This window comes from Aquimarina acroporae, from assembly GCF_023195925.1.
In the GTDB taxonomy this organism is placed as follows: Bacteria; Bacteroidota; Bacteroidia; order Flavobacteriales; family Flavobacteriaceae; genus Aquimarina; species Aquimarina acroporae.
This window is the reverse complement of sequence record NZ_JALPRE010000006.1, coordinates 288,357-346,027: the sequence shown is the minus strand read 5'-3', so window position 1 is coordinate 346,027 and position 57,671 is coordinate 288,357. Positions and strand designations below refer to the sequence as shown.

The following is a 57,671-nucleotide window of genomic DNA, read 5'->3' as shown; positions in this document are numbered from 1 at the left end:
ATGAAAGAGGATGTATTTATATTGTGAGCGGAGTAATCATTACATCTCAAAATAGTGATACAGTAACTCTTGATTATGGAGATGGCGAATGCGACAACATTGCTACACAAACCGATAGTGATGGTAATGAAACAACCATAGAACTTTAATTACCGTAATATAACATAATGAGAATTAAAAACCGTTTTAGTGATCTACTAAAACGGTTTTTTTTATTTCGTAAACTCTTAAGCCTTGCTTTTTAAACACTCTTCAAAATAATGTTTTTCGAACTATTAAAGAGAAACAAATTTCACCTCTAATTTATCTTTTTTACAACATCATTTCACCCCCAAATTAATACGACAATATTTACTAAAAATTACTTCAGAATAAACTTCAAAATTCTTTTTTGTCATACCAATAAATTTAGTATGAAAATTATTTAGAAGCTCTGGCAATGTCTATTATACAAGGCCTACAAAAAATACACACAAATTTCCTATAACTTCAGGCCACAAACTGCAGGGGGAAAATCCCCTGTTAACAAAAGCCTAATTAACAAAATAATTAACCCGGTTTTAACTTCTTCAACTGCTTGAGCATTTTACTTTTGCCCCCCGATAAATAAAAACAACAATCTATTAAACCTTTCAATTATGACAAACAAAATCATTTCGTTTACCAGCCTAATTCTAGCTGCTGCCTTTTTATTTAGTTGCAGTAGTGACGACAATAATGATGAAGGCGGAAATTCAACTTCAGAGGTTACCACTTCAGATCAATATAGGGATCTCGAAGCAGCTACCGATCAAATAAATGATTTGACCTCGGGAGCAATTAACACTGGGGTACGAATGAGATTTTCAGAAAATCTAAATCAAAAAATGAACGACTGTTACACCATAAGTCAAGAATTAAATAATGACCAAACAGGAGGAACGGTTACTATAGATTTTGGCAATGGATGTGAGGTCGAAGGAGGAGATATTATGTCTGGTAAGATCTTGATGTCTTTTTCATTAAATCTCGATGGTGAAAACATTTCAATTACTTCAGATCAGACCATGGAAAATCTTATTTTTAACGATATGAATGTAAATGGTACTACCAAACTTGTAATTTCTCTTACAGCTCAAGGTTCAGAAACTATAACTTCGACTTCTAAAATTGATTTTAGCTGGGCAGATGGTCTTACAGCTACTATTGAAGAAGATAGTAAAAATGAGCTTTTCATGAACAATGATACTTTTGAATTTTATACATTAATCACCAGCAATGGAACTGCAATCTTTAGTAACGGAGATGTATTCTCATTTACCACCGAAACTCCACTACGTTTTGAAGACACTTGTGAATATCCTGTAAGCGGGGTAATTATAAACAAAGAAAATACCGCTGTGAAAACGTTGAATTTTGGAGATGGAGAATGTGATAGTATGGTAAGTGTAACTGATAATGAAGGAAACACCACTGCAGTTGATCTTGAAACTGACGAAGATCTAGTGTTTTAAGTAAAAAGTAATCTTACAGATATGCCTTTTCGATATTTCATCAAAAAGGCATATTTATCAAATAAAAATCCTTAAAAGCAACTAATTTTCCTGTTGAATCTTATTATAATAGGCTTTTTCGGTTACCACAGACCATTTGGATATTCTTTCCTGAAAACTAGAATAGCTATTATAAACTTCTTTTGTTAGAGGATCATCACCTACCATTTCACTTAGCGCTTCTTTGGTATATGCTCTTAGCGCATCAAGTGTTTCTTTAGAGAACTCTCTTACTTCTACTCCTTCTTCATTGACCAACTTATCCAAATAGATACCATTTTGCTTGTCGAATTCTGATAATACCCAAACTTGAGAGCGTTTAGAAGCAGCTTCTAGCACCGCTTGTAAATGAGGAGGTAAACCATCGAATAGATTTTTATTTATAAAAAATTCTAGTTGAGAACCTGTTTCATGCCATCCAGGAGTGTAGTAGTATTTTGCAATTTTATGAAACCCCATTTTATAATCATGGTAAGGACCAATCCATTCTGTAGCATCAATTACTCCCCTTTCTAAACTTGTATAAATCTCACTTCCTGCTACCAGTACCGCTGCTCCTCCTGCTTTTTCTAATACTTTTCCTCCTATACCCGGTAATCTCATTTTTAATCCTTTAAAATCTTCGACCGAATTAATTTCCCTATTAAACCATCCTCCCATTTGTACACCGGTATTCCCTCCCATAAAAGGAACAAGATTAAATTTTGCATAGGTCTTTTTCCATAATTCATAGCCTCCACCTGTTTCTAACCAGGATGTAATCTGTTGACTATTCATCCCAAAAGGTACAGCTGCAAAGAACTGAGCCGCTGGAGTTTTACCGGCCCAATAGTATGCTGCACCACATCCCATTTCTATGGTACCTTGTGACACGGCATCAAAAGCTTCTAATGGAGGAACCAACTCGCCTCCACCGTATACCTTGATTTTTATTTGTCCGTTTGACAATTCATCTACCCATTCTGCATACTTTTCCGCCACTTCTCCCAAAACTGGAAAATTTGGAGGCCAGGTGGTTGTCATTTTCCAATAAAATACTTTATCAGGTTTGGCCACATCATACGAGTTTGTTTGCATACTTGCCGGAGGGTCTCCTAAGCAAGAAGAAAACGTAGTGCATACCAAAACTAAAAGTACTAAGCCAATGCACTGATTTCTTCGACCACTATAAAAAATTGAAAAGTTCATTCGTTATGATTTTTACCCATTGTGGGATTTATTTTGATATAAAAATAAGTTCAGGAAAAAAGACCACCAAACCTACGATTACCAACTGAATGATAATAAAAGGTATTATTCCTCTATAAATCTGACTGGTACTCACGGTATCTGGAGCAACGCCTTTCAGGTAAAATAGTGCAAACCCAAAAGGAGGTGTTAGAAATGAAGTTTGCAAGTTGAGCGCTATCAAAATACCGACCCAGAGCATATTCATATCAAACGCATTAAAAACTGGAGTTACCACCGGGACAATTATGAATACAATTTCTATAAAATCTATAAAAAACCCTGCAATAAAAACCACTACCATGACCAGTAATAGAAACATAAGAGGTGAAAGGTTAGAAGACATAATTAATTCCTGTAAATAAGAGTCTCCACCCAGAGATCTAAACACCAACGTAAATGTTGTTGCTCCCAAAAGAATAAAAAATACCATTGAGGTAAGTTTTGTAGTTTCTTGCGCAACTTCTTTTAGAATTTTTAATGAGAATTTCTTTTGAATCACTGTTAACAACGTAGCCCCTATAGCTCCTATGGCTGACGCTTCGGTTGGAGAAGCTATTCCAGTAAATATCGATCCTAATACCAATACGATTAAAAGTACTGGTAACAATAGTACTTTTAAAATTTTTGCTCCAAAATTCGATCCTTTGAATTCTTTAATCTCTTCTGCCGGAATACTGGGCGCATCGTTTTTATAGATAAAAGATCTAATTAAAATATAAACAATATACAATCCCACCAGTATTAAGCCTGGCAATAACGCTGCTGAAAACAAAGTTCCTACATCTACAGAAGCAGTACCTCTAGAAGAACTATTAATAGTATCTGCCAATAGTACCAGGACTATAGAAGGAGGGATAATTTGCCCCAAAGTTCCCGAAGAAGCAATTACACCGGTAGCCAGCTCTGTTTTGTACCCTCTTTTTAGCATGGTAGGTAAACTGATCAAACCCATGGTCACTACCGTAGCACCAACAATACCAGTAGATGCTGCTAATAGTGCTCCCACAATAACTACCGAAATAGCAAGGCCACCTCTCACGCGACCAAACATCATAGCCATAGTTTCTAAAAGGCTTTGTGCTAGTCCCGATTTTTCGAGCATAATCCCCATAAAAATGAACAATGGAACCGCCATCAACACATAATTATTTACCACTCCCATTATTCTTGATGGTAGCAAATAGAAGGTCGACATCTGAAAAACATCTGGTGCAAAAATTGAAACTCCAAAAGCAAAAGCCACTGAAATACCCCCTAAAGTAAATGCTACGGGATATCCTCTAAGAATTAGAATAAAGATAATAACGAAGAGTACTATTGCTAAATATTCCATTAATTATCTCTGTTAAAAATGACTTGAATTGATTTTAGCATTTGTGACACTGCTTGAATACCTAAAAACACGAACCCAAGAGTAATGCAAAATTTAAGAACATACAATGCAGGTAGTCCTCCAGGTTGTGGAGAACCTTCTCCCATCATAAATGAGGACAATCCATAATACCAAGACGATACAATAACTACATAACACCAAGGTATTAACAACAAAGCTCCACCCAAAAGATCAATCCAAGCTTTTTTCTTTTTAGAAAGTTTTGCATAAAAAACATCTACCCGAACATGTTTTTCGTATTTAAAAGTATAACCCGAAGCTAGAAGAAACATGATGCCAAATAGATAAATTTCTATTTCGATCATCCACACATAGGTAAATTTAAAGACATAACGTATAATTACATCAAAACCGATCACAAGGGCTAATAGAGCTGCTGCCCAACTTACAGCTACTCCTATTTTTTCACCTACAGTATCTAGGAAATTAATTAGCTTTTGCATCTAATGATTTGTGTATCGTAATATGGGTTGAAGATACTAAAATTAGATGCATAAACAAGAGGATATGCTAAGACTAAGATTGTATAACTATCTTACAAAAACCAACTCTCCAGGTTTTGCAGTATGTTCTTCACTAAAGCCGTACCCATCATAATTAAAACCTTTAAGATCATCTATGGTTTGCGCTCCTGTGTCAATAATGTAACGTACCATCATCCCTCTGGCTTTTTTAGCAAAAAAACTAATCATTTTGAGCTTATCACCTTTCCAATCTTTAAATTGAGGAGTTATTACTGGAACCTTAAGCGTTTTAGCATCAATAGCTTTAAAATATTCGTTACTAGCAAGATTTACAAATAACTCATCATCTCCTAACTCCTCATTAAGTTGCTGAGTAAGTGTTTTTCTCCAGAATTCATACAAGTTACTCTTAGATCCTACCTTTAACTTTGTCCCCATTTCTAGTCTATACGGTTGTATAAGGTCCAAAGGTTTTAATAATCCATAAAGTCCAGAAAGTATTCTTAACTGATCCTGAAGAGCATCGAGCTTTTCTTCAGGTATAGTATATGCATCTAAGCCTGTATATACGTCCCCGTTAAAAGCATATACTGCAGGCCTTGCATTATCAGGTGTAAATGGAGGTTGAAACTCCTGATTGCGTTCCCAATTTAACTGAGCCAACTTATCGCTAATGCTCATTAACTCAGATAATTTCTTTGGTGATTTTTTCTTCAATGTAGCATTTAATTTTTCTGCCTCAGACAAAAAAATAGGTGCTGTATGCTGTTTCGTGGGTAACGATGTTTCAAAATCTAACGATTTTGCAGGAGAAACTACAATTTTCATGTGCTAAATACTTTTTTCAAAAATACAATTGTACGTTGAGAATTAAAATATACTGTTCTATTTCTTCTCTATTTTGGTATTAGAAAGATTTATGCTGTTCTAAACCAAAACATTAATAACTATCTACAAATAACCGATCGTCTTTAAAATCAACCTTATACCTATTCTCTTTTACCATAATTATCGTTTCAAAATTTGAAGAATAGGCTAGTTCATTGGTTGGAAACCATTTTTTTATCTCTTTATTGATTGAAATAAAAAGCCCGTTTTCATCACCAATCGCACAAAATCTCTCAAAACTTCCATCAAATATCTCTAATTCACATTTTGTATTAAGCTGCGTAAATTTATCCTCTATATTTGTTGTTGGCATCCCAATCTCTGAAATTTCAAGAAATGAGTCTTGATCGAATACAACATTAGATGTATTATTTAAGTTTTTTCTTGCTATAAGTTCTACTATATTTTGATCGGCATCATAAAAATATATTGCTTTTGCATTCCAACTTACAAAATCCACAATTTCTGAATCTCCATCTTTCAAAATATCTAACCTCTGTTTTAACCATTCTAGAGATTCAAGTTCTTTATTTGAAGGAATATTAATTGCAAAGTGATATGGTTGTGCTGTGGCACTATATGTTATTTTTAATATTGACTCCCCCATTTTAAAAGTGACTTGATCATGTGATTTACCAAGTAATTTTAAACCTAATACATTTTTGTAAAACTCGGTTTGCTCTTCTAACTTTTGCGTATATATCTTTAATTCTTCTATCCTCATACTCATTTTCTTTAAATTCTAATTTAATACTACTGCGATCTGTATTATTTTCCTATTACATTATGAATTTTAGCATGTTGTAATAGCATTATTGTTTTTCCGTCTTTAATTTCTCCTGAAAAAATCATGTTGTACGCTTTTTCAAAATCTAATTCTATAACTTCAATATTTTCTTGCTCATGCGCCAAACCCCCACCACTACTTATCTTCATCTCTGATGAGTATTCTGCTATAAAAAAATATAAAATCTCGGTTACAGAACCCGGAGACATATAAGATTCGAAAACCTTCTCTACTTTAGAGACTTTATACCCAGTCTCTTCTTCGGTCTCTTTACGAATACAATCCTCTGGATTATTATCATCTAATAAGCCTGCACACACTTCGATCATGAGTCCGGTATCATTACCATTAATATAGGTTGGTAATCTAAATTGCCTAGTTAATATTACTTTCTGTCTCTCTTTATTGTACAATAAGATAGCTGCGCCATTACCTCGATCATATGCTTCTCTTTGGTGTATTTCCCATTGTCCATCTTCTTTTTGATAGTCATAGGTAACTTTTTTTAGTGTGTACCAATTATCTGATAGAATTTCGGTCTCTTTGATGTTTATCTTAGTATTCTTCATTACTGTAAAATTAGGTATTGTTATAAATTATCTCTAGTAGATTTCATCAAGTAATCTTATACAACAAAAAAGCCTGTCTATGTAGACAGGCTCTAATTAAAAAAATTAATTTGTATATATTAAATCACTTTAACATTTACAGCGTTTAATCCTTTTTTACCTTCCTTAAGGTCAAACTCCACTGCATCTCCTTCTCGAACTTCGTCGATTAAGCCAGAAATGTGTACAAAGTGATCTTTGTTTGATCCTTCTTCTGTAATGAATCCATATCCTTTGGAGTCATTGAAAAATTTTACTGTTCCTTTATTCATTATAAAATATTAAAGCGCGAAGGTAACGTTATTTAATTAGGAATCACTATTTAATTCTAAATTAAACCATTTGTTTACCTTTTTTTAATATAACTTTTTATTTTTCCGGTAAAGAAATCCGCGAGTTTATTCTGAAGAAAGTTGATTTTTTGCATAATTTCTCCAGCGCTCAATGCACTGTTCCATATCTTCAGGAACCTGAGTTTCAAAATGCATTTTCTTTCCAGTTGTTGGATGTATGAACCCAAGAGTTCGCGCATGTAACGCTTGTCGCGGTAATATCTTGAAGCAATTATCTACAAACTGTTTGTACTTGGTAAATGTAGTTCCTTTTAAGATTTTTTCTCCTCCGTATCGTTCATCATTAAACAATGTATGACCGATATATTTCATGTGAACACGAATTTGATGAGTACGCCCAGTTTCTAATCTACAAGAAACCAAAGTAACATATCCCAACCTTTCGATTACTTTATAATGAGTTATTGCCGGTTTCCCTTTATCGGCTTCATCTCCTTCAAAAACCGTATTTTGTAATCTGTTTTTAGGATGTCGCCCGATATTCCCCTCTATAGTACCTTCATCATCTGCAAGATTACCCCATACTATAGCTACATATTCGCGTTCACTAGTTTTATCAAAAAACTGTTTGGCCAAATGCGTCATTGCTTCTTCAGTTTTCGCAATAACCAATAGACCACTAGTGTCTTTATCAATTCGATGTACCAAGCCAGGTCGCTCACTGCTATTGTTTGGTAGATTTTCAAAGTGGTAAATCAATGCATTGATTAAGGTCCCAGAATAATTTCCGTGCCCAGGGTGAACAACCATACCAGCAGGTTTATTTACCACTAGCAATGCTTCATCTTCATATACAATATCTAAAGGAATGTTTTCTGGGGTAAGCAAATTTTCATAAGGTGGGTGTGCAAATAATACCCTCACTACATCGTTGGGCTTGACTTTGTGATTTGATTTCACTGCAATGTCATTTACAAAAACACTACCCCCTTTTGCGGCTTGCTGTATCTTGTTTCGAGTTGCGTTTTCAACAAAATTCATTAAAAACTTATCTACCCTAAGAGGTACCTGCCCTGCTCCAGCAACAAAACGATAATGCTCATGAAGTTCATCATCATTATCATTAATATCTTCTATATCTTTATGTTCCTTCAAAACTAATTAGAAAGATTTATAGCACTCGTTTTACCATCCCCCAAAACCAAATCTATAGTAGAAGTTTTCATAAGCTTTGTGCCTGGTGCTAGTCTTTTACCATTATGTCTTAACTCCAAAACCATATCTTGAGCAATATTCGGTTTATAGGTAACTGAACCAATTTTAAACCCTAGAGCTATTAGTTTAGGTTCGGCTTGTCGTCGAGTTCTTTGCACTACATTGGGAACCTCTATTTTTCTATATCCCGATGGGTTTAGTGTTACGTATATTTTTCTATTCTCCTTTACTTCGCTTCCTGCGGCTGGATTTTGCTCTATAACAGAATATCTAGGATAATCGGGATTAAAATTCGCTGAATCTTGAACCTCGAATCTTAAAGTTTTTTCTTCTAAGATAGTAGTAACTTCATCCAAAGTCTTTTTACTAAGGCTAGGAACTACTATTCTCTGATTATGATTAGTAGTGCTCTCCAACCATTCTAAAGCAACGAAAGCCAATATTGCAAGCATTGCAATAGCTATAACTACCTGGATCAAAAATATTTTGCTGTAAATAAATTTAAAGAGGCTCTTGAAAAAATTCATAAGTACGTTCATAATTTGGACAAATATATAAAAACGGGAGGTTTTAAGCTTTTTGCTCTTTTTAAATTTTATGTTCCATATTCCTATAAACCCATAATACGAGAAAAAAGTGTATCATGAGTCAATTCTAGAAGAAAAACTAAAATTCCTACTGGTTTCCTAAAATTTTAAATTTAATAGTACTTATTTCTTACCATATAAATGATATTTTTGCTTTCAAAAGTCATTTCATGAATAAAAACGTAGCTATTTTAATGGGTGGATACTCTAGCGAGTATGATATTTCGGTTAAAAGTGGAAATGTGGTTTATAAACATCTTGACAGAGACCTCTACAATCCGTTTCGAATTTTTATAACTCAGGAAAAATGGTATTATTTAGATGATGAAAATCAAGAATATATCATCGATAAAAATGATTTCTCTCTTACTTTAGAGAACAAAAAAATAACATTCGATGTTGCTTTTAACATCGTTCATGGTACTCCGGGTGAAGACGGATTACTTCAAGCATATTTCGAATTAATAGGTATCCCTCAAACTGCGTGTGATTTTTATCAAGCTGCACTTACTTTTAATAAACGTGATTGTATTAGCACATTAAAACCTTATGGTATACCTACTGCTACAAATTACTTCTTGAACAAAGGCGATCATATAAACACCAAAGAAATTATAGCTACAGTAGGTTTACCTTGCTTTGTTAAAGCTAATAAAGCCGGCAGTAGTTATGGAGTTTCAAAGGTCAAAAAAGAAGAAGAACTTTTATCCGCAATCGAAGTGGCGTACAAAGAAGATGACGAGATTATTATTGAATCTTTCCTGAGTGGCACCGAAGTATCTGTAGGAGTAATTACCTATAAGGGTGAAGATAAAGTATTGCCCATTACAGAAATTGTTTCAGAAAATGAGTTTTTCGATTATGAAGCGAAATACATGGGGCAATCTCAGGAAATAACACCTGCAAGATTATCTCCAGAAGATACCGAAAAAGTAAATTCCCTTGCCCTTAAGGTGTATCAGATATTAAAAATGAGTGGTTTTTCACGAAGTGAATATATTTTTCACAATGGTGAACCGCATTTTATAGAAATGAATACAAATCCAGGATTTAGCGAAGCTAGTATTTTACCTCAACAAGCGTTGGCAGCAGGAATAAGTATCAAAGAGCTTTTAAGCAATACCATTGAGGAATCTTTAAAAAAATAAATTAGTAACTTGCTTTTTTATTTTTACTTACAAATCATTCGTCACCCATGAGAAGAGCCGTTTTTCCAGGATCATTTGACCCAATTACTTTAGGGCATTATGACATTATCGAAAGAGGATTAACACTATTTGATGAGATTATCATAGCAATTGGAATTAATGCCGACAAAAAATATATGTTTTCTCTTGAAGAGCGTAAGGAATTTATCGAACAGTCTTTTAAAGGTGAGTCTAAAATTAAAGTAATGACCTACAAAGGCCTCACCGTTGATTTTTGTAAAAAACAGAAAGCTAATTTTATTTTGAGAGGATTGCGTAACCCTGCAGATTTTGAATTTGAAAAGGCCATTGCTCATACCAATAGGAAAATGTCTGAAATTGAAACTGTTTTCCTACTTACTTCTTCTGGTAAAAGTTATATATCTTCTTCTATTGTTAGAGATGTAATTAGAAATGGAGGAGATGTTACGGGTCTGGTTCCAGAAACGGTAAAGGTGAAATAAACGATTATGAATCTAAAAATAGGTGCTTTCTCTTTGATTGTAAAAGACTATGATGAAGCGATAGCTTTTTATGTTGGAAAACTTAATTTCAAACTTATCGAAGACACCAAAATTGATAGTGAAAAACGGTGGGTTCTTATAGCTCCTTCTCACGATAATGAAACTTTTATCCTACTAGCAAAAGCTTCAAACACCGAACAAGAAAATGCAATTGGGAATCAGAGTGGTGGACGGGTATTTCTATTCTTACACACAGATAATTTCTGGGAGGAATATAATTTAATGAAATCTAAAGGAATATCTTTTTTGGAAACTCCAAGAGAGGAACCCTACGGTACCGTTGTAGTTTTTGAAGATCTTTACGGGAATACCTGGGATTTACTTGAACTCAAAAAGTAAAAGCACCCCTTATCTATAGACTTACAAATAAATTTTCGATAACTTTTAAGTAATTATTTTACAAGTATTGCGTTTTTCTTCTTGAAACATAAAATTCATACTTAACTTAAACCCTTAACCAAATAAAACTTATCGCAATGATTGCTAAAATTTTGAAGTACCCCATCTATTTCTTTTTATTTTCATTTCTAATTGCATGTAGCGGAGATGATGATCCTGTAAACGATGAAACCGGAGGAGATCCAAACCCTGACCCCACTCCGACTCCGGATACAAACCCAAATAATGGAGGGTGTGATAATGCCACAACTGCTGTATTCATAGAAAAAGATGGTTTACTCACTGTCGAATCTGAAAATGGAAATTTTTCTGGAAGCTCATGGAAATTGACCCAAGATATTGCAGACTCTTCTGGTGAAGGATATTTAATATGGGATGGGGATGACGCTTTTAACAAGCCAGGAAATGGTTTACTAACTTACAAAATCAGAATTGCGAACCCAGGTACTTATCGCTTTATTTGGAGGTCTTACATTGGCATAGGAACCAATGGAACCGAACATAACGACTCCTGGTTAAGAATTCCTGATGCCAAGCATTTTTATGGAAAAAAAGGAAACGGTAACATAGTGTACCCTAATGATACAACTCTAGATCCTATTGCCGAAAGTGCTGGGCAGCAAAATACCTCTCCCAACGGTTCAAGTAAAGAAGGATGGTTTAAAATATATATGAACAAAGCAAGTACATGGCATTGGCAATCTTCTACCAGTGATAATGATGCCCATGATATTTTCGTAGTGTTTGACACCCCTGGTGATTACACTATTGAAATTTCTGGAAGATCAAAAGGACATGCCATTGATAAATTTGTGTTATTTACAGAGACCACAACGCAAAATGATGCCACCAAAGACGATAATGTCAAGAGTGAAATAAAATGCGAGTAATAACTTTTTACCTGTAGACCAAAGGCTTTTCACTGAATGAAAAGCCTTTTTTTAATCCATAACTTTTGGGTGAGATTAAACCTTTTATCAAAACCGCGGTCTTAGGTATAAATGGTTTAACTATGAGTACTCAACTTTCAGAAAAGGAAATACAACATCTGTATTGGCGAGCAGGGTTTGGAATATTACCCCAAGAATTAAAAATCGTTCGAAGACTCTCCAAAAACGAAATCATCGAAAGAATATTTGATCAAAGTAGTTCAACTGCTCCTTTGTCAATGAATTTTGGAATACTTGTAAAGAACAAAAAGGACCTGTCTCAAGAAGAACGCAGAAAGCTAAGAAAACTTCGAAATAGTAAAATGACAGAACTCAACACATTGTGGGTACAAAGACTCATTGACACTAATGAGGTTTTACGAGAGAAGATAACCCTATTTTTTCATGATCATTTTGCCGTTCGTTTAAAAACACCCCGAGCATGTATACAGCTAAACAATGTCATTAGGGAACATGCGCTAGGAAATTTTGGAACAATGCTCATGGCAGTATCAAAATCTCCTGCGATGTTAATTTTTCTGAATAATCGCCAAAATCGTGAAGATCATCCTAACGAGAATTTTGCCAGGGAAGTTATGGAGTTATTTACACTAGGTAGAGATAATGGCTATACTGAACATGATATTAAAGAAGCTGCCAGAGCTTTTACAGGTTGGAATTTTAATCGAGATGGAGATTTTGTGTTTAGAAAAGTACATCACGACTACGGTACAAAAACCATTTTGGGTACTACCGGAAACTATAATGGTGAAGACGTTATTAAAATTCTACTAGAGAATAAACAAACAGCGAAGTATATCTGTGCAAAATTGTATGCTTATTTTGTAAATGACATCCCTAATCACAGACATATTGACGAATTAGCTACTTCTTTTTACGAATCAAATTATGATCTTACCACTGTTTTAAAAACACTATTTAAAAGCACTTGGTTCTACGATCTTAAAAATATCGGAGTAAAAATTAAATCTCCCATAGAACTTTTAGTGGGCCTCAGTAGACCTCTTAAAGTGGGTTATAAAGACCCCAAAGTATTACTCTATTTGCAGCGTAAACTTAACCAAATGTTATTTTTCCCTCCTAATGTAGCTGGTTGGCCTGGAGGAAAAGCATGGATCGATAATTCTACGTTAATGCTTAGATTAAAACTAGCATCATTAATCTTAAACAGTGGAGTAATTGAGTGGCAAGATAAAGGTGACATGCCTGAAGGCGTGCTTATGATACGTCAAGAAATGTATTCCAAAATGAAGTCTAAATTGCAGAAAAAAGTGCAGGCCACACCAAGTTGGACAGAATTTTTAAATCAATTAGAAAAGAAAGACAAAAATGCTTTGGTACAATTCATAATTCAGCCAAGTCTTTCTAGAGCAGCTCAGAAAACTGTTTCCGAGCTACACCATACAGACACCAAAAATTTCATTATCGAACTAATGAGCCTTCCAGAATATCAACTTTGTTAATTCCTAAAAAAATGAGAAGAAGAGATTTTTTAAAACAGTCGGTATTTGCCTCAGGTATGACTTTGGTTCCTTCATTTTTAAAAGGAATGGAGTTTTTGTCCCCAGAGCAATTATCAGGGTATAAAAATGTAATTATTATTCAATTATCTGGAGGAAATGATGGTCTAAATACCATAATACCTATTAGTAATGACATCTATCATCGATTACGACCTTCTATAGCCAAAAAAAGCGATCAGACCCTGGCAATTACCAATGATCTTGCTTTCAATTTAAATCTAAAGCCTTTAAAAGAGCTATATGATAAAGGTGAAGTATCAATTATCAATAATGTAGGGTACCCGAACCCTAATCGTTCTCATTTTAGAAGTACGGATATCTGGCAAACGGCAAGCAATACCAATGAGTATTTATCGACAGGTTGGGTAGGCCGATACCTGGATGCTAATTGCCAGCATCCGTATCAAGCTATAGAAGTAGATACGTCATTATCCCTTGCGCTTAAAGGTAATAGCATTAATGGTATCGCAGTATCTGACCCCAGACAATTATATCGAACAACAAGAGAACCTTTCTTTAAGGACATAGTTGGACATGCCCATAAAGAAATGCTTGATGAAGATAATCAAGGGTATCTTTACAAAACGATGTTAGAAACCTACTCATCTGCATCGTATATTCATGAAACTTCAAAAATTTACATCACAGATACTGAGTATCCCCAAACGAAGTTTGCCAAAAATCTGAAAACAATTGCTGATTTTATTGTTTCGGGATTAAAAACCCGAGTTTATTACAGCTCTCTAGGCGGTTTTGACAGTCATGTAAATCAGCTAAATAGCCAGGATCGATTGCTAAAAGTATATTCTGAAGCCATTGGAGCGTTGGTAAAAGATTTAAAAAAGAATGATCGATTTAAAGACACTTTAATTCTCACATTCTCTGAGTTTGGACGTAGAGTAAAACAAAATGGTAGTCGTGGTACCGATCATGGAGCAGCCAACAATGTAATTGCCATAGGAGGTTCACTTAAAAGAGCTGGGGTTTATAATGAACTTCCTAATCTTTCTAATTTGGATGAAAATGGGGACCTACGATTCACTGTAGATTTCAGAAGTATATATGCTACTATTTTAGGAAACTGGCTACAAGTAAAAGATCATACTATCTTAAACCAGAATTTCAAAAAACTGGAATTTATTTAATCTCTAAAATTATTAGAATTACTACTGACATACCTTTGTCATTACCTGCTATTACTTTTGTTGATGTATTCATCTTAAAAAAACAAAAAGTATGACAACCACAGCAATTAATGAGTTTCACGTTATTGGACTCTCAGTAAGAACCAGAAATGAAGACCAGCACATCACACTAGACATTCAAAATTTATGGAAAAAGTTTATGGATGAAGATATTATTCATAAAATTCCTAATAAACTAGAAGATTCTATCTTTGGTATTTATACTGATTATGAAAATGGGGCTGCGGGATATTATAAGGCCATTGTTGGCTGCAAAGTAAGCAACCTAGATAATATCCCAGAAGGTATGACAGGTACTTCGATAAAAAATGGTGTGTATTCAAAATTTACCGCTCAAGGAGATGTCACCAAAGAAGCTATTCCCAATACTTGGGCTAAGATTTGGAAAAGTGACCTAAACCGAACTTATACCACTGACTTTGAAGTCTATGACGAAAGAGCCATGGACCCAACAGATGCAGAAGTAGATATTTTTGTCGGAATTCAATAAAAAAAAAAGGGAGCTCAAATGAGCTCCCCTTTTAGTAACCAATACTGTAAAACTATTCTTTCATGAATTTAATAGGCTCACCCCCATTTACAGTAAGAAAATATAGTCCATCATTTAATATAGACACATTAATTGAGGTGCTTTCGTTCTTTTCGTTTGTAACTCTTGATAATATCTTTCTTCCCAACATATCAAAAATGGTAATTTCTGCTTTTGCGTTTTGATTTTTGATATGGAGTACTTCGACTACCGGATTAGGATAAATAAACAAATCATCACTTAGACTAGCAATTTCTCTTGTTGTTGCTGCTTTGCTAGACGTATGATCTTCAATAATTTTCCATTTCTGATTTGTATTGCTACTACTATATCCCCATATCTGCACATTTGCATTTTGTGCTCCCGCTGCTCTGTCTAAACCTGTACTTAAACAGTGCATTGGTTTTAAACCATAAATACCTGTTCCATTTTGTACTACCTTCCATTGTTTATGAGCGTCGGCAGCGTTAAGCCAGGTTGCGACATTGGTTCCATCTCCACATGCGGCATAGGGCACTTCTAAATATCTTCCGGTCCCGATATTTTTAATTGTATATACATCGTCGGAAAGGTGTTTAAACTCCCACTTTTGATCGTCATAATTACCTGGATTAATCATCACTGCACTATGATTCTCTAATGCTCGTGACAATAACCTTTGGTCATTTACAGAAGATGTTATAAAATACGTTCCATCAGGAATTATTTGAGTATTTAATGAATTCACAACCACTCCACTAACTTGATCTGTATCTAATGCATCTCTCCAAGTTGTACCAACTGGTCGAATATGAGTTTTATAAATATATCCGTTCCCTGGGTTTGGTAAATTAGGAAGATTCACCGTTACTGGCTTCACTCCTGTACCTTGAGATACCGTTACATCTGCCTGAGCAATCCAACTGGTAGCAGACCAAAACTCTACTACTATTTCTCTATTGGCAGATGCTTCATAGTTAATATTGAAGGTGTAGGAATTAGCTTGAACTATACTAGCTGAAGCTCCAGAAAAACTCACCTTATCTGCATAAGGTTGCTGTACAGTAACATTGTTAACCTGATCTCTATCTATAGCATTTTGCCAGTTGGTGCCCACAGGTCTAATATGAAGTTTATAAACATAACCTGTTCCCGGTTGTGGAGGATTTGGCAAATTAACGGTAATAGGTTTTACCCCCGTTCCTTTAGAAACAATTATATTTTCTTGTGCTATCCAGTTGGTAGCAGACCAAAACTCTACTACTATTTCTCTATCGGCAGAGGCCTCATAATTCACGTCAAAAGTATATGTAGTTGAAGGAGCTATGGTTGTTGGAGCGTTTACAAAATTTACTTTATCACCATATTGAGGATCAGAATTTGAAACTTTTACACTAATGGTCGTTTCAGAATTTTTTCCATCATTATCATACGCAACAGCTTTAAGTGTATAATCTCCTGCAGCCAAATTTTTAAGCTTTGGATCATTTTGAGTTGCTTTCCCCCACTCATAAGGAGCTAAGTTTTCTCTGCGCACAAATTCATCATTAATGAATAATTCTACATAGGCAATGGTTCCATCTGCATCGGTTGCATTCACCTCAACTTCTATAGAACTACCCGGATCAAATTGTGCATTATTTGCAGGTGTAGAAAACGACACAACCGGTTTCGAAGGTTCTACTGTACACGATTCTCCTGGTAATCCATAACAACCTTGGCCTGTGGGTCCTAGATTAGGATTCCAATCGATTCCAGGCACCCAGTTTTCACCGCCATATTCATATGCTCCGGCATCGGGAGCAGCTCCAACATAACCATTGGTAATTCCAGAAATTTGTCTTCCCGCGTTTACAGCCGGAGAACTTGCCGTGAGATTAAATTTATTATTGTTATAATTTAAAAACCCTGATTTGGTAATTACATTATTCTGTTTATCTGCATCTCTTTCAAAAGTCCCTTCATCCTCTTGTGTTGTTGGATCGTCTACGGTTTCTACATCTGCAATGTTATTCCATACTTTAACATTAGAAAAAGCCGTTCCTGCTTTATGCCAAGCCCCCATTGCTCCTCCCTGGGTCTTTACCAAGGTATTATTAAAGATATCTATATCCTTACCATTCCAGTTAATTTGTACACCTGTCCACTCAATATTCCAGACCACATTATGATGTACAGAAAATGCTTCTGCATCATTATCTAAATAGATTGCTGCCGCTTTTCGCAATCGACCACGACTTTCATTATCATGAAACCAATTATGATGAATTTCACCGTTATGAGGGCCTCCTACAGTATAGATTAAGGCACAATCATCATTGATGAGGTTTGCTCTATACACATCATTATAGGCAAACTCGCTACTGTTATTAAAAAATTGCACTCCATCTCTTCCAGCTCGAAAAATGGTATTCCCTTTAAAAGTAGTATTTCGCCCCCCCCTTGCATTTATAGGAGCATCATATGAACCTATATAATTAAAGTCGTGAATTCTAGAGTTGAGAATTTTATTATTATTCCCTGAAACTTTGATACCATTTGCAGCACCAAAAGCTACTTCACACTTTTCTACAACATTATTATTTCCTTCTAGTAAAATACTTTGCTTATTTGCCGAAAATCCTTTTTGAACACCTAAAGTATGATTTCCATAAAATGAGGAAACTCCATATATCAAATTATTCCCAGTATTATTTGGCATGTTTATACTACCACCAAATACGGCTAGGTTTTTAATATGTATATAACTTCTTCCTGCTAAATCTACAGTTACTGTTCTTCTCCTCATACTAATAACTCCATTAGCAGGAGCTCCTCCGTTTGGTATTTGCACAAACAGTTCTTTAGTACTACTGTCGAACCACCATTCATTTTGGTAATCTAACGCTCCTTTAACACCTTCGAGATAAAAATCACCTTTATCTGCCGGTGCATGAAAGGTTCTGATCCAAGAAGGGTTTTTGTCTAATGTAAAATTTACACGTCCGGCTGTACTACTAGTAATAAAAGCCTTCCAGGCGATCCAACCAGAACCCGGTTTATCTCCATAAAAAAATACAGAACCACCTTTCCAATTGATATTTGGTATTTGAGAAGAAGTAAGATATGCTCCATTAACCACATTGGCACCGCTTCCGCCATCATTTCTTTTTGAATTTAGAGTAAAAACATCTCCATCGGTATTATTTGGCCATCTGGCCAGATCCATAGCGTTATTACCATTCATTACGAAATTCTCTTGCCCGAGATCCCAATTTACTTTTGTCTTATAAATCGCTCCTCTGTCTTTTTGCCACCCGCTTAGCGCTTGCATCGCAGAGATAATGACTTTATCTCCCTGTTTGGCAATGTATGTAATCGGTCTTCCAGCTACTCCAGATCTTGCTGGCTTAATAGTCTCTTCATAGGTACCTTCGCCTATTATAATAACATCGCCTGCTTGAGCTATAGAAGATGCTTTGGCAATGGTCTTAAAAGGTTGAGCAGCTGTACCTGGATTTGAATCGTTTCCTGTTTTTGCAACATAAATGTCTTTTGCGTTAAGTGTAGATGCAAAAATCATAGTCAAGAACACGATTCTTTGAAATAAGGTTTTAAGAATACTGTTTTTTTTCATGATTTGGTTAGTTTAATAAGATTAAAGTGATTGTCACTTGTTTGAGTTTTAGGGTTTTCAAATAATTAAACAACTATTTAACCATAAATACCTAGTAATGAGTTGTTTACATATTTATACAAAGCAGAAAAATCATCAATTGTAGACAACTTTTTTTCGCTAAATTAGAATTCGCAATTGCTAAAGTAGAATTCGTAAATGAGCTATGAGTATCCGAGCTTTAATTGGTGAACCAATTAAAATTTTAATCTCTTTACAGCTAAATTGTAAGCTGAGTGTTAAATTTCACTAAACAGTGATCTAGTTATCTACGGTTTATATGTAAATTGGATGACTATTAAACTTGTCTGCTATGCAAATACATGAAACTGCTTTTGTCGTATCTACATACCGATCTTATCATGAAGAGATCAGTAAAGATGTAAATGCCAGATTATGGAACAATCCTGCTACCGATGCTTTAATTCCTGATATCGTAAAAAGTATTTCTGAACACGAAGCTCTATTACACTCTTTGAGGAATCGTTACTTTCATGAATGCATGGGTGCTTTTTTTCAAAAGCATAATGGAGGAACACTGATAAATTTTGGGTCCGGTTTTAGTATGTATCAATTTGCATTTGATAACAATGTAAATACTGTTGAAATAGACAAACAAGATATAGTTGATTATAAAAAGGAGAAAATAGATACTTGGGTTAGCGAAGGTATCCTTCCTTCAAGGGATATTCATTATGCGGCAGTGGACTTCAATGAGGGTAGTGTCGAGGATATCGTCAATGAATTAACCCCTTTGATACAGAAAAAACCCGTTTTTATATTAATAGAAGGAGTGTTTTTCTTTTTAAGTAGAAAAACTACGGATAAACTTTTTAAAATATTCGAAGCTATCCAAAAGCCGGGAGACCTAGTGGGATGTGTAACCTATCTTCCTGAAGTAGAACAAACCGATGTATATCGTCGTTTGCTTCATTATTTTGACAGTAATAATGACACTAATGACTCCTTTAATCATCAAACCATACCTCATTCTTATTTTCAGAATATCGATGGGTATAGATTACAAGAACATATCGACGAATTTGAGTTATCAAAAAAGTATGCACCAGACTCAGGGATATCTGATAAAACCGAAATACTAAACGAGACCATGTATCTTTTAGAAAGAATTTAAAATCCTGCAAGTAAGGCTCCACAAATCCCTAATCCAACCACAAGATATACTCCTGCGAGTATAAAAAAGATTTTACCCGCTTTACGGCTGTTCGTTTTATAAAGTAACAACCCAAATAAAGCGAGAAATATTGGTGGTCCTAAAAGAATGAAAAGTATTAAATAAATCAACCCGTCTAGGTTGCCAGGTTCAAGTATAGTTAAATTCGTAATCATACTGTTTCCTTTCTTAATTGTTCTAAATATTCCTTTTTATCATCCCTATAAAACAAATTCATGGTTTCAAAAGGAATAATTTTATAATCTTTATTTACAATATGTACACAAGATTTTTTTATAGATCGCACGTCAAAATTGTAAGCATCAACAAATTGCATAATAATCACTCTAAAAAGACTATCATAACCTAAATCTGGAGCATCTATCTCTGGCAAACAACACATGATAGATTTCAAATTTTCGGATGCCTTCTCAACAGAATTGCCTGTACTAAACATTTTTAAAACACGCTCATGTAACTCTTCGTCTTGTTCATATACAATGGTATTTTTACCATTATTGAGTAAATCTGCAGGGTTTACATATCGCGTAAGCGGTAAAATTCCATCTTTATTTTTTAACGCATATCCCATTACCAAAGCATCTGGATTACATGGTACTGGAATAAGATCATCTGAATTGAATACAGGAAACTGCTCCAATATTTTTCTTCTTACTTCGGTTAAAGTAATTCTGTTGGTTTGTGTATCAAAATCTTCTAATCGTCCTGCGATTTGTGTTGGCTGAAAAGTGACTCCTCTAACACATTCTTGTTGCGTAGCAAATGAAAGTATACCTCCTATTTCGTTATCATTCAAGCCTTTCTCTAGAGTAACCACTAAAGTGGTAGAAAGATTAAATTGATTTAAGTTTTCGATAGCTTGCTTTCTCACCTTCAATAAATCTTCACCTCGTAACTTTTCTAATACTTTAGATTGTAAAGAATCAAATTGTAGATAAATCTCAAAATCGGGCATGTACTTTGCCAATTTTTGGGTGAAGTTAATATCCTTTGCTATTCTTATACCATTAGTATTTACCATAAGGTGACGAATAGGTAACTGTTTTGCATAATCCAAAATTTCAAAAAACTGAGGGTGTACAGTTGGTTCTCCTCCACTTATCTGAACTACATCTGGTTCTTTTTCATTCTCAACAATGGTATCTAGCATTTTCTTAATCTCATCTAAGGTTCTATGTCGCCCATAGTTAGGAGAGGAAGATGCGTAACATGTAGGACAAGTTAAATTACAACGATCTGTAACTTCAATAATCGTTAAGCAAGAATGTTGCTCATGATCAGGGCACAAACCACAATCATACGGGCAACCGTAGTCGGTAGTTGTATTAAACTTATATGGAAATTCTGAAGGTTTATTGTAGTTTCTAATATTTTTATAGTACTCTACATCATCTGCGATTAGAACTTTGGATCTACCGTGTTCTGGGCAGCGTTTTAGCATAAAGACCTTGTCATCTTCAAAAACAATTTTAGCATCTACTCTTTTAAGACATGTAGGACATAAACTTAGTGTATGATCGTAATAGGTATAATTTCTAACGGGCATGAAATAGCTTTAGAATAGTTTTCCAGTAATAAATCATGCATAAGATACATAAATACTGAATACTACTAAGGCCAAGTATCAAAAATATATTGGGTTTAAGAAATTCTATACAGAATCTGAATAGGAAATAAGCAGTCATAAAGTATTTAAATAATAGCCCTGATTCTGCTTTAGCTATGTTCTGAAACCTTTTTAAAAACAACCATAAAAGGATCAAGAAAACAACTTCATATAACGCAACTGGATGCCTCATTATACCATCTCCAAGATCCATTCCTAAAAACGAAAAAGTTTCCTTACCGTAGGTAAATTCATTTATTCCCGCCAAAAAGCAGCCTATTCTACCAATTATAATCCCCAAGATAATAGGAAAAGTAAACAGGTCTCCAGATGAAGCTTTTTCACCAATGATTTTTTTTGCTATTTCTACACCTAACAAACCGCCAAAGAGACCTCCCATAATGGTTTTTGCACTAAGGATAGAAAGTAGATATTCTGCTCCTGTTGAAAGTACAGGGTTTTCCAAAAATCCGAAAATCCTGGAGCCAAGAAAGGCACCAAAAACAGCGCCAATAATTATAGACAAACGATTGTTTGAAGAAATATGATCGGTACTACGCTTTCGCAGATATACATAATATCGAAAACCCACAAAAAATGCAGCATATTCCAAAATTAAATGGATATTCACTTTAACACCAAAAATATTAGGTTCAAAAGGAATATCCATTTATTATTGTCTTCGATTAAATATCGAAATATACATTTTTTTTATTTCATCACCTTAGCCATCACATGATACCTTGGGTCATCTACATTATGTTCAATAACTCCTGCGAGTCTTGGAGAAGCCTTGATCATTAAAGCTTGGCATTCTTCACTAAGATGTTTAATCTTTACTTTTTTACCCGCTTCTTCATATTTTCCTACCAATGTCCAAATAGCTTCCAACGCCGAGTGATCGCTCACACGAGACTCCATAAAATCTATTTCTACACGTTCTGGGTCGTTATTTACATCAAACTTGCTATTGAAAGCCTGTATACTTCCGAAGAAAAGAGGTCCCCAAATTTCATAAACCTTAGTACCATCTTCTCGAACGTGTTTTCTCGCACGAATACGTTTTGCGTTTTCCCATGAGAATGCCAAAGCAGACATAATTACCCCTGCGATTACGGCTACCGCCAAATCAAAGAATACGGTTAAGGAAGAAACTGCTATCAAAACAACTGCATCTGTAAGAGGTATTTTGTTCAATATCCTAAAACTAGACCATGCAAAAGTTCCTATTACCACCATAAACATAACACCCACTAATGCTGCGATAGGCACCTGTTCTATTAGTCCAGATGCAAATAAAATAAACATAAGTAAAGTCACCGCAGCCACTATACCAGAAAGTCGGGTTCTTCCACCGCCTTTAATATTAATAATAGATTGACCAATCATAGCACATCCTCCCATACCACCAAATAAACCAGTTATGATATTAGCTCCACCTTGCGCCATACATTCTCTATTAGAATTACCACGGGTTTCGGTTAATTCATCTATAAGGTTAAGGGTCATTAAAGACTCTATTAAACCTATAGCCGCTAATATTATGGCATAAGGCCCGATAAATTTTAAGGTCTCCATGTTCATAGGTACCTTATTAAAAATATCAAACTGAAATTGTGGCAATCCTCCTTTAAGTCCTTCTCCTCCGCCATCTCTAATAAAACTACCTACGGTAGCCACATCTAACTTTCCTAATATTACTATTGCAGAAACCACTATGATTCCTATTAATGCTTCGGGTAATTTTGCGGTAGCTTTTAATTTTGGTAATCCCCACATGATAGCCATGGTTAATAGAACTAATCCTAACATTAACCAAAGATCTGCTCCTTGCATCCACACTTTTTCTCCATTCACAAACTCTTTAAACATACCAAGTTGAGAAAGAAAAATAACAATGGCCAACCCATTTACAAATCCCATCATAACGGGATGTGGTATAAGACGAACGAACTTTCCTAGCTTAAAAACTCCAGCTAGGATTTGAATGATTCCCATTAGAATTACAGTTGCAAATAGATAGTATAACCCTAGATTTTCTCCTTCGGCTCCCATAGCATTACCTTCAGCAACGAGACTTACCATTACCACTGCTAATGCTCCCGTTGCTCCAGATATCATCCCTGGTCTCCCACCAAAAATCGATGTTATTAACCCAATCATGAATGCAGCATATAAACCAACCAATGGATCTACACCTGCCACAAAAGCAAACGCCACAGCCTCTGGAACCAAAGCAAGTGCTACTGTTAACCCAGATAAAATATCATTTTTGGCATTTGCCACTCTCTTTCTTACAAACTCAGTCATAGTTATGGTATTTGAGGGTGCAAAAATACGCTTATTTTGTAGCTAAACAAGCAAAATTCAAGGGTATATCAATAGAAGCGACAACTAAAACGTTTTAGCAAACTAACAATTTTTAAATCTTAGTATATTTGGCCTTCATATTCATCATCGATCATGCAAAAAATCTTATTTCTTTTTAGTTTAGTAGTACTCTTTTCTTGTTCAAACGAAAAAAAAGAAGTTTCCAAAAACTACGATTTCACAACTCTTTTTGAAAAAAGCGGTGGTACAGAAACTCCAACTTATGAAGAGGTTATTGCTTATTATAATCACCTAGCGAATAGTTACCCTCAAATAAAAATGGAAGCTATTGGAATGACTGATAGTGGAAATCCCCTGCATATAATTACCTTAAATCCCGATCAAGAATTTAATTTTGAAAAAATTAGAAAAAATAAACAGATTATTTTAATTAATAATGGGATTCACCCTGGAGAAAGTGATGGTATAGATGCAACAATGTTACTTTTTAGGGATATTGTTCAAGGTAAAATTGAAGCACCTAAAAACACTGTATTGGTTGCTATACCTATATATAATATCGGTGGAGCTTTAAACAGAAATTCTGGTACCCGTACAAATCAAAATGGCCCCAAAGAATATGGGTTTAGAGGAAACTCCAGGAACTATGACTTAAACCGTGATTTCATTAAGAATGATACTAAAAACGCTAGAACATTTTCTAAAATTTATCATCTAGTACAACCTGATGTTTTTATAGATAACCATGTAAGCAACGGAGCCGATTATCAATATACCCTTACTCACCTTTTCACACAACATAATAAACTTGGCGGCGAACTAGGAACATATCTCAATACCCAAATGCATCCTCAATTAGAAACGTTACTAAAAGAAAAAAAATGGGATATCACTCCATATGTAAATGTTTGGGGGACTACTCCTGATAAAGGATGGACTCAATTTATGGATTCTCCAAGGTATTCAACGGGGTATACTACTTTGTGGAACACATTAGGAATGATGGTGGAAACGCACATGCTAAAACCTTACAAACCTAGAGTAGAAGGGACATATGAATTAATGGAATCTATGATTAGAATCACAGAAAAAGATGGAAACAAAATTCGATCCCTTCGTGAGAAAACATTTATCCAACAGCACAACAAAAAGACCTATACTGTGGATTGGAAGGCAGACAGTACAAAAACTACGAAATTTACCTTTAAAGGATATGAAGGAAAATTTATAAAAAGTGAGATTACAGGAAAATCACGTTTAAAATACGACAAAAACCTTCCTTATGCCAAGGAGGTTGTTTACCAAAATTACTTCAAGCCTTCAATTGAGATCGACGTTCCCGAAGCATATATTGTACCAAAGGGTTGGTGGACTATCATCGATATTTTGAAGAATAATCAGATTGAATTTAAAACCTTTGACAAAGACAGTGTCGTAGATGTTGAAATGTACCATATTGCAGATTATAAAACCAGAAAAACTCCATATGAAGGTCATTATTTACACTACGGAACTTTAGTTAAAAAAAGTAATAAAAAAGTAACCTTTAAGAAAGGTGATATTATTGTACCAACAAAGCAAAAAGGCTTTAGATATATTTTAGAAACGCTAGAACCCCAAGCTCCTGACTCATTTTTTAACTGGAATTTTTTTGATACTATTTTACAACAAAAAGAAGGGTTCTCTCCATATGTATGGGAAGATAAAGCCAAAGAATTACTACTTCAAAATAAAGGATTAAGGTTAAAGTTTGAAGAAAAGAAAAAAGACAGCTCGTTTGCCAACAATTGGTATGCGCAATTAGACTGGATACACAAACAATCTAACAACTACGAAGAAGCACATTTGAGGTATCCAATATTTAGAGTAACTAAATAATTATTTCAAAACCTTTCTAGGTTTAATATTAGCTATTTCTAAAATCAGCTTACAGGCGTTTGAAAAATTAGGGTTCCCCCTCTTTTCACCATTAAATTTGGGGGAATGAATTTTATATTTAATGTGTCCGAAAGCATCCCCGTATTGAATTTCACAGCTGTAGCCATGGATGTAGTTTTTTCCAAGACTGTTTACTATTTCTGTGGGTTTAATTTTCTTAATGGCATTTACAATTCTCCAATACTCATTCTCGGAAATTTCTAATGAATAGTCCAAAACCTTAGATCTAGGCATTTTCTCCATCAACCTTATTGAATCCTTTCCAGTTTGATCAGTTTTAAGGCTGTTTCTCAGTATTTCTTTAATAGCCAACTCTTCTAATCCATTCTTATCTAAATGAACAATTACTTCATAGTAGCTATCTATCTTTTCAATAGTTATTACAATTTTTTGATATTCAGGATTAATGAGTGCACCCGCATAACCATACTTGAAAACAATTTTTTCATTTTGACAATAGGAATTTTGGGAAACACCAATTGAAACGAAAAGAATCAACATTTTAAAAAAGGCTACAAACCTAAACATTCATATATAAATTTATAATACTATTTAAGACAAGTAATCATGAGAAAATAGTTTTTTTATGTTCGCATAAGAATTAGTAAGGGCTTTTTTGGCTTTACGTTTATTTTTCCATCGTACTTTGGTAATTCCTTCATTTTTTTGAGGCACCAATTTACCATCGAATTCTGTTTTCATTTCGAACCAATATGTCACTTTTAATCGAAACTCCCCATTTCTTTTAAAAACATGGTAGGTTTTATATAAAAATTTGGTGATTTCTAGACCATCGACTCCCGTTTCTTCTTCTACCTCTCGTATGGCAGCGGTTTCTATATGTTCATTTTTTTCTATTTTACCTTTGGGCAAATCCCATTTCCCATTACGCTTTATAAAAAGAATATCCATATCACTATTATACACCTTACCTCCTCCTGCAACTACAACAGGTAGCTTAGCATACAAATGCTCAATTAATTTATCTTCACTTTTATGATAAAAATGATATTTTGCCTCTTCTCCATTAGCTTCTTTAGCCAAAACATCTCTTATAATTAGAGGAAAATCAACATCCTTTATTGCTACTTTTTTGTATCCCTCTATTGACTTTTTTGTAGACAGAATAATAGGCGTATTATTCACAAAAACTTTATACATTTGCAACTATGATTTTTGACAAAAATACAGCAAAAAAAACTGCCGAATTATTACTGCAAATTAATGCAATTAAATTACAACCGCAAGAACCTTTTACATGGGCTTCTGGATGGAAATCTCCTATCTATTGTGATAACCGAATAACGTTGTCATATCCTGAAATACGCAATTTCCTTAGAGAAAATCTCGCCAGGTTTATCGAAGATACTTATGGTAAACCAGATGTTATTGCTGGAGTAGCTACAGGAGCTATCGGGATAGGAATGCTTGTAGCACAACAACTTAACCTGCCTTTTATATATGTTAGACCAGAACCTAAAAAACACGGGAGAAAAAATCAAATAGAAGGTATTGTCCCAGAAGGCAAAAATGTGGTTGTGGTAGAAGATTTAATTAGCACAGGAAAAAGTAGCCTCAATGCCGTTAAGGCTTTACAAGAGGTTAATGCCAATGTTATGGGTATGGTCGCCATTTTTAATTATGGTTTCACTATTGCAGATGAGAATTTTAAAAATGCGGCACTATCATTACATACATTAAGTAACTATGAAAACCTCCTGGAACAAGCATTGGATACTCAATACATCACCCAGGAACAATTAGAAACTTTAAAAGGCTGGAGAACCAATCCGGCAGAATGGAATATTTAACGATTATATATTATTATGAATTTAGAAAGCCCTACGGTAACCGTAAATAAAACCGCAGAGGAAGTATTTGAATTTTTAACTAAGGTTGAAAATTTTGAACAACTTATGCCAGAGAGTAAGCAAAAATTTGAAAAAATTAGTGACTCAAGATTCTTGTTTCAATTAAAAGGAATGCCAGAACTGGTATTAGACCAAAAAGAAGCTATAGCACCTAGTAAAGTAATCCTTGGAGCTGCAAGTGATAAATTACCGTTTACCTTATCTGCAGATATAGCAGATACCGGAGATGGAAAAAGTACTACAAAACTTGTTTTTGAAGGGCAATTTAACGCTATGATGTCTATGATGATAAAGAATCCTATTCAAAACTTTATTAATACACTAAGCGAAAATATAGGTAAGCTTTAATTTTAATACAAAAGCTTAATCTCTTTAAGATCAAAGTCGGTTGTAATTTCATCTTCTAATAGAACTTGGAGTTTACCTTCTGGGGTAGTACCCTGAATGATACCGACAAAAGAAACACCCTCTACATCTTCAAAAGTAGAGGGTTTATTTTTTCTGAACAATAAGGTTTCATACTCTTGCTTCATTTTTCCAAAATTGGTCGAATTTAAATCATAAAACCTTTTTTCTAAATGAAATAAAAGAGTGTGTAGTATTTCATCCAGGTTAAAATTTGCTCCTAAAATCTGTTTTATAGAACCGGCTAGAGGAAGGTTATCGAATTCTAATTGATTAACATTAAGACCAATTCCTATTATTGCACCTTCAAGTCTGCCATTTTTAACTACATTTTCAATTAAAACACCACATAATTTCGAACGATCTGACAGAATGTCGTTTGGCCACTTAATCGATAGTTTTGTAATCATAATATCCTTCAAAGTGTCACATATTGATAATGAGGCAGCAATAGAAATATAAAATTGATCTTTCATTTCAATTCCTTCAATGGGCATAAACACACTGCACGTCAGGTTTTCACCAGGCTTACTTTGCCAAACCGTTCCCATTTGTCCTTTTCCAGCAAGTTGTTCGAAAGCACTAACACATACAGCTTCTTTAAGCTTTTTTTCACGATTTAAGTTCCTAAGAAAAATATTTGTTGAATCAATGGCATCAACTTTGATTATATGCATACAAAAAGGTGTAAAAGTTTCATAAATGTCCTACAAATACGGATATTTAAACAATAAAAAGTAATAACTTTACACAAATTAAAAAAATGCATGACTAAAAAAGAAATCGGTAACGATCAATTAATTACTCAAATCATAAAAGGTATTGAAGAAGTAAAGGGTAATGACATCAATATTTTAGATCTTAGAGATATCGAAAATACTGTTTGTAATTATTTTGTAATCTGCAATGGAACTTCTAATACCCAAGTAAACGCAATTGTTAATTCCATCCAAAAAACTGTAAGTAAAGAACTTAAAGATAAACCTTGGCATGTTGAAGGTAGCGAAAATGCAGAATGGGTACTTATTGATTATGTGCATGTAGTTGTTCACGTTTTCCAGAAACACATTCGTGAATTCTATGATATAGAAGGTCTTTGGGGAGATGCAAAAACAACAGTTATCGAAACAAATTATTAAAAGTAAACCGTAAATGGCTCAAGAAAATAGAAAAACAGAACCTAATAAGAAACCAAAATTTAGTGCATATTGGATTTATGCCATCATCATAATTGGTTTTCTAGTATTGAATTTCATGGGAGGAAGCGGATTAGGATCTGCTCCGAACACATCTCCTGATAAATTCGAAGATTTTTTAAGTAAAGGCGAAGTAGAAAAAGTAGTAGTAATTACAAATCGAAGACTTGCCAAAGTATATCTTACTCCTGAAGCAAAGGATTTAGATAAACACAAAAGCAGTAAGAACAAGTCTTTTTTACCGGTAAATCCGAGTGATCCAGATTATCAATTTGAGTTCGGTGATTTACAGAATTTTGAAAATCGAGTTGCAAAACTAGAAGCAGAAAACAATAATAAGGTATCAGTAATTTTTGAAACAGAGACCAATTATTGGGGTGACATTTTAATCACACTATTGCCTTTTGCTCTTATCATTGGTGTATGGATTTTTATCATGAGAAGAATGAGTGGTGGCGCTGGTGGAGGTGCAGGTGGACAAATTTTTAATATTGGTAAATCTAAAGCGAAACTTTTTGATCAAAATACCGAAGTGAAAGTCTCTTTCGAAAACGTAGCTGGTCTTGAAGGTGCGAAAGAAGAAATTCAAGAAATCGTAGATTTCTTAAAAAATCCTGAAAAATACACATCACTTGGTGGAAAAATACCTAAAGGGGCATTATTAGTAGGCCCTCCTGGAACAGGTAAAACCTTACTTGCCAAAGCAGTGGCTGGAGAGGCAAAAGTTCCTTTCTTCTCTTTATCTGGTTCTGATTTTGTTGAGATGTTTGTTGGTGTTGGTGCTTCTAGGGTGAGAGATCTTTTTAAACAAGCTAAAGAAAAATCTCCTGCGATCATTTTCATAGATGAAATTGATGCAATCGGTAGAGCCCGTGGGAAAAGCAATTTCTCTGGATCTAATGACGAGAGAGAAAACACCCTTAACCAATTACTTACAGAAATGGATGGTTTTGGTACAAATACCAATGTAATTGTTATTGCCGCTACCAACCGTGCCGATGTTTTAGATAAAGCTTTAATGCGTGCAGGTAGATTCGATAGACAGATCTATGTAGACCTTCCAGATGTAAGAGAGCGTAAAGAAATTTTTGAAGTTCATCTTAAACCACTTAAGAAAATTGAAAATGAATTAGATACTGAGTTTCTTGCGAAGCAAACTCCAGGATTCTCAGGTGCAGATATCGCCAATGTTTGTAATGAAGCTGCGCTAATTGCTGCAAGAAAAGGAAATAAAGCGGTTGGCAAACAAGATTTCCTAGATGCAGTAGATAGAATCGTAGGTGGATTGGAAAAGAAGAATAAAATTATTACTCCTGAAGAAAAAAGAGCAATTGCTTTTCATGAAGCAGGACATGCTACTGTAAGCTGGATGCTAGAGCACGCAGCACCTTTGGTAAAGGTTACAATTGTTCCTAGAGGACAATCTCTGGGCGCAGCTTGGTATCTTCCTGAAGAAAGACTTATTGTAAGACCTAACCAAATGCTAGATGAAATGTGTGCTGCTCTTGGAGGTCGTGCTGCAGAACAAGTGATCTTTAATGAAATATCTACTGGAGCATTAAGTGATCTTGAAAAAGTAACTAAGCAAGCAAGAGCAATGGTTACCATATATGGTCTTAATGACAAAGTTGGAAACCTCACATATTACGATTCTTCTGGACAAAGTGAATACAGTTTTGCTAAGCCATATAGCGAGCAGACTAGTGAGTTAATAGATAAAGAAATATCCAATATTATTGAGACTCAATATCAAAGGGCTATTGATCTATTAGAAAAGCATAAAGATAAACTTACAGAACTAGCTGAAGTATTACTAGAAAAAGAAGTTATTTTTAAAGACAATCTAGAAAAGATATTTGGTGAAAGACCCTTTGGAAAAAAAGAGGAAGAAATCATCATAGAGCCTTCTTAAAAATTTATTTTTACAAGTAAATTGAAAAATCTTAACCTAACAGAATATTAGGTTAAGATTTTTTTTATCTTTGAAGATACTGTAAAAATTGTAATTCCCGAATCATAGTAAGCTGAAAAATGAGTCTATTTAGAAGAATATTTTCCTCAAAATCTAAATCAGACCAAAAGAGTAAGGAACGTCATATTGAAGATCGCAGTAAATATATGCCAGAAATTGATCTACCGATCGATGAAAGCTTTATGATGAATTTCAAAAAGAATGGTGGTAAATTTCTGTATTGCGATGATGATGATGAAGTTTTAGATTCTTTTGATAAAATCCTATTGGAAAATGATTGGTATGAAAAAGAAGTTTGTTGCTTCGATATTGGCTTGGAGCATAAATTCTCTGGCTTCAACTTAAAGTACATCAAAAACTCAAATGCTTCTTTCTTCTTTGGTACTTGCGAATACCTAATCGCAGATAGCGGAGGTATATTGGTATCGTCTAATCAACTTAGAGAAAAGAAGCTTACAGAATTACCAGACAATTTTATAATCCTAGCCGCTACAAGCCAATTGGTTAAAAGTATCGGAGAAGGTTTAAAAGGTATAAAAGAAAAGAATAAAAATGCAATTCCTTCCAACATTACTACTATAAAGGACTTCGAACCACAAAAAGAAAAGGATTTCTTAAGCTACGGAAGTAGTTCAAAAAATCTATATTTGCTCCTGCTGGAAGATTTATGATATAACAGAAGCCAAAAACAACAAACACTAATAGATGAAAGAACTGCTAACAAGGTCTTTATCAGGTTTTTTATACGTTTTAATATTATTAGTTTCAATATTTGTCTCTAAATATACCTTCATCGGAATATTCTTTATTTTCGGAGTTATTTCGATCTATGAATTTCAGAAATTAATTCATTTAACAAATAAAAGGCTCTACCTAATATTCATTCTATTTTTTGCCGTTCTTAATATATTTCAAGATAACATTTACCTCATACTTCCTATTCTGGTTTTAACCTTAATCACAGAACTATTTCTAGTTAAAGACCTAATAACGATTCGAATTATTCCAATGTTCGAAAAACGAAAGTATAGGACAAGTATTTTTTATTTGATCACCTCTATAGTCTTTCTCACACTAGTCCCTAACTACTCAGGCACATATCAACCTCTTATTATTGCAGGTGCCTTTTTAATTACCTGGACCAATGATTCTTTTGCTTATCTAGTGGGAAAAAACTTTGGAAAACATAAATTACTGGAAAGAATATCTCCCAAAAAAACCATTGAAGGGTTTATAGGCGGTTTTGTATTTTCATTACTGGTAGGATACCTTATAGCAGTATTCTCTCACACATTATCCCTTACAATTTGGTTGATTATAAGCATAATAATGAGTATTTTTGGTACTCTGGGAGACCTAATACAATCTAAATTTAAAAGACAAGCTGGTGTTAAAGACAGCGGTACTATAATGCCTGGACATGGAGGTATTTATGACCGGTTAGATAGTGTTATTTTTGCCAGTCCGTTTTTATATGCATTTTTACAAATCTTGAACTATGTTCCATAAAGAAGGATATAAGATAATTTCAATAACACTTGTGTTATTTTTAGGCGCCAATGTTGCATCTTATGTAGCAATACAGAACAATGAATTACAGATAGCAATATTTGTACTTACTCTAGTGTTTCTGTTCTTAATTTTACAGTTTTTTAGAAACCCTAAAAGAAAAACTGAAGTAAACGATAAAACTGTAGTTTCACCCGTAGATGGAAAAGTAGTTGTTATTGAAGAAGTGTTCGAAAAAGAACATTTTAATGACAAAAGACTACAAGTTTCTATTTTCATGTCTCCTATTAATGTGCACGTTACCAGACACCCAATAAATGGAGAGGTGATTTTTAGTAAATATCATCCTGGTAAATATTTGGTAGCTTGGCATCCTAAAGCTTCAGAAGAGAACGAAAGAACTACGGTAGTAGTAAAAAACAATTTAATAGAAGTTCTGTACAGGCAAATTGCTGGAGCCTTGGCTAAAAGAATTGTGAACTACGCCGAAGAAGGTGAAAAAGTGGTGCAAGGATCAGACAGTGGATTTATTAAATTTGGATCAAGGGTTGATGTATTTTTACCCATAGGCACCGAAGTGAATGTAAGTTTGAATCAAAAAGTTAAAGGTGGTGAGAGTATTATTGCCAATCTTTAGTCATGACCGAAGAAGAATTAAATATTGCTTTTAAGAAAGCATATCAGCGTGCATGCAATACCAAAATGCAATTCCCACCTGATATTATGCTTCACTTCTACGCATACTACAAACAAGCAACACATACCGATGGTTTTTATACTCCATCTGGCAATAGTCAACTTAGAAATGCGTTTAAATTAAATGCCTTGTTTCAGGTTAAAGATTTAACTTCTGAACAAGCAAAACTGAAATACATTGAACTTGTCAATAAACATATTGTAGACTAAAAAAAAGCCTTGAACATTCAAGGCTTTTTTTATAATCTGGTTCCTAGTTACTAGCTTTTCAAGCTTTCTAAACTAGATTTTATTGTGACTATTTTAGCTTCGGCGTCGGCCTCTTTCTTCCTTTCATTTGCGATTACTTGCTCAGGAGCATTATTCACAAAACGCTCATTCTGTAACTTCTTCTGAACTGACTTAAGAAAACCTTCGGTATATTTCAATTCTTCTGTTAACTTCTTTATTTCTTCATCTACATCAATATTATCTTTAGAAATAGGTATAAAATATTCATTAGATTTTACACGAAATGAAGCTCCATCTACCTTCTCAGTAACATAAGTTATTTCTGATGCATTTACTAATTTCTTAATAATACTGTTTAGTCTATCAGTCGATTTTTCATTATTAATCACAAAAATCCCCACAGCTTCTTTGAAAGCAATGTTTTTATCTTTCCTGATCGTTCTAACTCCTGAGATCACTTCTGAAATGAAATCCATTTCAGCTATTAATTCATTGTTAAATTCTGTTTGCCCAGGATATCTATTTACAATTAATGCTTCTTCTGAAGATCTTTCTGAAATCGATTGCCATATTTCTTCTGTAATAAAAGGCATAAATGGGTGCAAGATCTTTAGGTTATCCTCAAAAATTTGAATCACCTCTGTATATGTCTTTGCATCGATAGGTTGTTGATACGCCGGTTTTACCACCTCAAGGAAGAAACCACAGAAATCATCATAAATCAATTTATACATCGACATTAACGCATCACTTAAACGATACTTACTATAATGATCTTCGATTTCAATCAAAGTTTGCTGAAATTTAGACCTATACCATGCTATCGCTATTTCACTGTGTTCTGGTTGTTCTGTATCTTCAGAAACCTCCCAAAGCGTTGTTAATGTATAAGCGCTCCATATTTTTGCACCAAAACCTTTTCCTTGCTTACATAACGTTTCATCAAATAGCAAGTCATTTCCTGCCGCCGAGCTTAATAATAAACCAACGCGTACACCATCTGCGCTATAATCAGATATTAGCTTTAACGCATCTGGAGAGTTCCCTAAAGACTTACTCATCTTCCGGCGTTGCTTATCACGTACTAACCCCGTTAAATACACATTCTCAAATGGACGCTGATCTTTATACTCATACCCAGCAATGATCATTCTAGCTACCCAGAAAAATAAAATATCTGGCCCTGTTACCAGGTCATTAGTCGGATAATAATACTTAATTTCTTCATTTTCCGGATTTCTAATTCCATCAAAAACCGACATTGGCCATAACCAAGAAGAAAACCAAGTATCTAACACATCTGGATCTTGTTTAAGGTCAGATGCAGTTAGTTCCTTATTACCTGTCTTTTGCTGAGCTAAAACCAATGCTTCTTCCTTGGTTTCTGCTACAACAAAATCTTCTTTACCATCACCATAATAAAAAGCAGGAATTTGTTGTCCCCACCACAATTGGCGTGAAATATTCCAATCACGAATGTTTTCCATCCAGTGACGATACGTATTTTCAAACTTTTTAGGGTATAATTTTACATCCTTACCTTCTCCAAGAACAGCTTCTAAGGCTGGCTTTACCAGTTCATCCATTTTTAAGAACCATTGATCTGAAAGTCTTGGCTCTATTACTGCCTTAGTACGCTCAGAAGTCCCTACCTTATTGGTATGCTGCTCTATCTTTACTAAGTACCCTTTTTCTTTAAGTTCTTTAGAGATTTCTTTACGAACAACAAAACGATCTTTACCTTCATAATGCAACCCAAAAGAGTTTAAGGTAGCATCTTCGTTAAAAATATCAATTACTTCAAGCTTATGCTTATCTCCTAAAACTTTATCATTTTCGTCATGTGCTGGAGTCACTTTTAAACACCCTGTACCAAATTCAACATCTACATATTCATCTTCAATAATAGGTATTTCACGACCACATAAAGGCACAATAGCTTTTTTACCTTTTAAATCTTTAAAACGCTCGTCATTTGGGTTAATACAAATAGCTGTATCTCCCAAAATGGTTTCTGGCCTCGTAGTCGCTATAGTTACTTTGGCATCTGAGTCTACGATATTATATTGTAAATAATACAAATTACCTTGACGCTCTTCATAAATCACTTCTTCATCAGAAAGTGTGGTTTTAGCTTCCGGATCCCAGTTTACCATACGATATCCTCGGTAAATCTGACCTTTATTATATAGATCTACAAAAACCTTAATCACAGCCTCACTCATATCATCATCCATGGTAAACTTTGTACGTTCCCAATCACAAGAAGCTCCTAATTTTTTAAGTTGCTCAAGGATAATTCCTCCATATTTATCTTTCCATTCAAAAGCATGCGCCAAAAACTCTTCTCTAGTAAGGTCATTTTTATCTATACCTTCTTCTTTCAACTTCGCTACAACTTTTGCTTCAGTGGCTATCGAAGCGTGATCGGTACCAGGTACCCAACAAGCATTATATCCTTTAAGACGTGCTCTTCTAATCAATACATCTTGTATAGTATTATTTAGCATATGCCCCATATGCAAGACACCGGTGACATTTGGAGGAGGAATGACGATTGTATACGCCTCTCTTTCATCTACTTCTGAATGAAAATAATTATTATCCATCCAGTATTTATACCATTTTTCCTCTACCGATTTTGCATCATATTTTGCTGCTGAAGCCATATTTTGGTCCGATTTTTGGATTTTGAAGTGCAAAAGTAACTATTAAAGTACGAAGTACGAAGTAGGAGGTTAGAAATTATAACAAGTGGAGATAAAAATTTAAGATTAAAATTACATTGCAAAACAAAAAAATAAAGTTCTTACCCCTAAATTTGTGAATTCTACTTTTAGCCTTCATTTTGAAGTTGAGCAAAAAGTAGCTACTTTTACATGTAACAAAAACCTACATTATGAAAAAAGTGATGATGATTTTATTTGTTGGTTTCCTGACTGTACAGCTAAATGCTCAAGATACGGGAAAGGCACAAATAAAATTTAAAACTGAAGTTATTGATTATGGTGAAATTGCAAAAGGAAGTAATGGTGTTCGTCAATTTGAATTTACAAACACCGGAAATGCTCCCTTAATTATTTCAAGAGTATATTCTACTTGTGGGTGTACTATTCCTAAAAAACCAGAAGGACCAATTGCGCCTGGAGAAAGTGGAATTATTGAGGTAAAATATGACACCAAAAAACCAGGTCCTTTTAGAAAGACTATTTCTGTATACTCTAATGCTGGAGAAATGCCAACTCCTATAAAAATAAAAGGTACAGTAATAGATAAAAGTGTTTTGGAAAACTAGAGAGTACTAATAAATAATAAAAAAAGGGATGCAAATAGCATCCCTTTTTTTATTTAAATAACTTTTCTAAGAAAAAACTCGAAGATCATCTCTACTCCTAACCTATCAACTTTTATCCTAATTCTTCTTCCTACCTCAGAATAAAACAGATCATTTAAATCCGATAATCTATATCCATAGGCTTTTTTACCGTTTACTTCCATTATAATATCCCCTTTTTGCAATCCAGCTTCTTCAGCGGGAGATCCTGGTCGCACATCAGAAATCTCATATTTTGGTTGTAGTACAAAATTATTGGAAAGTTGAAGTGTTTTTTTACTAACTACCTTATTGATTCCCAAATATACCCGATCCTTCTCTGTATAATTTTTAGCAACCATAAAGCCAACATGCTGCAATGTAATACCGCTCATATTGTAATGAAATGGCTTCCCAAAATACCCATTCTTTTTAAATGACATTTTCTTATTTGGGTAATCAACAATAATATTAAATCTCTTTAATATACTTCCTCCCAAAGACCCTTGACGTTTATCTAGGGAAATTCCCTGGATATATTGCTTATCTGGAAAAGAAGTGGTAACATCTTTCATTACAAAATTTCCGATATGTAATTCATCAATTTTTGTTCTCTGACCATAAATATCACCATTAAAACCCTTACCTAAGAAATCTCTAAAAGAATCTTTAGTTACCTGAATTCCTTTATTTTCATTTTCAAACAACCACATAGAAGAACCTGAACCCGAATCTACTAATAAATCGATGTCTATTAACCCTGTAGGTGATTTATACTTTGCCGTTAAAAAAGGTCTTTTGTTTTGATCTCTTAAATCAATATTTGCTTGATAACAGTTCTTACACTTCTTATATGTATAGGTTTTAGGGTTATTAATTTTTATAATCTTTTTTGAATAATTGATATCCACTATCAAATCTTTAAAAAGATCATACCCTATAATTCCATGTATTGGAAAACCCATACGAGGAGAAAAATTGATGGACTCATCTAGAACTAAAAAAACCTTATGTGAGCTACTTATTGCATCTCCAATTTTAAGTTCATTTTTCAAGGACTTTATGGCCTCAACAGGTTGTCCATCCCCTAGCCCTTTTAAATAAATTTTTGAAGCATTCTTTAGCTCAAGGGAGTTTTTGTTTTCTACACTAAAAATTATGGTAGATCCTACACCGGTGTCAAGAATAAAAGAAAGCTCCACACCATTTACCATTACTGGAATGATAATTAGGTTATTTGCTAGCTCAAATTTTATCTTATCTGTAGTTTTTCCTTTAGGTAGCCGAAAATGAGATTGCGCAATTAAGGCAATATTGAAAAATAGTAGTAGTATTAAAAGTCGACTTTTAATAAAATGACAAAAATTCAATAACAAAATCTTCATTCCTCTAAATATAGAAAAATAGTTGAAAATTACTCATTTATTTGAGGCTATTTCTCAATAATTTAAGAAATTTACCGCTATTTATTTTTTAAACTAGGAATACAATGCCAATAGTATCTCAAAAAGGTAAGGCTATGCCAGAATCACCAATTAGAAAATTGGTGCCTTTTGCTGAAAAAGCTGCAAAAGAGGGTAAGCACATATATCACCTCAACATAGGTCAACCCGATATTAAAACACCTATTGAGGCTATGGAAGCGGTTAAAAATCACAAATTAGATGTTTTAGCATACAGTCATTCTGCCGGTTTTGAAAGTTTCAGAAGAAAACTAGCTGGTTATTATGCAAAACACGATATTACTATATCTTCTGATGATATTCTAATTACTACTGGGGGTAGTGAAGCTTTGATTTTTACTATGGGAAGTATTACCGACCCAGGAGATGAGATTATAGTACCAGAACCTTTTTATGCTAACTACTATAGTTTCTCTACACAATCTACTGTTACCGTAGTTCCTGTCATTTCAAAATTAGAAACGGGATTTGCGCTACCTTCAATACAAGAATTTGAGAAGTTAATTACACCAAAAACCAAAGCTATTTTAATTTGCAACCCAGGAAACCCTACGGGTTATCTATACAGCAAAGAAGAAATCCAGCAATTGTCCAGATTAGCAATCAAGTATGATTTATTCTTAATTTCAGACGAAGTATATCGAGAATTTGTTTACGACGATTCTGAGCATTACTCTATATTACAAGAAAAAGATCTGGATGAACACGCAATAGTTGTTGACTCTGTATCTAAAAGATATAGCATGTGCGGAGCACGTATTGGGTGTATGGTCAGTAAAAACAAAAGCGTTATGGAGACAGCCATGAAATTTGCTCAAGCAAGACTTAGCCCTCCTACCTTTGCGCAAATAGCTAGTGAGGCTGCTCTAGAAGCCCCAGATTCATATTACAAAGAGACCGTGGCCAAATATAAATCCAGAAGAGATACGTTGGTCGCAGGACTCAGAGATATTCCTGGAGTTAAAGTAGCTTCTCCCAAGGGAGCTTTTTACTGCATAGTAGAACTCCCCATAGAAGATTCAGATCATTTTGCCCAATGGCTACTAGACGAATTTGATGTTAACAAACAAACTGTTATGTTAGCACCCGCGTCAGGTTTTTACTCTAGCCCGAATGAAGGGAAAAATCAGGTGCGTATTGCATATGTTTTAAATCGAAGAGATCTTAAAACCGCAATTAATATATTAAGATTAGGTCTTGAAAAATATAATAGTCTATGAAGGTTGAGTATAACAAATCTTTAAAAAACTACAATACATTCGGTATCAATGTTAAGGCCGCCGAATTTGTTGAAATTACTTCTGAAAAACAACTAAAGGAAGTACTTTCTAAACCAGTCGACAAAGAACTATTTGTTTTGAGTGGAGGCAGTAATATGCTTTTAACCCGAGACTTAGATGCCTTTGTTATTCATATCGCTATAAAGGGCATAACTATTAAAGAAAGTAATGAAGATTTTGTAGTGATTACAGCCAAAGGAGGAGAAAACTGGCATGACTTTGTCTTGCATTGTATCGAAAACAATTTTGGAGGTTTAGAAAATCTATCTCTTATACCGGGTTATGTGGGTAGCGCACCTATTCAAAATATTGGAGCTTATGGTGTAGAACTAAAAGATACCATGGTAAGTTGTGAAGCTTACGAATTATCTTCAGGAAAAAAACATGTTTTCTCTAATGAAGAATGCAAATTTGGATACCGGAACTCTATTTTTAAAAATGAAGCCAAAGGTAAATTCATTATAACATCGGTGACCTTTAAGTTAAGTAAAAAGAATCATTACCTAAATACCAGCTATGGTGCCATCGAAGCAGCATTAGCAGAGCAGAACATTAGTAATCCTACTATTCAAAATATCTCTGATGCTGTTATTAAAATAAGAAAAAGCAAATTACCAGACCCCTTAGAAATAGGAAACAGTGGTAGTTTTTTTAAGAATCCTGTGATTTCTAAAGATCACTTTATGGAATTACAAAAGGAATTTCAAAAAATCCCATCATACCAAATTGATGAAAATAGTATAAAAGTTCCTGCAGGTTGGCTAATAGAGCAATGTGGCTTCAAAGGTAAAAGATGGGGAGATGCAGGAGTACACAAAAACCAGGCTCTGGTATTGGTGAATTATGACAATGCATCGGGTAAAGAGATATTAGAGGTTTCAGAAAAAATCAAAGCGACTGTTTTTGATACTTTCAAAATTAAGCTTGAGACAGAAGTTAATATCATATAAGTTCTTAATAGCCACACATTCTTTGTATCTTTGTACCCAAATTAGTTACTTTATATATTGTTATGAAACTTTTGTTACTTACAGTAGGTCTGTTACTTCTAGCATTTGCTGGGATTGCAATTAAATTATGGGCAAAAAAAGATGGTAAATTTGCAGGTACTTGTGCAAGTCAAAGTCCTTTTTTAAATAAAGATGGTGAGTCTTGTTCTCTGTGCGGAAAAACGCCAGATCAATTCTCAAATTGTAATGAAAAAGAACATTCTAACTAGGTCTCTCTTCTGGTTATTTATCCAAAAAGAAATCATTGAAAAAAAAATATCCTAATTCCTTAGAAGAACATATTCAACAGGCAAAAGAAGGCAAACAAGCTTCTTTTAATTACCTTTTGGATACCTTTTGGAATGATGTATATAATTTTCAATTAAACCGTATTCGTAACGAATACGAAGCTGAAGATATAACCATTCAAAGTTTCTCGAGAGCTTTTGATAAAATAAACACATTTAAAGAAGAGTATAATTTTAAAACCTGGTTGATACAAATTTCTAAGAACATTCATATTGACTTAGTAAGAAAAAAAAATGCATCAATACAGTCTAAAACTACTACTCAAGTAGATGATTCTGTTTATAAAATTATTGATGACAACCCAACGCCAGAAGACAAGCTGATCACAGAACAAAATTTAGCGCAATTACTTTTATTTATAAAACAGCTCAAACCGCATTATCAACAAGTAATTAATTTGAGGTATTTTCAGGAATTGAGTTATAAAGAAATTGCAGATAATCTTAATGAGCCTATAAATAATGTAAAAGTAAAGTTACTTCGTGCAAAAAAATTACTTTCGGAGATTATCAACAGCCCTAAAAATAAATCTTAAAACAAGTTAGAAAATAGTACTATCTGAGGGTAAAATTGGTAAAACGCTTTATAATTCCAGAAAGTGGGTCTATCCATTTATCGTTAATTTTTTTATCATATTTAACGAATTTTTGAACTAGACCTTTTGGAGCAGAGATCTCCTTTTCTATTGCAGTAATGTTAATATATCTGTGGTTATTTAGTAACCATTTCTCTACACGTTTCCGATTATTTTGTTGTTTTTTAGGACTTACCAATTCCTCCTGCATGACTTTTACTCTTTTAAAAAACATAACTTTGAAATGCAAAAAAAATTTTATGTTAACTTAATTTTAACTAGAGGTTAATATTTGTCTTAAAAAATAACAAAGGCTAGTATCAAATGATACCAGCCTTCTATAAAAAACTAAAAAATTACTTTTCAAATCCTTTTTCTACAGACAGTATCACATTGAATGTATTATTTTCTTCATTAATAAGTATAGGATATTCTCCTGCTTTTACCACATTACCTTTAAGACCTAAATTTTCGCTAGTCTCCCTATCAAAGGTTATATCTTCATTTAAATTAAAAACTCCTGTTTTTTCATTTTTGATATACATTAATTCATTTTTTTCATAAAACTGAAGCCCCATTACTTGTTCATTCAATGCAAAAGGCACCGACGAAACCCTTGGGTCGATATCTAATTCAAGCTTATCTCTAAAGGATCTAAATTCTCTTGGATCAAACTTCTCATAAATCACCCAAGGATCTAGAAAATCTATCCAGCACGGTATCAATTCACAAGGATCGATATAGATTTCAGGGAAACAGAATCTCTTAATACTACAAATTCCTGATCTTCTTTTGTTACAAAATAATCCCCAGGGACCTACCTCCCATCTTCCATACTCATAGAAATACACACAAGTCATTTTAAAGCTTAATTTACCATCAACTTGCCGTTCCAAATTCACAACGTCATCCCCAAGACGTTGTTCGTTTTGAATAGCTTCTTTTTCACATGCACCAAAAGACAATACGATCATGCATAAAAAAATTAATGCTCTTTTTTTCATAATTAACAGTTTTAAAAGTTACCCTACTCTATTAAGGTTTTTCGGAACCACCCATAAACTCAAAATCAAAATTAAACACCTAATAAACAGCAGGTAAGGAGTTAAACACTGAATTAAAAAAGGAAATAAACCTGAGCTATCAAGGAGTATTTCCCGTTATAAAAGAGGGGCAAAACAGAACTTTTACCCTAAGCCTATAATAATAAAAAGCATTCTTTGTATTTTTGCCTAAAATATTGCTTGTATGAATAATGATGGAACTGTTGCGGCACCACCTAAAGGAAAACCTAAGTGGTTACGCGTAAAACTTCCTACGGGTAAAAAGTATACCGAACTTAGAGGATTAGTAGATAAATACAACCTACATACCATTTGTACTTCCGGTAGTTGTCCAAATATGGGTGAATGCTGGAGTGAAGGGACAGCTACATTCATGATTTTAGGAAATATTTGTACTCGCTCTTGTGGTTTCTGTGGTGTAAAAACGGGAAGACCTGAAACTGTTGATTGGGAAGAACCAGAAAAAGTAGCGCGATCGATAAAAATAATGAACATCAAACATGCAGTTGTTACCTCAGTAGATAGAGATGACTTGGCAGATGGTGGCTCTATTATTTGGGCGGAAACAATTCAGGCTATTCGAAGAATGAACCCTGAAACTACTTTGGAAACTTTAATCCCTGATTTTCAAGGAAAAACAAAAAACATAGATCGTATTATCGCTGTAAAACCAGAAGTGGTCTCACATAACATGGAAACCGTAAAAAGGTTAACAAGAGAAGTACGTATTCAAGCAAAATATGAACAAAGTTTGCAGGTATTAAAGTATCTTAAGGATAATGGTATCAACAGAACCAAAAGTGGAATCATGCTTGGTTTAGGAGAAAAAGAAGAAGAAGTAATTCAAACTCTTAAAGATTTACGAGACGTAAATTTGGATATTGTTACTATTGGACAATATTTGCAACCAAGCAAGAAACACCTCCCTGTCAAAGAGTTTATAACACCTGATCAGTTCAAAAAATATGAAGAAATAGGGCTTGAAATGGGATTCAGACATGTCGAAAGTGGAGCTTTGGTACGCTCTTCATACAAAGCTCAAAAACATCTTACGTAATTCTGAATAATAGTATATTAAGGGAATAATGAACAAACCAATTAGAATTGCTATTAATGGTTTTGGAAGAATTGGACGTAATCTCTTTAGATTACTCATAAATCACAAAACTATCGAAGTCGTTGCTGTAAACGATATTGCAGACACAAAAACATTAAGTCATCTTTTAAAATATGATAGTATACATGGTGTATTACCTCTGGAAGTAAAACACGACAATAATCATATTATTGTAGATGGAAATAGCGTTTCTTTCCTTAATGAACAAGATCCAGAAAACTGTAATTGGGCAAACTATGATGTAGATATTGTTATAGAAGCCACGGGTCGTTTTAAAACAAAAGGTCTTTTGGAAAAACATCTAAAAGCAGGAGCCAAAAGAGTTATTCTTTCTGTACCTCCTTTAGAAGATGAGATCAAAACTGTGGTTTTGGGTGTAAATGAGCATATTTTAGATGGATCTGAAACCATTATCTCAAATGCCTCTTGTACTACTAATAATGCTGCTCCAATGATTAAGGTTATTAATGACCTTTGTGGTATCGAACAAGCTTATATCACTACTATACACAGCTACACCACAGATCAAAGTCTTCATGATCAACCACATAGAGACTTAAGACGAGCTAGAGCAGCTAGCCAATCTATAGTTCCAACCACAACAGGCGCCGCAAAAGCCTTAACAAAAATTTTTCCAGATTTGAGCGATGTAATCGGAGGGTGTGGTATACGAGTTCCTGTTCCCGATGGTTCATTGACAGATATTACATTTAATGTAAAGAAAAAAACCTCTATAGAAGAAATTAATGAAGCTTTTAAAAATGCATCTCAAAGCGAGCTAGCAGGCATTATTTCTTATACCGAAGACCCGATTGTGTCTATAGATATTATAGGAAATCCGTATTCATGTGTTTTCGATTCTTTAATGACTTCGGTTATTGGAAAAATGGTTAAAATTATTGGTTGGTACGATAATGAAATAGGATATAGCAATAGAATAATTGATTTAATTATTAACATTTGTAAGAAATAACTATATTAGTTGACATATTTCAGAGGAAAAATGCCAACCCAAATCAGATATTGTATAGTCAGACTTTTACTAATTTGTTGTTTTTATGCTTCATCACAAACGAATGAAATTGATGAAAACACACAGATTAAGGATTCTATTGAGAGCTTTTTACTAAAAGCCTCCAGCTCAATTAATAAAGCTAAGCTAGAACCCGCCCTCCTTAATATTACCAAAGCCAAAGAAATTGCGTTGCAGCAGCAAAACAGAACTTATATTGCCAGAACCAATATGGTTCTTGCCAAGCTCTACAGAGAATTAGGAGATTTACACCAAGCCGAAGAGGAAATTCTAGACGCAATTGATATACAAACTGAAGACGGCGATGAAATGATGCTGGCCCATTCTTATATGACCTATGGATCTATTGCCACAAAACTCGGGAAATTTGAAAAATCTAATGAGGTCTTATCATCTGCATTAGATCTGGTTGAAAAAAATGATCTCAAAGGCTTAGACGGACCCATAAAAGTAAATCTTGGTATCCTGGAACTGGCGCAAGGAAGACCAGAACAAGCCATAAAACAATTTAATAGCGGCCTTCCCACTATCGATTCTTTCAATATGTATTATTTCAAAGCTAAACTGTATACCAAAAAGGCAAGAGCCCAACTAGAACTTGGTGAGCCAGAAGAAGCTTTAAAAACCAATGAATTGGCGTTGCAAATTGGTAAAGACAAGAGCTATACTGAAATACAATCTGAATGTTACGAGCTATATAGTGAAATATATGAGAGTAAAGAGGACTTCCCTACTTCATTAAGTTATCTTAAAACTCATCAAAAAATCAAAGACTCTCTTTTTAACACCAATAAAGAAATTATAGCACAAGAAGCAGGAGCAAAACTAAATTTAAACGAAAACAATGTGTTGATTGAAGAGTTGACCGAAGAAAATATTCAACAACAAAAATCTCTTAAATTGGGGAGATTAACCACCATTTTGAGTATTGCTCTTATCACTATTTTATCGTTGCTTACGTTGTCCCTATATAAAAACAACAATTTGAGAGCAAAGGCCAATGAACTCTTACAAAACAAGAATACCGAACTTATTTTAGCAAAAGAAAATGCAGAAAGAGCAAGTGAAGCAAAAGTTCAGTTTTTATCTACAATTACTCATGAGCTAAGAACTCCATTATATGCTGTAACTGGATTAACACACCTTTTACTAGAAGAAAGTCCTACTCCAAACCAAAAGGAACATTTAAATTCTCTTAAATTTTCAGGTGAGTATTTGCTTTCATTAATTAATAACATCCTTGACCTTAATAAACTTGAAGCGAATAAAGTTGAACTAGAACATACCTCTTTTAATCTAAAAAAGAGAATTAATGATGTATTAATTGCTTTAGGGAAATCTGCCAAAGATCGTAACAACAAACTACATTACGAATTTGATGATTCTATTCCTGCGAAGTTAAAAGGTGACCCTCTTAAAGTCTCTCAGGTACTAATAAACCTAATTGGTAACTCTATTAAATTTACACAAAACGGAGACATCTGGATAAAAGTAAAAAAGATCAATACTCTAGACAACAAAGTATTCCTCAACTTCCAAATTGAGGACAACGGAGTTGGAATCTCAGAGAAAAAACAGCAAAGCATATTCGAAAACTTTACACAAGGATCTGTACAGATCAATAGGAAATTTGGAGGTACTGGTCTTGGACTTTCCATCGTTAAGAACCTACTAGCTCTTATGGATAGTGAAATACGACTCGAGAGTGAATTAGGAAAGGGATCCAAATTTATTTTTGATCTGAAATTTGAAATCTTTGAAGATAAGAGTACCGATTATACTGAAGCCGCTAAAAAGATTGATTACAATGTTTTGGTTGATAAATACATTTTAATTGTAGAAGACAACAAGATCAACCAATTAATTACGAGGAAAATTCTTGAAAAAAGTAAAATAAAATGTGATGTAGCCGACAATGGAGATATCGCCATTAATAAAGTACGAGAAAACACATATGATCTTATTTTAATGGACATTCATATGCCAGGTATAAGTGGTATTGAAGCTACCAAACAAATACGGGAATTTAATACTGAAATACCTGTAATAGCACTTACTGCGGTAACGCTAGATGATAATCTGGATGAATTTTATGATAATGGTTTTAATGATATTATACCAAAACCATACAAAACAGAAGAGTTTTTTACCAAATTGCACAAAGCATTAAGTAAAGAACAAACTGCTTGATGAAAAAATGGCATGACAATTGATTCAATATAAACATGCTTAATTAAGCATATTTGAATTAGCCTAAAATATACAGAAATGAGGTTCTAAGGAACCTCATTTTTTATGTAATTCAAAATAATATTATTAAACCCATCCCCCTCTTCTATAAAATCCATTTGCATAGGTTGATACCATAAAGTATCATCAGAAAAATTAGCAATTAATCGTACATAATCTTTTTCTGTGGTAATAATACATTCATGTTCCTTTAAGCCAGCTATCTCTTTTTCTGAAAAATTATGATGATCTGGAAAATTTAAGTGATCAAACTTTAACCCTAAACCTTGATAGTATTCTACCAAAGGCTTTGGATTTGCAATACCAGTTACCAAAACAAAACTTTTATCGACAAATGAAGAAATACTTTTCGTTCCAGCTCTTCCTATTACATGATCATTATATTTTATGCCTGCAAAAAATAAAGCCTGATGCGGTTTCACCTTTAAACCACTTGCAATCTTTTTTCTTTCTACTGCAGAAATTTCATGAGGACATTTGGTCACCACAACAACATCTGCTCTCTTAGCGCCTACCCTAGGCTCTCTTAAATCTCCAGTAGGTAACAATATATCTTTACTGTATAAATTAGTGTAAGAAGTCAATAAAACATAAAACCCAGCTTTTACTTTTCGATGTTGATAGGCATCGTCCAAAATAACTATTTCTGGTTGTGGAATTTGAGATCTTAAACTTGCTATTCCGTTTTGTCTATCAGCATCTACACCTACCAATGCATCAGGGAATTTAGTTTTAAACTGTAAAGGTTCATCACCAACTTGAGCAGCAGTAGAGGTAGTATTTACGAGCTGAAAACCTTTTGTTTCTCTTTTGTATCCCCGACTTAAGGTTGCTAACCTTACATTATCTTTAAGTAACCGAATCAAATATTCAACCATAGGTGATTTTCCCGTTCCACCAACACTTAAATTTCCAACAGCTATTACCGGAAAATTATACCTTTTAGATTCCTTAACACCATAATCATACAACTTATTCCTTAACCAAGTTGCCAAATAATATATAGGTACAATGGGAAAAAGTATTTTACGAAGTAAATTCATAATCACAAAAGTATAAAACGAAACCAGCCCTCACAAAAAAAATGGTGTATACCAAAACGATTAAAACTGGAGTTCTATATATCACACTTAACACTATTATAAACAGATGAAACTTTGATTATTGATAAAAGTTTTTTTACATTCATTTTTTAATACAAAACACATCTCTATGTTAATTAAAGAGGTTATTCACCACCTTGAAGCTCTTTCTCCAGCGGCATATGCCGAAGATTTTGATAATGTAGGACTTCTAGTAGGAAACCCAGAAACCAAAGTCTCTGGTGTCTTGGTTACTCTTGACACACTTGAAATTATTGTAGATGAAGCAATAGAAAACAATTGTAACCTCATTGTAAGCTTTCATCCAATAGTATTTAAAGGAATTAAAAAGTTTAATGGATCGAATTACGTTGAACGAGTGGTAATGAAGGCTATAAAACACGACATTGCCATTTTTGCTATTCACACCGCATTAGATAATTCATTACATGGTGTAAACGATATGATCTGCGAGCAACTCAAACTTATCAATAGAAAAATATTAATTCCACAAAGTGGCACTATAAAAAAACTAGTAACCTTTGCCCCAAAATCAGAAGCCGATGATTTACTTTCGAAACTTTTTGAAGCCGGAGCAGGAACCATCGGTAATTATTCTAATTGTAGTTTTTCTTCAGAAGGCACTGGCACTTTTAAAGCCTCAGAAAACGCAAACCCTACAATAGGAGAGATTAACAAGATTCATTATGAACAAGAATCACAAATACAAGTAACATTTCCTAAGCATAAAGAGAATGCCGTTTTAAAAGCACTCCATAAAAATCACTCGTATGAAGAAGTAGCCTATGAAATCACAACTCTTGAAAATAAAAATCAACATATTGGGATGGGCATGATTGGCGAACTCAACACTCCAATGGATGAGCTGGATTTTTTAAACCACATCAAAAAAGTATTTAAAACAGGCTGTGTTCGACATTCTGCTCTATTAGGAAAACCAATTCAAAAAGTTGCTGTCCTTGGGGGCAGCGGAAGCTTCGCTATTGAAAACGCAAAAAGAGCTGGGGCTGATATTTTTATCACAGCAGACCTTAAATATCATCAATTTTATGAGGCAGAACAACAACTTATTTTAGCCGATATAGGTCATTATGAGAGCGAACAGTACACAAAAAACTTAATTGTTAGTTATCTTAGAAAAAAAATCAGTAATTTTGCAATCATTTTATCGGATAAAAACACCAATCCTATTCAATACCTGTAAAATATGGCAAAGAAAGAAGTTACTGTTGAGCAAAAATTAAGAGCATTATACGATTTGCAATTAATTGACTCTAGAGTTGATGAGATTAGAAACGTAAGAGGAGAATTACCTTTAGAAGTAGAAGATCTCGAAGATGAAGTAGCCGGATTAAATAAAAGATTAGAAAAGCTTAACAATGATCTTGAAAATATTGATGACGGCATCAAAAACAAGAAAAACTTAATTGAAGAAGCTAAAGCGCTAATCAAAAAATACGGAGAACAACAAAAAAATGTTCGCAACAACAGAGAGTACAACTCACTAAGCAAAGAAATAGAATTTCAGGAATTAGAAATTCAATTAGCTGAGAAACACATAAAAGAGCACAAAGCTCAAATCGTTCAAAAGAACGAGATCATTACGCAAACCAAAGACAAATTAGCAGAGCGCAATCAACACTTATCTCACAAAAAAGGTGAATTAGATGCGATCTTAGCTGAAACTGAAAAAGAAGAACAAGCGTTACTAGCTAAATCTGAAGATTTCCAACAAGAAATAGAAGAGCGTTTAATAAAAGCTTATAAAAGAATAAGAAACAACGTTAAAAACGGTTTAGCAGTTGTTCCTATCGAGCGCGGAGCTTCTGGAGGTTCTTTCTTTACTATACCACCGCAAGTACAAATGGAAATTGCCTCACGTAAGAAAATTATTACCGATGAGCATAGTGGTAGAATTTTAGTAGATCAAGAATTAGCTCGTGAAGAAAAGGAAAAAATGGACTCTCTTTTCTCTAAGCTATAAAACATACTTATAACACACCTAAAAGCCTCAGTTAACACTGAGGCTTTTTTAGTTATCTTTCATACATGAATCAACACATTCTTATTATAGGATCTGTATGGCCAGAGCCCTCTTCTTCTGCAGCAGGAACCCGTATGCTTCAACTCATTCATCTATTTCTAAAAGAAAAATGGCAAATTACTTTTTCAAGTCCTGCGAATGACACAGAAAACATGATAGACCTAGAAACCTTAGGCATAGACAAAGTTCATATCGAAATGAATAAATCTAGTTTTGATGATTTCATACAAGAATTAAACCCTAGCATAGTCATATTTGATCGTTTCATGATTGAAGAACAATTCGGCTGGCGAGTTGCCAAATCTACACCAAATGCCCTAAGAATATTAAATACCGAAGATCTACACAGTTTAAGAAGAACGCGACAAGAATGTTTTAAAAAAAACAAACCTTTTGAAACATCGAATCTTTTACAAAACGATATTACAAAACGAGAAATAGCAAGTATTTACAGGTGCGATCTATCCCTTATTATTTCAGAATATGAAATATCCCTTTTAAAAAACACTTTTAATATAAATAGTGAATTACTACACTATCTCCCATTTCTATTTGAAACTATCACAAGTGACGAGAGAGAATCTTGGCCAACTTTTGAAGAACGAAAACACTTTGTAACTATAGGCAACTTTAGACATGAACCAAACTGGAACAGCATTCTTTATTTAAAAGAAACCATATGGCCATTATTAAAAAGCAAACTACCAGAAGCCGAATTACATATTTATGGAGCCTATCCTCCTCCCAAAGCATTCCAACTTCATAATGAAAAGGAAGGCTTCTTCGTAAAAGGATGGACCGAGAATTCAGCAAAGGTTATACAAAATGCTAAAATATGCCTAGCTCCTCTTCGTTTTGGAGCAGGAATAAAAGGCAAACTAGCAGAAGCAATGCTATTAGGAACACCCAGCGTTACAACAGCTATTGGAGCCGAAGGAATGTTAGACGATGATTCTGATTGGAATGGTTTTATTAAAGACGATGCCAAAGAATTCGCAATAGCTGCAACACGATTATACACAAATAAAGACCTATGGCAACAAGCTCAACAAAATGGTATCGAAATCATAAACACTATGTTTCAAAGAAAAAAATTCACTTCTTCTCTAGTTTCAACTATTAAAAACCTAATTGATAATCTGGAAGAACACCGGAAACAAAACTTTATTGGCAATATGCTCCAATATCACACGGTAAGAAGTACCGAGTTCATGTCAAGATGGATAGAGGAAAAGAACAAATAAGAAAAAAACTTGTCAGCAGTATTTGAACAAAAATAGCTTTTCCATTTCTGGAAAAGCTATTTTGTATTGTATCCGAAACTACTTCTAATTATAGAGCAGCTACGTGCTTAGCTAATTTAGATTTCAAGTTAGCTGCTTTGTTTTTGTGAATCACATTGTTCTTAGCTAACTTATCAAGCATAGAAACTACAGTTGGAAACAAAGTTTCTGCCTCTTTCTTATCAGCTTCACGTAATTTTTTGATAGCATTACGTGTCGTTTTGTGCTGATATCTATTTCTTAGTCGCTTTGTCTCGCTACTTCTAATTCTTTTTAATGCTGACTTATGATTTGCCATCTTCTCTGCTAATTAAATTTCTTACTACTAAAAATTTGTAGCCCGTAGGGGAATCGAACCCCTCTTACCAGGATGAAAACCTGGCGTCCTAGCCGATAGACGAACGGGCCATTATTTTCCTTTTTCAAGGATTGCAAATTTATAGCTTTCACTCTAAATCTGCAATTAAAATTTCAATTCGTAGCCCGTAGGGGAATCGAACCCCTCTTACCAGGATGAAAACCTGGCGTCCTAGCCGATAGACGAACGGGCCATTATTTTCCTTTTTCAAGGATTGCAAATTTATAGCTTTCACTCTAAATCTGCAATTAAAATTTCAATTCGTAGCCCGTAGGGGAATCGAACCCCTCTTACCAGGATGAAAACCTGGCGTCCTAGCCGATAGACGAACGGGCCATTATTTTCCTTTTTCAAGGATTGCAAATTTATAGCTTTCACTCTAAATCTGCAATTAAAATTTCAATTCGTAGCCCGTAGGGGAATCGAACCCCTCTTACCAGGATGAAAACCTGGCGTCCTAGCCGATAGACGAACGGGCCATAGTTGTTTGCCTAATTGCGGATGCAAAAATACAACTATTTTTTAATGGCGCAAGTGTTATTTTATTTTTTTTAAATTTTAATACGCCTTTGCAAATAACACCCTGTTTTTTGAAGGGTTTCCAGAGTAAACACAAACACCTTCTTCTTCCTTAACATCGAAAGGAATACAACGAATAGTAGCCTTAGTTAACTCTTTGATTTTCTGCTCTGTTTCTATAGTACCATCCCAATGAGCCGAAATAAAACCTCCTTTATTCTCTAAAACTTCTTTAAATTCTTCAAACGAATTTACCTCAGTAATATGATCATCTCTAAATGCCGTTGCTTTTTGATGAAGTTGCTCTTGCATTTCTTTTAATAGCACCTCCACCGTATCGACTACCTCACCCTTGGCTACAAATTGTTTAGTTAAGGTATCTCTACGAGCCAATTCTACGGTGCCTTTTTCTAAATCTTTAGGTCCAATAGCTATTCGTAACGGCACACCTTGCAGTTCATATTGAGCAAACTTAGCCCCTGGTCGATGCGTATCTCTATGATCAAACTTCACAGAAATGCCTTTTGCGCGTAAACTTTCTACCAATTCATCTGCCACTTCCGATATTTGGTTCAATTGTTCTTCTCCCTTGTAAATAGGAACTATAACCACTTGTATAGGAGCTAAATTTGGAGGCAACACCAACCCATTATCATCACTATGCGTCATGATTAACGCTCCCATCAGCCTTGTTGAAACGCCCCATGAAGTAGCCCATACATGGTCCAACTTTCCTTCTTTTGAAGTAAATTTAACATCAAATGCCTTTGCAAAATTCTGCCCCAAAAAGTGAGAAGTTCCTGCTTGTAACGCTTTCCCATCCTGCATTAATGCTTCTATACAATAAGTATCCTCTGCCCCGGCAAATCTTTCACTCTCCGTCTTTCTTCCTTTTATTACAGGGATTGCCATGAAATTCTCAACAAAATCAGCATAAACATTGTTCATTTGCTCAGTTTCAGCAATAGCTTCTTCCCTAGTTTCATGGGCCGTATGTCCTTCTTGCCATAAAAACTCTGCGGTACGAAGAAATAAACGTGTTCTCATTTCCCATCGAACCACATTGGCCCATTGATTTACCAAAATCGGTAAATCACGATAAGACTGTATCCATCCTTTGTATGTATTCCAAATAATCGCTTCAGAAGTAGGCCTTACAATAAGCTCTTCTTCTAATTTGGCATTTGGATCTACGATTAACTTAGATGCATCATCTGGATCTGTTTTTAATCTATAGTGCGTTACTACAGCACATTCTTTTGCAAACCCCTCGGCATTTTTTTCTTCAGCTTCAAAGAGACTTTTAGGCACAAAAAGCGGAAAATACGCATTTTGATGGCCGGTTTCTTTAAATTTTTTATCTAATTCTGCCTGCATTTTCTCCCAAATTGCATATCCATACGGCTTAATTACCATGCACCCCCTTACCGCCGAATTCTCGGCCAGGTCTGCCTTGACAACTAATTCGTTATACCATTTTGAATAATCTTCACTACGCTTTGTTAAATTCTTACTCATAGACTGCTATTTGGCACAAATATTGTGGCTCTGTTAAATATAATTTAATTAGCGCAAAACTAATTAAATTTGTAATGTTCAACAATAAAATAAGAAGATATGCGACCTAAAAATTATTTTCACAAAAACGGAGCCATTGGAGTTTTACTTTTGGCCAGCGTATTAATGTTGACGTCTTGTAGTTCATATGAGTATGTACCATATAACGATGGTATTTATGGTGAGGCAAGAAGCCAAAGAAACGTGGAGACTCCTCCCAACAACGCTAACGATCAATCCAATTATTATTCAAGCTATTTTTCTGAAAAATCAGCGCAAATCGACAACGTTGTTGAACAGGGCGAAGTTTTTACCGACATAGATTCTTATTCTAGTGAAGCATATGATGTTGCCGATACAACAGCAACAGGTCTTAATTACGAGGTTGGACAACCGTCATGGGGAAGTAATCCTACCGAAATTACAGTGAATGTTTATGACAATGCATGGGGATGGAATAACTGGGGTCCTGGATTTGGAAGATTCGGAGGATGGAACGGATGGTTATGGAACGATTTTTATGGCGCCGGATATGGATTTTACGGTGGATGGGGCCTAGGATGGGGCTGGAATGTTGGATGGGGCTGGAACAGATGGGGCTGGAACGGATGGGGTCCTGGATGGGCCTGGGGTAGACCTTGGGGAGGAGGATTTTACCACCCATATTACGCAGGATATTATAGAGGATTTAATCGTGGTTATAGAGGCTACGGAAGAAATGGATATATTGCCTATAACGGAAGCAGATATAGAGGTAATATAGCCAGAAGCAGATACAGAAATTCTAATGGCTATACTAGATCTCGAAGTGGAACCTATAGTAGAAGTAGACAAGGATATACAAATAGACGTAGAGTATCTGCAGATGCTAGCAGGTCTCGAACATCAAGATATTCAAATGGATCGGGTACTTACGGATCTAGATCAAGAGCTTCTGGTAGCAGCAACTCTAGATATTCTGGACCTGGAACAAGATCTAGAAGCGGCTCTTATAACAGTAGCGGAAGTGGAAGCAGAAGCAGATCCTACACTCCTTCACGATCTTCTTCAAGAAGTCGATCATATACTCCTTCTGGGTCTTCTTCTTCAAGAAGCAGAAGTTCTGGTTACTCAAGAGGAGGTTCTTCAAGAAGTAGCGGAGCTTCAAGATCAGGAGGAAGCAGAAGCAGAGGAAGAGGATAATATCTCTCTTTACCTTGTTGAAGATTAACTTACACAAAATACTTTGTAGAATGCCTTATTAATCTAAGGCATTCTACACTTCAAAAAAATACTTATGTAAAATGAAAAAACTATTTTTCTTAATAGGTGCTTTATCTATGTCTTTTTTGAACGCACAAGACATAACCGACGCTCTCAGATATTCTCAGCAAAACATACTGGGAACTGCTAGATTTAGAGGAATGAGTGGTGCATTTGGTGCATTAGGAGGAGATTTATCTGCCATACATATAAATCCTGCAGGATCTGCAGTGTTTTTGAATTCTTATGGCTCTATGACACTCTCTTCTACGAGAATAGACAATGAAGCGAATTATTTTAACGGTTTTGCCAATGAAAATTCTAACAATATCAATTTCAATCAGGTAGGTACTGTTTTCATATATGACGTATTTGCAGAATCCTCAAAATTAAATCGCATATCTCTAGGAATCACCTATGAACAAACCGCTGATAATGCTGATGAATTTAGAGTTTTTGGCCGAAGCTCAAACTCAATTGATAGTTTTTTCTTAACCGAAGCGCAGGGAATACCTTTAGATTTAATCTCTAGACGAACAGGAGAATCTATTAGCGATTTATACGCATTTCTTGGAGAAACTGAAGGATACGGAGTACAACAGGCATTTTTGGGGCACGAAGCTTTTGTTATTGAAGCAGATGATCTCAATAACCCCAACAACACTTCTTATTTTTCAAATATAGCACCTGGAGTATTTGACCAAGAATACATTTATGAAAGTACTGGTATAAATGGAAAATTCACAGTAAACTTAGGAGCACAAATAGACAATGATCTATATATTGGTGTGAATTTAAACACTCATTTTATCAACTACGACAGGTTTACAGATTTTTTTGAAGGAAATAATAATGCTGGAAGTAATGTTAACGAAGTTCTCTTCACTAATAGACTTTCTACGACAGGGGCAGGTTTTTCTGCACAGGTTGGAGCTATTGCCAAAGTAACAGAAAACCTACGTTTGGGAGCATCGTATGAATCTCCTACCTGGTACTATATCGATGAAGAAACAACTCAAAGACTAGAAACCTTTAGCGATGCAGATGGTAGAGCCTTAGTAAATCCAGAGGTAATTAATATTTTCCCAGAATATAGACTACGAACCCCTGAAACATATACAGGTAGTGCAGCTATATTATTTGGACAACAAGGACTCATAAGCATCGACTACTCATATAAAGACTACACATCTATTCAGTTCAGCTCTGATGAAGGAGTAAACTTTGCAGGAACGAATAATAATATTGACAATACACTACAAGATACCTCTACAATAAGAATTGGAACAGAATGGAGAAATGGAAATTGGAGTTTTAGAGGAGGGTATAGCTATGAGGAAAGTCCATATATAGACGAATTAATTCTTAGTGATAAAGAGGGGTACTCCTTAGGTTTTGGATATAACTTCGGTCAATTTAAATTCGATTTTGCATACGATCGAACCGAACAGCAGCGAGAAGAACAATTTTTTCCAGGATCTGGGTTTACCAATTTTGCTGTTGTAGACAGTTTTAGGGACACCTATACATTTACACTTGGAATGAATTTTTAACCCAAAAAAAAGTACCACAAAAAAAGCGCTTCAATGATGAAGCGCTTTTTTGTTATCGTATAAGCGAGAAACTTCCCGCAACAACCCTTCGTCTCATATTGGGATCTGTAGGCTCATTAAACTCTACCCTAAACCAATAATCTGAAGAAGGCATGTTTCTACCATTATAAGTTCCATCCCATCCTGCTCCACCGGGCCTTAATTGTTTTAACAACTTACCATACCGATCAAATATATATATAAGTGCAGTAGGTTGATTCTCTATATTTATCAAACTCCATGTATCATGAAAGCCATCACCATTGGGAGTAAAATACTTAGGATACCCTAGTATCATAATAATTTCAGATTCTCGTTCACTCACAGGACAGTTCCTATATCTTGCTAATACCCTATAATCACCGGGAGGCACATCAGTAAACACTGGTGATGATTGATATTCTCTGTACTCCTGAAAACCATTTCCAATATCTCTATCTAAACGATATTCAAAATCTGTAAATCCTAAAGCCTGGATATCGATGGGTGTTGTGGTAATTTCTGCAGTAATGGTATAGCTACCAGAAAAAGACTCTTCAGCTACATTTCCTGTAACGGCGATCTCAATAACCGACACATCAACTACAGAAAGATCATCCCTACCTACCTCTACAGAACCGCCAGTATCCGAAAAACCAATAAGCTCATACACTCCTGGTGTGTTTACATCAAGAACAGGAGTG

The 57,671-nt window shown here is 34.5% G+C and carries 57 protein-coding genes and 4 tRNA genes (2 of these 61 cut by a window edge); 32 read left to right on the top strand and 29 right to left on the bottom strand.

Features of this window, described 5'->3' with window-relative positions; translation table 11 throughout:
- Positions 1 to 149, top strand: the end of a protein-coding gene (locus M0D21_RS09945; RefSeq protein WP_248328962.1) for a hypothetical protein. 688 nt of this gene lie to the left of the window's left edge; only the last 149 of its 837 coding nucleotides appear in the window; its start codon lies beyond the left edge, outside the window; it ends in the stop codon at positions 147 to 149.
- A gap of 489 nt (positions 150 to 638) precedes the next feature.
- Positions 639 to 1,493: a hypothetical protein gene (locus M0D21_RS09940; RefSeq protein WP_248328960.1), complete on the top strand. Its 855-nt coding sequence runs from the start codon at positions 639 to 641 to the stop codon at positions 1,491 to 1,493.
- 81 nt (positions 1,494 to 1,574) lie between these two features.
- On the opposite strand, the gene M0D21_RS09935 is transcribed toward M0D21_RS09940, so the two are convergent.
- The 9 genes from M0D21_RS09935 to M0D21_RS09895 form a co-directional block, all read right to left on the bottom strand.
- Positions 1,575 to 2,720 (bottom strand): TRAP transporter substrate-binding protein, encoded by a 1,146-nt coding sequence (locus tag M0D21_RS09935; protein ID WP_248328958.1) that lies wholly within the window; start codon positions 2,718 to 2,720, stop codon positions 1,575 to 1,577.
- A 28-nt stretch (positions 2,721 to 2,748) separates the two neighbouring features.
- The gene (locus M0D21_RS09930) at positions 2,749 to 4,095 is read right to left on the bottom strand and encodes a TRAP transporter large permease (protein ID WP_248328956.1); all 1,347 of its coding nucleotides are present in this window, start codon (positions 4,093 to 4,095) and stop codon (positions 2,749 to 2,751) included.
- Positions 4,095 to 4,598, bottom strand: coding sequence for a TRAP transporter small permease subunit (locus M0D21_RS09925; RefSeq protein WP_248328954.1), 504 nt, complete (start codon positions 4,596 to 4,598; stop codon positions 4,095 to 4,097). Before M0D21_RS09925 ends, M0D21_RS09930 begins: the two co-directional genes overlap by 1 nt.
- An 87-nt stretch (positions 4,599 to 4,685) precedes the next feature.
- Entirely contained in the window at positions 4,686 to 5,447 is a 762-nt protein-coding gene (gene yaaA, locus M0D21_RS09920) for a peroxide stress protein YaaA (protein ID WP_248328952.1), read from the bottom strand.
- 112 nt (positions 5,448 to 5,559) lie between these two features.
- Positions 5,560 to 6,237 (bottom strand): VOC family protein, encoded by a 678-nt coding sequence (locus M0D21_RS09915; RefSeq protein WP_248328950.1) that lies wholly within the window; start codon positions 6,235 to 6,237, stop codon positions 5,560 to 5,562.
- A gap of 38 nt (positions 6,238 to 6,275) precedes the next feature.
- Positions 6,276 to 6,863, bottom strand: a complete 588-nt coding sequence (gene nudK, locus M0D21_RS09910; RefSeq protein WP_248328947.1) for a GDP-mannose pyrophosphatase NudK — start codon at positions 6,861 to 6,863, stop codon at positions 6,276 to 6,278.
- Between the two features lie 119 nt (positions 6,864 to 6,982).
- Positions 6,983 to 7,174: a cold-shock protein gene (locus tag M0D21_RS09905; protein ID WP_248328945.1), complete on the bottom strand. Its 192-nt coding sequence runs from the start codon at positions 7,172 to 7,174 to the stop codon at positions 6,983 to 6,985.
- Between the two features lie 126 nt (positions 7,175 to 7,300).
- On the bottom strand, positions 7,301 to 8,350 hold the full coding sequence (locus tag M0D21_RS09900; RefSeq protein ID WP_248328943.1) for an RluA family pseudouridine synthase: 1,050 nt from the start codon (positions 8,348 to 8,350) through the stop codon (positions 7,301 to 7,303).
- A gap of 2 nt (positions 8,351 to 8,352) precedes the next feature.
- Complete coding sequence (locus M0D21_RS09895) at positions 8,353 to 8,889, bottom strand: PASTA domain-containing protein (RefSeq protein ID WP_317250064.1); 537 nt, start codon at positions 8,887 to 8,889, stop codon at positions 8,353 to 8,355.
- Between the two features lie 278 nt (positions 8,890 to 9,167).
- Between M0D21_RS09895 and M0D21_RS09890 the strand changes: the two genes are divergently transcribed.
- The 7 genes from M0D21_RS09890 to M0D21_RS09860 all read left to right on the top strand — a co-directional run bounded on the left by M0D21_RS09890 (position 9,168) and on the right by M0D21_RS09860 (position 15,275).
- Positions 9,168 to 10,145, top strand: a complete 978-nt coding sequence (locus M0D21_RS09890) for a D-alanine--D-alanine ligase (RefSeq protein ID WP_248328939.1) — start codon at positions 9,168 to 9,170, stop codon at positions 10,143 to 10,145.
- A gap of 47 nt (positions 10,146 to 10,192) precedes the next feature.
- Positions 10,193 to 10,648, top strand: a complete 456-nt coding sequence (gene coaD / locus M0D21_RS09885) for a pantetheine-phosphate adenylyltransferase (RefSeq protein WP_248328937.1) — start codon at positions 10,193 to 10,195, stop codon at positions 10,646 to 10,648.
- Between the two features lie 6 nt (positions 10,649 to 10,654).
- Entirely contained in the window at positions 10,655 to 11,047 is a 393-nt protein-coding gene (locus tag M0D21_RS09880; protein ID WP_248328935.1) for a VOC family protein, read from the top strand.
- A gap of 137 nt (positions 11,048 to 11,184) precedes the next feature.
- Positions 11,185 to 11,997, top strand: a complete 813-nt coding sequence (locus M0D21_RS09875; protein ID WP_248328933.1) for a hypothetical protein — start codon at positions 11,185 to 11,187, stop codon at positions 11,995 to 11,997.
- A 122-nt stretch (positions 11,998 to 12,119) separates the two neighbouring features.
- The gene (locus tag M0D21_RS09870) at positions 12,120 to 13,520 is read left to right on the top strand and encodes a DUF1800 domain-containing protein (RefSeq protein WP_248328931.1); all 1,401 of its coding nucleotides are present in this window, start codon (positions 12,120 to 12,122) and stop codon (positions 13,518 to 13,520) included.
- An 11-nt stretch (positions 13,521 to 13,531) separates the two neighbouring features.
- Positions 13,532 to 14,725: a DUF1501 domain-containing protein gene (locus tag M0D21_RS09865; protein WP_248328929.1), complete on the top strand. Its 1,194-nt coding sequence runs from the start codon at positions 13,532 to 13,534 to the stop codon at positions 14,723 to 14,725.
- A gap of 91 nt (positions 14,726 to 14,816) precedes the next feature.
- Positions 14,817 to 15,275, top strand: a complete 459-nt coding sequence (locus M0D21_RS09860) for a GyrI-like domain-containing protein (RefSeq protein WP_248328926.1) — start codon at positions 14,817 to 14,819, stop codon at positions 15,273 to 15,275.
- 52 nt (positions 15,276 to 15,327) lie between these two features.
- On the opposite strand, the gene M0D21_RS09855 is transcribed toward M0D21_RS09860, so the two are convergent.
- A complete protein-coding gene (locus M0D21_RS09855; protein WP_248328924.1) occupies positions 15,328 to 18,909 on the bottom strand; it encodes a T9SS type A sorting domain-containing protein in 3,582 nt (1,193 codons plus the stop codon).
- 352 nt (positions 18,910 to 19,261) lie between these two features.
- Between M0D21_RS09855 and M0D21_RS09850 the strand changes: the two genes are divergently transcribed.
- Complete coding sequence (locus tag M0D21_RS09850; RefSeq protein WP_248328922.1) at positions 19,262 to 20,083, top strand: class I SAM-dependent methyltransferase; 822 nt, start codon at positions 19,262 to 19,264, stop codon at positions 20,081 to 20,083.
- Here the strand turns inward: M0D21_RS09850 and M0D21_RS09845 are convergent.
- From M0D21_RS09845 to M0D21_RS09830, 4 genes are read right to left on the bottom strand one after another with little or no spacing between them, the layout of a single operon-like run.
- Positions 20,080 to 20,298 carry a hypothetical protein gene (locus tag M0D21_RS09845; protein WP_248328920.1) on the bottom strand — a complete coding sequence of 73 codons (219 nt, stop codon included), beginning with the start codon at positions 20,296 to 20,298 and terminating at the stop codon, positions 20,080 to 20,082. The two genes, M0D21_RS09850 and M0D21_RS09845, sit on opposite strands and share 4 nt — an antisense overlap.
- The gene (locus M0D21_RS09840) at positions 20,295 to 21,689 is read right to left on the bottom strand and encodes a radical SAM protein (RefSeq protein WP_248328917.1); all 1,395 of its coding nucleotides are present in this window, start codon (positions 21,687 to 21,689) and stop codon (positions 20,295 to 20,297) included. The genes M0D21_RS09845 and M0D21_RS09840 overlap by 4 nt, the downstream gene beginning before the upstream one ends.
- A complete protein-coding gene (locus M0D21_RS09835; protein WP_248328915.1) occupies positions 21,679 to 22,419 on the bottom strand; it encodes a prolipoprotein diacylglyceryl transferase family protein in 741 nt (246 codons plus the stop codon). Before M0D21_RS09835 ends, M0D21_RS09840 begins: the two co-directional genes overlap by 11 nt.
- A 41-nt stretch (positions 22,420 to 22,460) precedes the next feature.
- Complete coding sequence (locus M0D21_RS09830; RefSeq protein WP_248328913.1) at positions 22,461 to 24,059, bottom strand: SulP family inorganic anion transporter; 1,599 nt, start codon at positions 24,057 to 24,059, stop codon at positions 22,461 to 22,463.
- 153 nt (positions 24,060 to 24,212) lie between these two features.
- On the opposite strand from M0D21_RS09830, the gene M0D21_RS09825 reads away from it, so the two are divergent.
- Positions 24,213 to 25,958, top strand: coding sequence for a M14 family metallopeptidase (locus M0D21_RS09825; RefSeq protein WP_248328911.1), 1,746 nt, complete (start codon positions 24,213 to 24,215; stop codon positions 25,956 to 25,958).
- On the opposite strand, the gene M0D21_RS09820 is transcribed toward M0D21_RS09825, so the two are convergent.
- Together M0D21_RS09820 and M0D21_RS09815 are read right to left on the bottom strand one after the other, a co-directional pair.
- On the bottom strand, positions 25,959 to 26,546 hold the full coding sequence (locus M0D21_RS09820; RefSeq protein WP_248328909.1) for a hypothetical protein: 588 nt from the start codon (positions 26,544 to 26,546) through the stop codon (positions 25,959 to 25,961).
- 24 nt (positions 26,547 to 26,570) lie between these two features.
- Positions 26,571 to 27,179: an NUDIX hydrolase gene (locus tag M0D21_RS09815; protein WP_248328907.1), complete on the bottom strand. Its 609-nt coding sequence runs from the start codon at positions 27,177 to 27,179 to the stop codon at positions 26,571 to 26,573.
- A gap of 8 nt (positions 27,180 to 27,187) precedes the next feature.
- On the opposite strand from M0D21_RS09815, the gene pyrE reads away from it, so the two are divergent.
- Positions 27,188 to 27,829 carry an orotate phosphoribosyltransferase gene (gene pyrE / locus M0D21_RS09810; RefSeq protein ID WP_248328905.1) on the top strand — a complete coding sequence of 214 codons (642 nt, stop codon included), beginning with the start codon at positions 27,188 to 27,190 and terminating at the stop codon, positions 27,827 to 27,829.
- A gap of 15 nt (positions 27,830 to 27,844) precedes the next feature.
- Complete coding sequence (locus M0D21_RS09805) at positions 27,845 to 28,237, top strand: SRPBCC family protein (protein WP_248328903.1); 393 nt, start codon at positions 27,845 to 27,847, stop codon at positions 28,235 to 28,237.
- A 2-nt stretch (positions 28,238 to 28,239) separates the two neighbouring features.
- On the opposite strand, the gene M0D21_RS09800 is transcribed toward M0D21_RS09805, so the two are convergent.
- A complete protein-coding gene (locus tag M0D21_RS09800) occupies positions 28,240 to 28,971 on the bottom strand; it encodes a biotin--[acetyl-CoA-carboxylase] ligase (RefSeq protein ID WP_248328901.1) in 732 nt (243 codons plus the stop codon).
- Between the two features lie 90 nt (positions 28,972 to 29,061).
- Here M0D21_RS09800 and rsfS point away from each other — a divergent pair, with 90 nt between their 5' ends.
- From rsfS to M0D21_RS09770, 6 genes are all read left to right on the top strand, one after another.
- Positions 29,062 to 29,433: a ribosome silencing factor gene (gene rsfS, locus M0D21_RS09795; RefSeq protein WP_248328899.1), complete on the top strand. Its 372-nt coding sequence runs from the start codon at positions 29,062 to 29,064 to the stop codon at positions 29,431 to 29,433.
- Positions 29,434 to 29,446: 13 nt separating this feature from the next.
- The gene (gene ftsH / locus M0D21_RS09790; RefSeq protein ID WP_248328897.1) at positions 29,447 to 31,402 is read left to right on the top strand and encodes an ATP-dependent zinc metalloprotease FtsH; all 1,956 of its coding nucleotides are present in this window, start codon (positions 29,447 to 29,449) and stop codon (positions 31,400 to 31,402) included.
- Positions 31,403 to 31,521: 119 nt separating this feature from the next.
- Positions 31,522 to 32,133 carry an LUD domain-containing protein gene (locus tag M0D21_RS09785; RefSeq protein WP_248328894.1) on the top strand — a complete coding sequence of 204 codons (612 nt, stop codon included), beginning with the start codon at positions 31,522 to 31,524 and terminating at the stop codon, positions 32,131 to 32,133.
- Between the two features lie 34 nt (positions 32,134 to 32,167).
- Positions 32,168 to 32,971 (top strand): phosphatidate cytidylyltransferase, encoded by an 804-nt coding sequence (locus M0D21_RS09780; protein WP_248328892.1) that lies wholly within the window; start codon positions 32,168 to 32,170, stop codon positions 32,969 to 32,971.
- Entirely contained in the window at positions 32,961 to 33,608 is a 648-nt protein-coding gene (locus M0D21_RS09775) for a phosphatidylserine decarboxylase family protein (protein ID WP_248328890.1), read from the top strand. The genes M0D21_RS09780 and M0D21_RS09775 overlap by 11 nt, the downstream gene beginning before the upstream one ends.
- A gap of 2 nt (positions 33,609 to 33,610) precedes the next feature.
- Complete coding sequence (locus M0D21_RS09770; protein ID WP_248328888.1) at positions 33,611 to 33,877, top strand: acyl-CoA-binding protein; 267 nt, start codon at positions 33,611 to 33,613, stop codon at positions 33,875 to 33,877.
- 50 nt (positions 33,878 to 33,927) lie between these two features.
- Here M0D21_RS09770 and M0D21_RS09765 read toward each other — a convergent pair whose 3' ends face one another.
- Complete coding sequence (locus tag M0D21_RS09765) at positions 33,928 to 36,567, bottom strand: valine--tRNA ligase (RefSeq protein ID WP_248328886.1); 2,640 nt, start codon at positions 36,565 to 36,567, stop codon at positions 33,928 to 33,930.
- Positions 36,568 to 36,797: 230 nt separating this feature from the next.
- Between M0D21_RS09765 and M0D21_RS09760 the strand changes: the two genes are divergently transcribed.
- Positions 36,798 to 37,193, top strand: coding sequence for a DUF1573 domain-containing protein (locus M0D21_RS09760; protein ID WP_248328884.1), 396 nt, complete (start codon positions 36,798 to 36,800; stop codon positions 37,191 to 37,193).
- 53 nt (positions 37,194 to 37,246) lie between these two features.
- On the opposite strand, the gene M0D21_RS09755 is transcribed toward M0D21_RS09760, so the two are convergent.
- The gene (locus M0D21_RS09755; protein WP_248328882.1) at positions 37,247 to 38,596 is read right to left on the bottom strand and encodes an aspartyl protease family protein; all 1,350 of its coding nucleotides are present in this window, start codon (positions 38,594 to 38,596) and stop codon (positions 37,247 to 37,249) included.
- 104 nt (positions 38,597 to 38,700) lie between these two features.
- On the opposite strand from M0D21_RS09755, the gene M0D21_RS09750 reads away from it, so the two are divergent.
- The 4 genes from M0D21_RS09750 to M0D21_RS09735 all read left to right on the top strand — a co-directional run bounded on the left by M0D21_RS09750 (position 38,701) and on the right by M0D21_RS09735 (position 41,787).
- Positions 38,701 to 39,894, top strand: coding sequence for a pyridoxal phosphate-dependent aminotransferase (locus M0D21_RS09750; RefSeq protein WP_248328880.1), 1,194 nt, complete (start codon positions 38,701 to 38,703; stop codon positions 39,892 to 39,894).
- A complete protein-coding gene (gene murB, locus M0D21_RS09745; RefSeq protein ID WP_248328878.1) occupies positions 39,891 to 40,904 on the top strand; it encodes a UDP-N-acetylmuramate dehydrogenase in 1,014 nt (337 codons plus the stop codon). The genes M0D21_RS09750 and murB overlap by 4 nt, the downstream gene beginning before the upstream one ends.
- A 62-nt stretch (positions 40,905 to 40,966) precedes the next feature.
- The gene (locus tag M0D21_RS09740) at positions 40,967 to 41,173 is read left to right on the top strand and encodes a membrane or secreted protein (protein WP_248328876.1); all 207 of its coding nucleotides are present in this window, start codon (positions 40,967 to 40,969) and stop codon (positions 41,171 to 41,173) included.
- Between the two features lie 35 nt (positions 41,174 to 41,208).
- On the top strand, positions 41,209 to 41,787 hold the full coding sequence (locus M0D21_RS09735; RefSeq protein ID WP_248328874.1) for an RNA polymerase sigma factor: 579 nt from the start codon (positions 41,209 to 41,211) through the stop codon (positions 41,785 to 41,787).
- Between the two features lie 19 nt (positions 41,788 to 41,806).
- Here M0D21_RS09735 and M0D21_RS09730 read toward each other — a convergent pair whose 3' ends face one another.
- Both M0D21_RS09730 and M0D21_RS09725 read right to left on the bottom strand, forming a co-directional pair.
- Positions 41,807 to 42,037, bottom strand: a complete 231-nt coding sequence (locus tag M0D21_RS09730) for a hypothetical protein (RefSeq protein ID WP_248328872.1) — start codon at positions 42,035 to 42,037, stop codon at positions 41,807 to 41,809.
- A 145-nt stretch (positions 42,038 to 42,182) separates the two neighbouring features.
- On the bottom strand, positions 42,183 to 42,830 hold the full coding sequence (locus M0D21_RS09725) for a hypothetical protein (protein WP_248328870.1): 648 nt from the start codon (positions 42,828 to 42,830) through the stop codon (positions 42,183 to 42,185).
- Between the two features lie 244 nt (positions 42,831 to 43,074).
- Between M0D21_RS09725 and lipA the strand changes: the two genes are divergently transcribed.
- The 3 genes from lipA to M0D21_RS09710 are packed head-to-tail and all read left to right on the top strand — an operon-like array spanning position 43,075 to position 47,230.
- On the top strand, positions 43,075 to 43,947 hold the full coding sequence (gene lipA, locus M0D21_RS09720) for a lipoyl synthase (protein WP_248328868.1): 873 nt from the start codon (positions 43,075 to 43,077) through the stop codon (positions 43,945 to 43,947).
- 28 nt (positions 43,948 to 43,975) lie between these two features.
- On the top strand, positions 43,976 to 44,980 hold the full coding sequence (gap, locus tag M0D21_RS09715; RefSeq protein ID WP_248328866.1) for a type I glyceraldehyde-3-phosphate dehydrogenase: 1,005 nt from the start codon (positions 43,976 to 43,978) through the stop codon (positions 44,978 to 44,980).
- A gap of 9 nt (positions 44,981 to 44,989) precedes the next feature.
- Positions 44,990 to 47,230 (top strand): tetratricopeptide repeat-containing hybrid sensor histidine kinase/response regulator, encoded by a 2,241-nt coding sequence (locus tag M0D21_RS09710; RefSeq protein WP_248328864.1) that lies wholly within the window; start codon positions 44,990 to 44,992, stop codon positions 47,228 to 47,230.
- Positions 47,231 to 47,316: 86 nt separating this feature from the next.
- Here M0D21_RS09710 and lpxK read toward each other — a convergent pair whose 3' ends face one another.
- A complete protein-coding gene (gene lpxK, locus M0D21_RS09705) occupies positions 47,317 to 48,333 on the bottom strand; it encodes a tetraacyldisaccharide 4'-kinase (protein ID WP_248328862.1) in 1,017 nt (338 codons plus the stop codon).
- 169 nt (positions 48,334 to 48,502) lie between these two features.
- On the opposite strand from lpxK, the gene M0D21_RS09700 reads away from it, so the two are divergent.
- The 3 genes from M0D21_RS09700 to M0D21_RS09690 all read left to right on the top strand — a co-directional run bounded on the left by M0D21_RS09700 (position 48,503) and on the right by M0D21_RS09690 (position 51,681).
- On the top strand, positions 48,503 to 49,597 hold the full coding sequence (locus tag M0D21_RS09700; RefSeq protein ID WP_248328860.1) for a Nif3-like dinuclear metal center hexameric protein: 1,095 nt from the start codon (positions 48,503 to 48,505) through the stop codon (positions 49,595 to 49,597).
- Positions 49,598 to 49,600: 3 nt separating this feature from the next.
- On the top strand, positions 49,601 to 50,377 hold the full coding sequence (locus tag M0D21_RS09695) for a zinc ribbon domain-containing protein (protein WP_248328858.1): 777 nt from the start codon (positions 49,601 to 49,603) through the stop codon (positions 50,375 to 50,377).
- A 65-nt stretch (positions 50,378 to 50,442) separates the two neighbouring features.
- Positions 50,443 to 51,681 carry a glycosyltransferase family 4 protein gene (locus M0D21_RS09690; protein ID WP_248328856.1) on the top strand — a complete coding sequence of 413 codons (1,239 nt, stop codon included), beginning with the start codon at positions 50,443 to 50,445 and terminating at the stop codon, positions 51,679 to 51,681.
- Positions 51,682 to 51,769: 88 nt separating this feature from the next.
- Here the strand turns inward: M0D21_RS09690 and rpsT are convergent, their stop codons facing one another.
- The 6 genes from rpsT to proS form a co-directional block, all read right to left on the bottom strand.
- Positions 51,770 to 52,018 carry a 30S ribosomal protein S20 gene (gene rpsT, locus M0D21_RS09685; RefSeq protein WP_248328854.1) on the bottom strand — a complete coding sequence of 83 codons (249 nt, stop codon included), beginning with the start codon at positions 52,016 to 52,018 and terminating at the stop codon, positions 51,770 to 51,772.
- 38 nt (positions 52,019 to 52,056) lie between these two features.
- Positions 52,057 to 52,128 (bottom strand) — tRNA-Glu (locus M0D21_RS09680).
- A 71-nt stretch (positions 52,129 to 52,199) separates the two neighbouring features.
- Positions 52,200 to 52,271 (bottom strand) — tRNA-Glu (locus M0D21_RS09675).
- Positions 52,272 to 52,342: 71 nt separating this feature from the next.
- Positions 52,343 to 52,414 (bottom strand) — tRNA-Glu (locus tag M0D21_RS09670).
- Positions 52,415 to 52,485: 71 nt separating this feature from the next.
- Positions 52,486 to 52,557 (bottom strand) — tRNA-Glu (locus M0D21_RS09665).
- Positions 52,558 to 52,636: 79 nt separating this feature from the next.
- Positions 52,637 to 54,115 (bottom strand): proline--tRNA ligase, encoded by a 1,479-nt coding sequence (proS, locus tag M0D21_RS09660; RefSeq protein ID WP_248328852.1) that lies wholly within the window; start codon positions 54,113 to 54,115, stop codon positions 52,637 to 52,639.
- Positions 54,116 to 54,214: 99 nt separating this feature from the next.
- Between proS and M0D21_RS23060 the strand changes: the two genes are divergently transcribed.
- A complete protein-coding gene (locus tag M0D21_RS23060) occupies positions 54,215 to 55,336 on the top strand; it encodes a hypothetical protein (RefSeq protein ID WP_317250054.1) in 1,122 nt (373 codons plus the stop codon).
- Between the two features lie 101 nt (positions 55,337 to 55,437).
- Positions 55,438 to 56,949, top strand: coding sequence for an OmpP1/FadL family transporter (locus M0D21_RS09650; RefSeq protein ID WP_248328850.1), 1,512 nt, complete (start codon positions 55,438 to 55,440; stop codon positions 56,947 to 56,949).
- 52 nt (positions 56,950 to 57,001) lie between these two features.
- On the opposite strand, the gene M0D21_RS09645 is transcribed toward M0D21_RS09650, so the two are convergent.
- A protein-coding gene (locus M0D21_RS09645) for a T9SS type B sorting domain-containing protein (RefSeq protein ID WP_248328848.1) crosses the window boundary here: on the bottom strand, positions 57,002 to 57,671 show its 3' portion. Its footprint extends 836 nt past the window's final position; the window shows 670 of its 1,506 coding nt (coding positions 837–1,506); its start codon lies off the right edge, out of view; the stop codon is at positions 57,002 to 57,004.

Bases quoted from the DNA above. Each gene is read 5' to 3' on its own strand.
- M0D21_RS09880 (WP_248328935.1), top strand. From the start codon at position 10,655: ATGAATCTAAAAATAGGTGCTTTCTCTTTGATTGTAAAAGACTATGAT.
- M0D21_RS09820 (WP_248328909.1), bottom strand. From the start codon at position 26,546: ATGTTTAGGTTTGTAGCCTTTTTTAAAATGTTGATTCTTTTCGTTTCA.
- M0D21_RS09825 (WP_248328911.1), top strand. From the start codon at position 24,213: ATGCAAAAAATCTTATTTCTTTTTAGTTTAGTAGTACTCTTTTCTTGT.
- ftsH (WP_248328897.1), top strand. From the start codon at position 29,447: ATGGCTCAAGAAAATAGAAAAACAGAACCTAATAAGAAACCAAAATTT.
- M0D21_RS09860 (WP_248328926.1), top strand. From the start codon at position 14,817: ATGACAACCACAGCAATTAATGAGTTTCACGTTATTGGACTCTCAGTA.
- M0D21_RS09940 (WP_248328960.1), top strand. From the start codon at position 639: ATGACAAACAAAATCATTTCGTTTACCAGCCTAATTCTAGCTGCTGCC.
- M0D21_RS09650 (WP_248328850.1), top strand. From the start codon at position 55,438: ATGAAAAAACTATTTTTCTTAATAGGTGCTTTATCTATGTCTTTTTTG.
- M0D21_RS09890 (WP_248328939.1), top strand. From the start codon at position 9,168: ATGAATAAAAACGTAGCTATTTTAATGGGTGGATACTCTAGCGAGTAT.
- pyrE (WP_248328905.1), top strand. From the start codon at position 27,188: ATGATTTTTGACAAAAATACAGCAAAAAAAACTGCCGAATTATTACTG.
- M0D21_RS09930 (WP_248328956.1), bottom strand. From the start codon at position 4,095: ATGGAATATTTAGCAATAGTACTCTTCGTTATTATCTTTATTCTAATT.
- M0D21_RS09800 (WP_248328901.1), bottom strand. From the start codon at position 28,971: ATGCATATAATCAAAGTTGATGCCATTGATTCAACAAATATTTTTCTT.
- rsfS (WP_248328899.1), top strand. From the start codon at position 29,062: ATGACTAAAAAAGAAATCGGTAACGATCAATTAATTACTCAAATCATA.
- M0D21_RS09815 (WP_248328907.1), bottom strand. From the start codon at position 27,179: ATGTATAAAGTTTTTGTGAATAATACGCCTATTATTCTGTCTACAAAA.
- M0D21_RS09805 (WP_248328903.1), top strand. From the start codon at position 27,845: ATGAATTTAGAAAGCCCTACGGTAACCGTAAATAAAACCGCAGAGGAA.
- lpxK (WP_248328862.1), bottom strand. From the start codon at position 48,333: ATGAATTTACTTCGTAAAATACTTTTTCCCATTGTACCTATATATTAT.
- M0D21_RS09755 (WP_248328882.1), bottom strand. From the start codon at position 38,596: ATGAAGATTTTGTTATTGAATTTTTGTCATTTTATTAAAAGTCGACTT.
- M0D21_RS09835 (WP_248328915.1), bottom strand. From the start codon at position 22,419: ATGGATATTCCTTTTGAACCTAATATTTTTGGTGTTAAAGTGAATATC.
- M0D21_RS09725 (WP_248328870.1), bottom strand. From the start codon at position 42,830: ATGAAAAAAAGAGCATTAATTTTTTTATGCATGATCGTATTGTCTTTT.
- M0D21_RS09925 (WP_248328954.1), bottom strand. From the start codon at position 4,598: ATGCAAAAGCTAATTAATTTCCTAGATACTGTAGGTGAAAAAATAGGA.
- M0D21_RS09765 (WP_248328886.1), bottom strand. From the start codon at position 36,567: ATGGCTTCAGCAGCAAAATATGATGCAAAATCGGTAGAGGAAAAATGG.
- M0D21_RS09780 (WP_248328892.1), top strand. From the start codon at position 32,168: ATGAAAGAACTGCTAACAAGGTCTTTATCAGGTTTTTTATACGTTTTA.
- M0D21_RS09730 (WP_248328872.1), bottom strand. From the start codon at position 42,037: ATGCAGGAGGAATTGGTAAGTCCTAAAAAACAACAAAATAATCGGAAA.
- lipA (WP_248328868.1), top strand. From the start codon at position 43,075: ATGAATAATGATGGAACTGTTGCGGCACCACCTAAAGGAAAACCTAAG.
- coaD (WP_248328937.1), top strand. From the start codon at position 10,193: ATGAGAAGAGCCGTTTTTCCAGGATCATTTGACCCAATTACTTTAGGG.
- yaaA (WP_248328952.1), bottom strand. From the start codon at position 5,447: ATGAAAATTGTAGTTTCTCCTGCAAAATCGTTAGATTTTGAAACATCG.
- M0D21_RS09830 (WP_248328913.1), bottom strand. From the start codon at position 24,059: ATGACTGAGTTTGTAAGAAAGAGAGTGGCAAATGCCAAAAATGATATT.
- M0D21_RS09775 (WP_248328890.1), top strand. From the start codon at position 32,961: ATGTTCCATAAAGAAGGATATAAGATAATTTCAATAACACTTGTGTTA.
- gap (WP_248328866.1), top strand. From the start codon at position 43,976: ATGAACAAACCAATTAGAATTGCTATTAATGGTTTTGGAAGAATTGGA.
- M0D21_RS09915 (WP_248328950.1), bottom strand. From the start codon at position 6,237: ATGAGTATGAGGATAGAAGAATTAAAGATATATACGCAAAAGTTAGAA.
- M0D21_RS09845 (WP_248328920.1), bottom strand. From the start codon at position 20,298: ATGATTACGAATTTAACTATACTTGAACCTGGCAACCTAGACGGGTTG.
- M0D21_RS09870 (WP_248328931.1), top strand. From the start codon at position 12,120: ATGAGTACTCAACTTTCAGAAAAGGAAATACAACATCTGTATTGGCGA.
- M0D21_RS09865 (WP_248328929.1), top strand. From the start codon at position 13,532: ATGAGAAGAAGAGATTTTTTAAAACAGTCGGTATTTGCCTCAGGTATG.
- M0D21_RS09855 (WP_248328924.1), bottom strand. From the start codon at position 18,909: ATGAAAAAAAACAGTATTCTTAAAACCTTATTTCAAAGAATCGTGTTC.
- M0D21_RS09905 (WP_248328945.1), bottom strand. From the start codon at position 7,174: ATGAATAAAGGAACAGTAAAATTTTTCAATGACTCCAAAGGATATGGA.
- nudK (WP_248328947.1), bottom strand. From the start codon at position 6,863: ATGAAGAATACTAAGATAAACATCAAAGAGACCGAAATTCTATCAGAT.
- M0D21_RS23060 (WP_317250054.1), top strand. From the start codon at position 54,215: ATGCGACCTAAAAATTATTTTCACAAAAACGGAGCCATTGGAGTTTTA.
- M0D21_RS09850 (WP_248328922.1), top strand. From the start codon at position 19,262: ATGCAAATACATGAAACTGCTTTTGTCGTATCTACATACCGATCTTAT.
- M0D21_RS09840 (WP_248328917.1), bottom strand. From the start codon at position 21,689: ATGCCCGTTAGAAATTATACCTATTACGATCATACACTAAGTTTATGT.
- M0D21_RS09750 (WP_248328880.1), top strand. From the start codon at position 38,701: ATGCCAATAGTATCTCAAAAAGGTAAGGCTATGCCAGAATCACCAATT.
- M0D21_RS09700 (WP_248328860.1), top strand. From the start codon at position 48,503: ATGTTAATTAAAGAGGTTATTCACCACCTTGAAGCTCTTTCTCCAGCG.
- M0D21_RS09770 (WP_248328888.1), top strand. From the start codon at position 33,611: ATGACCGAAGAAGAATTAAATATTGCTTTTAAGAAAGCATATCAGCGT.
- M0D21_RS09690 (WP_248328856.1), top strand. From the start codon at position 50,443: ATGAATCAACACATTCTTATTATAGGATCTGTATGGCCAGAGCCCTCT.
- M0D21_RS09785 (WP_248328894.1), top strand. From the start codon at position 31,522: ATGAGTCTATTTAGAAGAATATTTTCCTCAAAATCTAAATCAGACCAA.
- murB (WP_248328878.1), top strand. From the start codon at position 39,891: ATGAAGGTTGAGTATAACAAATCTTTAAAAAACTACAATACATTCGGT.
- proS (WP_248328852.1), bottom strand. From the start codon at position 54,115: ATGAGTAAGAATTTAACAAAGCGTAGTGAAGATTATTCAAAATGGTAT.
- M0D21_RS09935 (WP_248328958.1), bottom strand. From the start codon at position 2,720: ATGAACTTTTCAATTTTTTATAGTGGTCGAAGAAATCAGTGCATTGGC.
- M0D21_RS09760 (WP_248328884.1), top strand. From the start codon at position 36,798: ATGAAAAAAGTGATGATGATTTTATTTGTTGGTTTCCTGACTGTACAG.
- M0D21_RS09695 (WP_248328858.1), top strand. From the start codon at position 49,601: ATGGCAAAGAAAGAAGTTACTGTTGAGCAAAAATTAAGAGCATTATAC.
- rpsT (WP_248328854.1), bottom strand. From the start codon at position 52,018: ATGGCAAATCATAAGTCAGCATTAAAAAGAATTAGAAGTAGCGAGACA.
- M0D21_RS09875 (WP_248328933.1), top strand. From the start codon at position 11,185: ATGATTGCTAAAATTTTGAAGTACCCCATCTATTTCTTTTTATTTTCA.
- M0D21_RS09740 (WP_248328876.1), top strand. From the start codon at position 40,967: ATGAAACTTTTGTTACTTACAGTAGGTCTGTTACTTCTAGCATTTGCT.